At 43.4% G+C, this 57,671-nt stretch carries 53 protein-coding genes and 1 pseudogene (1 of these 54 cut by a window edge); 5 read left to right on the top strand and 49 right to left on the bottom strand.

Features of this window, described 5'->3' with window-relative positions; all coding sequences use genetic code 11:
- Positions 1-1,323 carry the 5' portion of a DUF3369 domain-containing protein gene (locus tag BM607_RS12960; RefSeq protein ID WP_071939646.1) on the bottom strand. 219 nt of this gene lie to the left of the window's left edge, so the window shows 1,323 of its 1,542 coding nt (coding positions 1-1,323); its start codon is at positions 1,321-1,323; its stop codon lies beyond the left edge, outside the window.
- Positions 1,324-1,582: 259 nt separating this feature from the next.
- On the opposite strand from BM607_RS12960, the gene BM607_RS12955 reads away from it, so the two are divergent.
- Both BM607_RS12955 and BM607_RS12950 read left to right on the top strand, forming a co-directional pair.
- Positions 1,583-2,032, top strand: coding sequence for a copper resistance protein NlpE (locus tag BM607_RS12955; protein WP_071939647.1), 450 nt, complete (start codon positions 1,583-1,585; stop codon positions 2,030-2,032).
- A 164-nt stretch (positions 2,033-2,196) separates the two neighbouring features.
- Entirely contained in the window at positions 2,197-2,904 is a 708-nt protein-coding gene (locus BM607_RS12950; protein ID WP_071939648.1) for a HutD family protein, read from the top strand.
- A gap of 569 nt (positions 2,905-3,473) precedes the next feature.
- Here BM607_RS12950 and glmM read toward each other — a convergent pair.
- The 19 genes and pseudogenes from glmM to rfaH form a co-directional block, all read right to left on the bottom strand.
- Positions 3,474-4,826 (bottom strand): phosphoglucosamine mutase, encoded by a 1,353-nt coding sequence (gene glmM / locus BM607_RS12945; protein ID WP_071939649.1) that lies wholly within the window; start codon positions 4,824-4,826, stop codon positions 3,474-3,476.
- A gap of 86 nt (positions 4,827-4,912) precedes the next feature.
- Positions 4,913-6,079, bottom strand: a complete 1,167-nt coding sequence (locus BM607_RS12940; RefSeq protein ID WP_071939650.1) for a nucleotide sugar dehydrogenase — start codon at positions 6,077-6,079, stop codon at positions 4,913-4,915.
- A gap of 225 nt (positions 6,080-6,304) precedes the next feature.
- Complete coding sequence (locus BM607_RS12935; RefSeq protein ID WP_071939651.1) at positions 6,305-7,312, bottom strand: NAD-dependent epimerase; 1,008 nt, start codon at positions 7,310-7,312, stop codon at positions 6,305-6,307.
- A 1-nt stretch (position 7,313) separates the two neighbouring features.
- Positions 7,314-8,435 carry a glycosyltransferase family 4 protein gene (locus BM607_RS12930; RefSeq protein WP_071939652.1) on the bottom strand — a complete coding sequence of 374 codons (1,122 nt, stop codon included), beginning with the start codon at positions 8,433-8,435 and terminating at the stop codon, positions 7,314-7,316.
- Positions 8,436-8,475: 40 nt separating this feature from the next.
- Positions 8,476-9,564 (bottom strand): glycosyltransferase, encoded by a 1,089-nt coding sequence (locus tag BM607_RS12925; protein ID WP_071939653.1) that lies wholly within the window; start codon positions 9,562-9,564, stop codon positions 8,476-8,478.
- On the bottom strand, positions 9,561-10,748 hold the full coding sequence (locus BM607_RS12920) for a hypothetical protein (protein WP_071939654.1): 1,188 nt from the start codon (positions 10,746-10,748) through the stop codon (positions 9,561-9,563). The genes BM607_RS12925 and BM607_RS12920 overlap by 4 nt, the downstream gene beginning before the upstream one ends.
- Positions 10,749-11,726, bottom strand: a complete 978-nt coding sequence (locus BM607_RS12915; protein ID WP_071939655.1) for a glycosyltransferase family A protein — start codon at positions 11,724-11,726, stop codon at positions 10,749-10,751.
- Between the two features lie 7 nt (positions 11,727-11,733).
- Positions 11,734-12,207, bottom strand: coding sequence for a DapH/DapD/GlmU-related protein (locus BM607_RS12910; RefSeq protein WP_249269588.1), 474 nt, complete (start codon positions 12,205-12,207; stop codon positions 11,734-11,736).
- Between the two features lie 86 nt (positions 12,208-12,293).
- Positions 12,294-13,544, bottom strand: coding sequence for an O-antigen translocase (locus BM607_RS12905; protein WP_071939656.1), 1,251 nt, complete (start codon positions 13,542-13,544; stop codon positions 12,294-12,296).
- Entirely contained in the window at positions 13,541-14,644 is a 1,104-nt protein-coding gene (locus tag BM607_RS12900) for a DegT/DnrJ/EryC1/StrS family aminotransferase (RefSeq protein WP_071939657.1), read from the bottom strand. Before BM607_RS12900 ends, BM607_RS12905 begins: the two co-directional genes overlap by 4 nt.
- Before the next feature lies 1 nt (position 14,645).
- On the bottom strand, positions 14,646-15,107 hold the full coding sequence (locus BM607_RS12895) for an acyltransferase (protein ID WP_071939658.1): 462 nt from the start codon (positions 15,105-15,107) through the stop codon (positions 14,646-14,648).
- The gene (locus BM607_RS12890) at positions 15,085-15,507 is read right to left on the bottom strand and encodes an FdtA/QdtA family cupin domain-containing protein (RefSeq protein ID WP_071939659.1); all 423 of its coding nucleotides are present in this window, start codon (positions 15,505-15,507) and stop codon (positions 15,085-15,087) included. Before BM607_RS12890 ends, BM607_RS12895 begins: the two co-directional genes overlap by 23 nt.
- Before the next feature lie 11 nt (positions 15,508-15,518).
- Complete coding sequence (gene rfbA / locus BM607_RS12885; RefSeq protein ID WP_071939660.1) at positions 15,519-16,385, bottom strand: glucose-1-phosphate thymidylyltransferase RfbA; 867 nt, start codon at positions 16,383-16,385, stop codon at positions 15,519-15,521.
- 73 nt (positions 16,386-16,458) lie between these two features.
- Entirely contained in the window at positions 16,459-17,538 is a 1,080-nt protein-coding gene (rfbB, locus tag BM607_RS12880) for a dTDP-glucose 4,6-dehydratase (RefSeq protein WP_071939661.1), read from the bottom strand.
- Positions 17,539-17,575: 37 nt separating this feature from the next.
- On the bottom strand, positions 17,576-18,565 hold the full coding sequence (locus tag BM607_RS12875; protein ID WP_170927468.1) for an exopolysaccharide biosynthesis polyprenyl glycosylphosphotransferase: 990 nt from the start codon (positions 18,563-18,565) through the stop codon (positions 17,576-17,578).
- Positions 18,566-18,637: 72 nt separating this feature from the next.
- Positions 18,638-19,609, bottom strand: a complete 972-nt coding sequence (locus BM607_RS12870) for a Wzz/FepE/Etk N-terminal domain-containing protein (protein WP_071939663.1) — start codon at positions 19,607-19,609, stop codon at positions 18,638-18,640.
- Between the two features lie 148 nt (positions 19,610-19,757).
- Positions 19,758-20,191, bottom strand: a pseudogene (locus BM607_RS12865) (four helix bundle protein).
- A 143-nt stretch (positions 20,192-20,334) separates the two neighbouring features.
- Positions 20,335-22,821 carry an SLBB domain-containing protein gene (locus tag BM607_RS12860; protein WP_071939664.1) on the bottom strand — a complete coding sequence of 829 codons (2,487 nt, stop codon included), beginning with the start codon at positions 22,819-22,821 and terminating at the stop codon, positions 20,335-20,337.
- A 994-nt stretch (positions 22,822-23,815) separates the two neighbouring features.
- Positions 23,816-24,322: a transcription/translation regulatory transformer protein RfaH gene (gene rfaH / locus BM607_RS12855; RefSeq protein WP_006085591.1), complete on the bottom strand. Its 507-nt coding sequence runs from the start codon at positions 24,320-24,322 to the stop codon at positions 23,816-23,818.
- A gap of 475 nt (positions 24,323-24,797) precedes the next feature.
- Between rfaH and BM607_RS12850 the strand changes: the two genes are divergently transcribed.
- A complete protein-coding gene (locus tag BM607_RS12850) occupies positions 24,798-26,303 on the top strand; it encodes a peptide MFS transporter (protein ID WP_071939665.1) in 1,506 nt (501 codons plus the stop codon).
- Positions 26,304-26,412: 109 nt separating this feature from the next.
- Here the strand turns inward: BM607_RS12850 and BM607_RS12845 are convergent, their stop codons facing one another.
- Entirely contained in the window at positions 26,413-27,516 is a 1,104-nt protein-coding gene (locus BM607_RS12845) for a response regulator (protein ID WP_012089690.1), read from the bottom strand.
- Positions 27,517-27,637: 121 nt separating this feature from the next.
- Entirely contained in the window at positions 27,638-28,423 is a 786-nt protein-coding gene (locus BM607_RS12840; RefSeq protein ID WP_071939666.1) for a VacJ family lipoprotein, read from the bottom strand.
- Positions 28,424-28,642: 219 nt separating this feature from the next.
- Here BM607_RS12840 and BM607_RS12835 point away from each other — a divergent pair, with 219 nt between their 5' ends.
- Both BM607_RS12835 and BM607_RS12830 read left to right on the top strand, forming a co-directional pair.
- Positions 28,643-30,889, top strand: coding sequence for a flagellar hook-length control protein FliK (locus BM607_RS12835; protein WP_087486525.1), 2,247 nt, complete (start codon positions 28,643-28,645; stop codon positions 30,887-30,889).
- A 57-nt stretch (positions 30,890-30,946) separates the two neighbouring features.
- Positions 30,947-31,255: an EscU/YscU/HrcU family type III secretion system export apparatus switch protein gene (locus BM607_RS12830; RefSeq protein WP_006082378.1), complete on the top strand. Its 309-nt coding sequence runs from the start codon at positions 30,947-30,949 to the stop codon at positions 31,253-31,255.
- 68 nt (positions 31,256-31,323) lie between these two features.
- Here the strand turns inward: BM607_RS12830 and BM607_RS12825 are convergent, their stop codons facing one another.
- The 27 genes from BM607_RS12825 to fliF all read right to left on the bottom strand — a co-directional run.
- Positions 31,324-31,722, bottom strand: coding sequence for a DUF2802 domain-containing protein (locus tag BM607_RS12825; RefSeq protein WP_006082379.1), 399 nt, complete (start codon positions 31,720-31,722; stop codon positions 31,324-31,326).
- Between the two features lie 229 nt (positions 31,723-31,951).
- Positions 31,952-32,446 (bottom strand): chemotaxis protein CheW, encoded by a 495-nt coding sequence (locus BM607_RS12820; protein ID WP_006082380.1) that lies wholly within the window; start codon positions 32,444-32,446, stop codon positions 31,952-31,954.
- A gap of 7 nt (positions 32,447-32,453) precedes the next feature.
- Entirely contained in the window at positions 32,454-33,464 is a 1,011-nt protein-coding gene (locus tag BM607_RS12815) for a chemotaxis protein CheW (protein WP_071939668.1), read from the bottom strand.
- Positions 33,448-34,239: a ParA family protein gene (locus BM607_RS12810; RefSeq protein WP_006082382.1), complete on the bottom strand. Its 792-nt coding sequence runs from the start codon at positions 34,237-34,239 to the stop codon at positions 33,448-33,450. Before BM607_RS12810 ends, BM607_RS12815 begins: the two co-directional genes overlap by 17 nt.
- 68 nt (positions 34,240-34,307) lie before the next feature.
- On the bottom strand, positions 34,308-34,829 hold the full coding sequence (locus BM607_RS12805; RefSeq protein ID WP_071939715.1) for a membrane anchored protein in chemotaxis locus: 522 nt from the start codon (positions 34,827-34,829) through the stop codon (positions 34,308-34,310).
- A 13-nt stretch (positions 34,830-34,842) separates the two neighbouring features.
- On the bottom strand, positions 34,843-35,970 hold the full coding sequence (locus tag BM607_RS12800) for a chemotaxis response regulator protein-glutamate methylesterase (protein WP_006085600.1): 1,128 nt from the start codon (positions 35,968-35,970) through the stop codon (positions 34,843-34,845).
- Positions 35,971-35,990: 20 nt separating this feature from the next.
- The gene (locus tag BM607_RS12795) at positions 35,991-38,234 is read right to left on the bottom strand and encodes a chemotaxis protein CheA (RefSeq protein WP_071939669.1); all 2,244 of its coding nucleotides are present in this window, start codon (positions 38,232-38,234) and stop codon (positions 35,991-35,993) included.
- Between the two features lie 15 nt (positions 38,235-38,249).
- Entirely contained in the window at positions 38,250-38,987 is a 738-nt protein-coding gene (locus BM607_RS12790; RefSeq protein ID WP_071939670.1) for a protein phosphatase CheZ, read from the bottom strand.
- Between the two features lie 13 nt (positions 38,988-39,000).
- The gene (gene cheY, locus BM607_RS12785) at positions 39,001-39,384 is read right to left on the bottom strand and encodes a chemotaxis response regulator CheY (RefSeq protein ID WP_007649667.1); all 384 of its coding nucleotides are present in this window, start codon (positions 39,382-39,384) and stop codon (positions 39,001-39,003) included.
- 47 nt (positions 39,385-39,431) lie between these two features.
- The gene (locus BM607_RS12780; RefSeq protein ID WP_071939671.1) at positions 39,432-40,145 is read right to left on the bottom strand and encodes an RNA polymerase sigma factor FliA; all 714 of its coding nucleotides are present in this window, start codon (positions 40,143-40,145) and stop codon (positions 39,432-39,434) included.
- Positions 40,138-41,019 carry a MinD/ParA family protein gene (locus BM607_RS12775; protein ID WP_006082389.1) on the bottom strand — a complete coding sequence of 294 codons (882 nt, stop codon included), beginning with the start codon at positions 41,017-41,019 and terminating at the stop codon, positions 40,138-40,140. Before BM607_RS12775 ends, BM607_RS12780 begins: the two co-directional genes overlap by 8 nt.
- Before the next feature lie 4 nt (positions 41,020-41,023).
- On the bottom strand, positions 41,024-42,406 hold the full coding sequence (gene flhF, locus BM607_RS12770; protein WP_006085604.1) for a flagellar biosynthesis protein FlhF: 1,383 nt from the start codon (positions 42,404-42,406) through the stop codon (positions 41,024-41,026).
- A gap of 11 nt (positions 42,407-42,417) precedes the next feature.
- Positions 42,418-44,517, bottom strand: a complete 2,100-nt coding sequence (gene flhA, locus BM607_RS12765; RefSeq protein WP_071939672.1) for a flagellar biosynthesis protein FlhA — start codon at positions 44,515-44,517, stop codon at positions 42,418-42,420.
- A 183-nt stretch (positions 44,518-44,700) separates the two neighbouring features.
- Complete coding sequence (flhB, locus tag BM607_RS12760) at positions 44,701-45,831, bottom strand: flagellar biosynthesis protein FlhB (protein ID WP_071939673.1); 1,131 nt, start codon at positions 45,829-45,831, stop codon at positions 44,701-44,703.
- Between the two features lie 18 nt (positions 45,832-45,849).
- Positions 45,850-46,647, bottom strand: a complete 798-nt coding sequence (fliR, locus tag BM607_RS12755) for a flagellar biosynthetic protein FliR (protein WP_071939674.1) — start codon at positions 46,645-46,647, stop codon at positions 45,850-45,852.
- Between the two features lie 4 nt (positions 46,648-46,651).
- A complete protein-coding gene (gene fliQ, locus BM607_RS12750; protein ID WP_012587225.1) occupies positions 46,652-46,921 on the bottom strand; it encodes a flagellar biosynthesis protein FliQ in 270 nt (89 codons plus the stop codon).
- 18 nt (positions 46,922-46,939) lie between these two features.
- Positions 46,940-47,686 carry a flagellar type III secretion system pore protein FliP gene (gene fliP, locus BM607_RS12745; protein WP_006085608.1) on the bottom strand — a complete coding sequence of 249 codons (747 nt, stop codon included), beginning with the start codon at positions 47,684-47,686 and terminating at the stop codon, positions 46,940-46,942.
- Positions 47,683-48,111, bottom strand: a complete 429-nt coding sequence (fliO, locus tag BM607_RS12740) for a flagellar biosynthetic protein FliO (protein ID WP_071939675.1) — start codon at positions 48,109-48,111, stop codon at positions 47,683-47,685. Before fliO ends, fliP begins: the two co-directional genes overlap by 4 nt.
- A 29-nt stretch (positions 48,112-48,140) precedes the next feature.
- Entirely contained in the window at positions 48,141-48,521 is a 381-nt protein-coding gene (gene fliN / locus BM607_RS12735) for a flagellar motor switch protein FliN (protein WP_006082397.1), read from the bottom strand.
- 11 nt (positions 48,522-48,532) lie between these two features.
- On the bottom strand, positions 48,533-49,561 hold the full coding sequence (fliM, locus tag BM607_RS12730) for a flagellar motor switch protein FliM (protein ID WP_071939677.1): 1,029 nt from the start codon (positions 49,559-49,561) through the stop codon (positions 48,533-48,535).
- Positions 49,562-49,600: 39 nt separating this feature from the next.
- Positions 49,601-50,128: a flagellar basal body-associated protein FliL gene (gene fliL, locus BM607_RS12725; protein ID WP_071939678.1), complete on the bottom strand. Its 528-nt coding sequence runs from the start codon at positions 50,126-50,128 to the stop codon at positions 49,601-49,603.
- Positions 50,129-50,216: 88 nt separating this feature from the next.
- A complete protein-coding gene (locus BM607_RS12720; RefSeq protein ID WP_071939679.1) occupies positions 50,217-52,457 on the bottom strand; it encodes a flagellar hook-length control protein FliK in 2,241 nt (746 codons plus the stop codon).
- Between the two features lie 258 nt (positions 52,458-52,715).
- The gene (gene fliJ / locus BM607_RS12715) at positions 52,716-53,162 is read right to left on the bottom strand and encodes a flagellar export protein FliJ (protein ID WP_006082402.1); all 447 of its coding nucleotides are present in this window, start codon (positions 53,160-53,162) and stop codon (positions 52,716-52,718) included.
- A gap of 29 nt (positions 53,163-53,191) precedes the next feature.
- Complete coding sequence (gene fliI / locus BM607_RS12710) at positions 53,192-54,529, bottom strand: flagellar protein export ATPase FliI (RefSeq protein ID WP_006082403.1); 1,338 nt, start codon at positions 54,527-54,529, stop codon at positions 53,192-53,194.
- The gene (fliH, locus tag BM607_RS12705) at positions 54,498-55,514 is read right to left on the bottom strand and encodes a flagellar assembly protein FliH (protein WP_071939716.1); all 1,017 of its coding nucleotides are present in this window, start codon (positions 55,512-55,514) and stop codon (positions 54,498-54,500) included. Before fliH ends, fliI begins: the two co-directional genes overlap by 32 nt.
- On the bottom strand, positions 55,501-56,553 hold the full coding sequence (gene fliG, locus BM607_RS12700) for a flagellar motor switch protein FliG (RefSeq protein ID WP_071939680.1): 1,053 nt from the start codon (positions 56,551-56,553) through the stop codon (positions 55,501-55,503). Before fliG ends, fliH begins: the two co-directional genes overlap by 14 nt.
- On the bottom strand, positions 56,546-57,671 hold a 1,126-nt coding region (gene fliF / locus BM607_RS12695; RefSeq protein ID WP_249269587.1), incomplete at its 5' end, for a flagellar basal-body MS-ring/collar protein FliF. The genes fliG and fliF, both read right to left, overlap by 8 nt.

Genomic DNA, 57,671 nt, shown 5'->3' with positions numbered 1-57,671 from the left:
TTCCTTAGCAATTCCACGGGGATACCCTTGCCCATCCCAACGCTCATGGTGGGTATAAGCAATTCGGGCACCCATTTTGGCAATAATACGATTTGAGCCGGCGAGCAAGTTATAGCCTTTCTCCGCATGGGTTTGCATGATCGCCCATTCCTCGGCATCAAGCTTGCCCGGCTTATGTAAGATACTCTCAGGGATACCTATTTTACCCACATCGTGCAGCGGCGCAGCGTAACGAATCGTTTCGATAAAGTCCGCGTTCATGCCGATGGCAATTGCGAGCATTTCAGTCATGCGCGCAACCCGACGTACATGGGCTCCCGTCTCTTTACTGCGCTGCTCAATGGCATCGCCTATGATTAAAATCAGCTCCCTTTGCGTCTGCTGCACATTTTCACGGCCCGACAAATTCTCAAAGGTTAAGCTCACATTCGCCGCAAATAGTTCAAGAATACTGACTTGAAAATCCGTTAACTTAGTATTGTGCTGCAAATATAGAATACTGGTGACATGGCCACTTAGCTCATAAAACCCAACGTAAATATTGTCACGAACGAGCGAGGTTTTTAGCGCGATAGCCTCGATAATATACTCACGTACATCCCCAGGTAGCGCCTCAACACTGCCACCTTCGCAGTAACTGATCATCTCACCCGTGGCGGCCAGTAGATTCATTTGGGTATCGAGGTAAAGGTCTTGATGATAGCTTGTGAGATAAAGGGCTGAGCTTTCAAGATTGAGTAACTGTAAAGTCTGTTCAAGCACCGCACTGCCAAAATTATGTAATGTATGACTTTTAAGTACCGAGGTGGAGGCAGCAATGACTTTCTCCATCCCCTTCTGGCTTTGCTCGATGATTTTAATATCGCGATAGGAACGCAGTGAAGTGTAGACACAAGACTTAAGCCGAGCCGCGGTAAGCTCTGTCTTGGCCTTGTAATCATTGATATCAAAGTCCCGAATAACTTGATCTTCAGGCGCCTGTCCCGGCTGGCCTGTGCGTAAAATGATGCGGGTGCTGTGATTATTTAATTCAGTACGGATTTTTTGAACTAGCTCTAACCCAGCATGGTCGGTTTCCATGACCACATCAATAAAGGCCAATGCAATATCCGTTTCGGTTTGAAGTAATGCTAAACCTTCGGCGGCGCTGTAACAGGAATAGAACTGTAATACCCGATTATCTAAAGTCAGATTTTTTAGAGCAAATCGAGTCACCTCATGGATCCCAGGCTCATCATCAATAATGGCAACTTTCCAAATGCCTTGTTTAGGCTTATGGGATTTATCCTCGATAACATCAGCACTTTTCTTAAATAACGCCACAGAACCACCGTCTACGATGAATAGTTAAGTTTCAGTATAGATTCAATCTCGAAAGTGACTAGTTTTAAAGGATAAATTATCATCTTATTGGTTACAGACTTTAGGCTAATAACTAACACTCACGCCACTTAGAACAAACACAATTACAACTTAAGCCATTGTTATAAAATAGAAATAGCCAAAGTTAGGCTAAGCCAGCCTTGGCGGGTATGATGAATGCACTTAACCCGTAACACCCCGAAATTCTATTGGAGCCACTATGAACAAATCACTATGTTGTATCGCACTTCTGGCCTTATTTACCACGGCTTGCTCTGAAGCCCCAAAAGAAGAAACCGCAGTCGATACAGCCCAAGTTCAAACAGACGCCGCTAAAACCGTCCCTGTCGGCGATACCAGCCAAAATTCACTCGATTGGGCAGGCAGCTATGAAGGTGTGTTGCCATGCGCCAGTTGCGAAGGTATTCAAACCCTGATCACATTACAATCTGATAATAGCTTTGTTCAAGAAACGGTTTATTTAGGCAAAGATGAGAAGATTTTAAAACTGATGGGCAAAGCAGCGTGGGATGAGAAAGGCCAAAAAATCACCTTGGAAGATGGTACACAATATCTGGTCGGTGAAAATCAGCTGATCATGTTAGATACTCAAGGCCAAAGAATTACTGGCGATCTGGCTGCTAATTATGTGTTGAAAAAGAAACAATAGCAGAGTGTTTTTTGAAGAGAGGATCATAGCTATTCGATTGTAAAATCGTGCAGTAACCCTCTAAAGATCAAATCTACTCTGCTCAATCACGGAACGAATAGAAGGCTCAAGGATGAGCAAGCGAATAGTTACTGAATCACAGGGTAAAATACAGAGACAAAGGAATGACTTTAAATAAACAAGCACAATTGATCCGCTATCAAGATTGCCCATCTACGCCATGGAAAAATGGCGGTGGGAGCACAAAACAGCTACTTATTTCCCCCATCAATGCCGAACTTACTGAATTCGATTATCGGATCAGCATAGCAAGCATTAGCAGTAACGGACCCTTTTCAATATTTAATGGCATAGACAGACAACTGGTCATCCTAGAAGGCGATGGTGTTGAACTCAGCATCGATAGCCATGAAGGGGAAAAACAGATAAATAACCTTGGGGGCGAAGAAAGAATACTGGGAGACACAGATACAACTGAGTATAAACAACTCACGGCTATAGACAGTGCATTCTGCTTTGCAGGTGAAACCTCAATAACAAGCCAACTATTGGGTAGTGATGTTATTGATTTCAATGTGATGACTAAACGAGGCGTATTTAAAGCACATACTCAAAGGCTTAACTTTGATAGCATATTTATAGAAGAACATGCTGCTATCCCAAACAACAATAAAAAAGAGCACCACAAGACTGAAGCTGACACAACTATCATCCAACTACTCTGCTGCTTAGATAGAATGACATGGGAGCACAATGGCAAGTTCATCAAGATCATGCCATACGACATGCTTATCATTAAACCAGGCGAAGATATAAAGTTTGCAACGACAACGCCAAGTCGATTACTTAGCGTCACCATTACGGCCTGTTAACCATCAAGCAAATAAGTGGGCACTAACTTCCTCTAGTAAAGCACAAGTTCAGTGTTCGACCTCAAGATTACTCTGCTCATTAGTGTCTCCAATATTATAAATCCCGCCCACTTAGCCTTTAATTAAAAAGTAAAACGAACATAATCAGAATTACATCCGTGCACTGGCTAATCATTGCTATCCAGAGGTAAGTAATTCCCAGAAAATGCGTTAAGCACCATTGAGAGGATCAGTTTTTCATAGTTATAAATAGCTTGGCAAGTTAGTCATCACTATCAGCAAGATTGTTGTAATAAAACCTAAATAAATTTATCCGTATATTAAAAGCACATGTAGCCCAAAGCTAAACTGATAAACTGATAAACTGATAAACTGATAAACTGATAAACTGATAAACTGATAAACTGATAAACTGATAAACCAGCGTCACATGTAATGAGTGTTCGGCTAATCTGTAAGCAAAGAGCAGAAAAAAAAAGCCAGAAAGCATACAACTTTCTGGCTTAGTAATTCAGCATATCAATACCTGAATGAACACGTATAACCGTTAGCTTTAATAGCCATAAGGCTTATGCCGCTCTTACTGCCTCTGCGATAAACTCGGCTTGAGTCTGCGTCATTATAGTATCAGTAGATTCGACCATTACCCGAATAAGCGGCTCTGTACCCGATTTACGCAATAGCACTCGCCCTTGGTCGCCTAAGATCCCTTCAGCTTTAATCACTGCTTGCTGAACGCTACTTTTCGCTAAAATGCTATCAGCATCAGCCGTGGCTAAACGCACATTAATTAACACTTGAGGGAGTTTAGTCATGCCAGCTTTAATCTCAGACAAACTCTTCTGGGACTCTAATACAGCCTTAAGTACCTGTAAGGATGCAACTATGCCATCACCCGTTGAAGCATGCTGCAAGCTCAATATATGTCCTGAACCCTCACCACCCAATTGCCAGCCAGTCGCTTTAAGCTGTTCAACCACATAACGGTCGCCTACTTTAGCGCGAACAAAAGGGATATCCATCTGCTTAAGCGCAAGCTCTAAGCCAAGATTTGACATTAAGGTACCAACCACGCCACCCGTCATTTCACCTTTGCTGTGGGCTGCCTGGGCAAGAATAAATAAAATCTCATCACCATCAACTACATGGCCATTGTGATCGACAAACATGACACGGTCTGCATCACCATCAAGCGCAATACCTAAATCAGCTTCATGCACCATAACCGCAGTTTGCAAACTATCTAAATGCGTCGCCCCACAGTGATCATTAATATTCACACCATTAGGTTTGTCATTGATGCTAATCACTTCAGCACCGAGTTCACGGTAAACATTGGGGGCGATATGATATGCGGCGCCATGGGCGCTATCGACCACAATCTTGAATCCCGTTAAAGACAAATGATTTGGGAATGTGCCTTTACAGAACTCAATATAACGACCAGCAGCATCATCAATACGGCGCACTTTACCCAGCTTTTCAGAGGCAACACACTGCATAGCATTCTGGTTAAGCGCCTTTTCTAACAAGGCTTCGATTTCAAGTTCTTGGGCATCATTTAACTTAGTGCCGGAATTAGAAAAGAACTTAATGCCATTATCATAAAATGGATTGTGCGATGCGCTGATCACTACCCCTGCGTCAGCACGGAATGTAGAGGCTAAATAAGCCACCGCGGGTGTAGGCATAGGGCCAATCAGCGCAACATTCACGCCCGCAGCAGAAAAACCTGCTTCCATTGCCGACTCAAGCATATAACCACTGCTACGGGTATCTTTACCAATCAGCACTTCCTTCGTTCCGCTAGACGCCAGCACAGTACCCGCAGCCCAACCTAACTTCATCGCGAAATCCGGGGTAATAGGGAAAGTACCAACTTTGCCACGCACACCGTCTGTACCAAAATACTTCCTAGACATGAAAAATCCTTAAAACAGCTATAAACGAAAAAAGCCGAATACAATTTCGGCTTTTTCAATTGTCCTATGCAATTAGATATCAAAAATCAATCACTACCAAACAGATCGCGGGTATAGACCTTATCTGCAACATCTGTTAGTTCCGTTGCCATCCGGTTAGAGACAATTACATCAGCTACACCTTTAAAAGCGGTTAAATCAGTAACTACGCGGGAATGGAAGAACTCTTTCTCTTTAAGTACTGGCTCATACACTATGACCTCTACACCTTTAGCCTTGAGGCGTTTCATAATCCCTTGAATACTTGAGGCTCTAAAATTATCCGAACCTGACTTCATGATCAGTCGATAAATGCCCACCACCCTAGGATTACGGCTTAAAATAGAGTCAGCGATAAAGTCTTTACGGGTGGTATTAGATTCCACAATCGCACTAATAATGCTATTGGGCACATCAGCATAGTTAGCGCGAAGTTGCTTGGTATCTTTAGGTAAGCAATAACCACCATAACCAAAAGAAGGATTATTGTAATGATCACCAATTCGCGGATCTAAACACACACCTTCAATAATCTGCCGAGAATCTAGCCCATGAGTTTCAGCATAAGTATCAAGTTCGTTAAAATAAGCAACGCGCATAGCAAGATAAGTGTTAGAAAATAATTTAACTGCTTCAGCTTCAGTGCTATCCGTAAATAATACTTGAATATCTTTTTTAATGGCGCCTTGCACTAATAAATCAGCAAACACTTTAGCGCGCTCACTACGCTCACCCACAATAATCCGCGATGGATGCAAGTTATCATAAAGCGCTTTACCCTCACGCAAAAACTCTGGCGAAAAGAGAATATTATCGCAATGATATTTTTGCTTAACCTTGGCAGTAAAGCCCACTGGCACGGTGGATTTGATCACCATCACCGCATTAGGGTTGATGCCAATAACATCTTGAATAACCGACTCAACAGAGGAAGTATTAAAATAATTAGTTTTTGGATCATAATCAGTAGGTGTAGCAATAATCACAAAATCAGCATCCTGATAAGCTAACTGTTTGTCCAAAGTAGCGGTTAAATTTAGCTCACGATGAGTTAAAAACTCTTCAATTTCATTATCTACTATTGGAGACCGTTTGTTATTAATGGACTCCACTTTTCCAGCAATCACATCAACAGCAATAACTTGATGGTGCTGAGCTAATAAAACTGCATTAGAAAGGCCTACATAGCCAGTACCAGCAATAGCGATTTTCATTATTTATATCCTAATCCACACGAGCTATTTTAAACTGCTCACGAAAAATACTACTCAAAATTCCATCATTTCCTAGAGCACAATCATTCCCTAAAATACTGTCATTCCCGCGTAGGCGGGAATCCATTTCGGTACTCGTCAAATTAGCTATTTTACGTGGTACGTAAAGTATGACATAAAATTGGCCTTACTTTTTAAATTATTAAAATAGAATATTTAACTAACTTAAATCTTGTAATAACTGCGATACCATGCAACAAACTCAGCAACGCCTTCTTTTACCCCAACTTTAGGTTGATATCCTGTCGCAGCAAATAAATCTTGGGTATCAGCATAAGTTTGATACACATCACCCAGTTGCATCTCACGAAAATGCTTTTTCGCTTCAATACCTAATTCATCTTCAATGGCTTTAACAAAGTCCATTAAATTAATTGGCGAACCATGTCCGATGTTATACACAGCATAAGGTGCTGAGCTAGTTGCTGGTGTACCTGTTTCTACAGTCCAAGCATCATTTCGTGTAGGAATAACATCCGCAATACGAACCACCCCTTCGACAATATCGTCAACATGAGTAAAATCACGCCACATATCACCATTGTTATTAATATCAATGGTTTCACCTTCAAGTATCTTTTTAGTGAAAATAAATGGCGCCATATCGGGGCGGCCCCAACTACCATATACAGTAAAAAAACGCAGGCCGGTGGTTGGCATATAGTAAAGGTGCGAATAGCTATGTGCCATCAACTCATTGGCTTTTTTGGTCGCAGCATAAAGTGATACAGGATGGTCAACTGTGTCACTGGTAGCAAATGGCGTTTTACTATTCAAACCATAGACAGAACTAGAAGATGCGTAGATTAAATGTTTGACTTTGGTCTGACGACATCCCTCAAGAATATTTAGATGTCCTACTAAATTAGAATCTGCATAAGCGTGAGGGTTTTCAATTGAATAACGTACGCCAGCTTGGGCGCCTAAGTGAATCACCCGATCGAACTGCTCCGCTTTAAATAATTCAGTAATGGCATCGCGATCGGACAAATCGAGTTGTTTAAAGCTAAATAGCTTTTGAGCGGCCAATTGGGCGAGGCGCGCGTGTTTAAGGCTTACATCATAATAGTCATTAAGGTTATCAAGACCGACTACTTGGTGGCCTTGGTTACATAAACGTTTAGCAACGGCGCTGCCAATAAAACCGGCAGCGCCGGTGACCAAATACTTCATATTACTGCTCCGATAAGGCTTGCTGATATTGCTGTAACACCAAAATTTCGCTGAAGTTGTTGACCATATAATCGCGGCTGGCCAATCCCATGGAATTGCGTTGTTCAATGCTTAACTCAACCATACTCTTCATTGCGATAAACAGTGCATGGCTGTCGCGCGGTGCAATTAAATAGCCGTTTTGACCATGAATCACAGTTTCGCGGCAACCCACCGAATCAGTGGTGATTAAAGGCAAACCGCAGCTACCGGCCTCTAATAATGAGCGCGGCACGCCTTCGCGATAATAGCTTGGCAAAACAAAAAAATCGGCATTATGCAGGACTGATACCACGTTATCAGTGGTACCTAAATACTTAATAGTGCCATTTTGGCAAGCTTCGTCAAGTTCGGCTTTAGGCAATTCGGCCGCAGTGCCACTATATTTGCCAAGCACTTGAAAGGTACAGTGCGGATAAATGGTTTTTAATTGACTAGCTGCGCTAATGTATTCACGAATGCCCTTTTCGAGCAGCAAGCGAGCGGAGAATAAAAACACAAATTGGGTTGAGTCCGCGCTACTGTGATCCACTAACTTGTCAACTTTGCAAGTGAAGCGCTTGATGTTAACTCCAGAGCCCGGTAAAACACTGTGAGTTGATTTTTTAAGCAAACCATTTTCCACAAATAATATTTGATCATCTCTGTTTTGAAAAAACACATGTTTACTATGGCGCAAACCAACGCGATAAAGCAGTTGCATTAGGCTTTGAATCAGACCTGGTGCTGAAAAAGTGCGGCCAAGACCAGCAATATTGTTAATGACTTTACATCCAAGAAGACCTGCAATAAAACCACCATAGATATTCGGTTTGGCAGTAAAACCTAAATAGTAATCAGGTTTGATTTTTTTAAGCAGTTTACTATAGGTCAACAGAGTAGCGATATCACGCAATGGCGCAACGGAGCTAGGAGCCATATTGATATCATGCACTACAAAGCCTAATTGCCGCAGTTTTTCGCTATATTGATCTTTAGGGGCGATGATTTCTACCTGATGGCTTTTAGCTAAAAAACGAACTAACTCGAGGCGGAAATTAAATATACTCCAACTAGTGTTAGAGGAAATAACAATTGTTTTCAAAGTAAACTCTTAAAATCTGACGTTATAAATATTGTACATGTTACGCATTATATAATTGCAGCCATTTGTCAGTGACCGCCTCTAATGAATACTTCTGTACAACCCGTTCTCGTGCTAATTGACCTTGTATTTTTGCAGTCTCAGGGGATACCGTAAGACCTTGTACCAAACCTCTCGACAGAGCGGTACTATCTTTAATCGGTACCAAGATACCGCAATCACCCAGTACCTCCTTTACACCACCACAATCAGTAGCCACCACAACCCGCTCGCAGGCCATGGCCTCAGCAACCACTAAACCGAAACCTTCCCAAGCAGATGACAACACAAACAGGTCCGCGGCGCTCATCCACTCATTGACATTGCGTTGCAGCCCTAAAAAATGTACCCGTTCAGTTAAGCCTAATTGCGCGACTAGTGTTAAAATGATGGTTTGTGCTTCACCTGTGCCAATGATCGCCAATTTCGTGTGGCTTAACTCACTGGGCAGTCGGCTAAAAGCGGTTAATAAGTTGGGATAGTCCTTGGCCTCTGTAAAGCGCCCAACCGCTAAGATGAGAGGGGTGTTATCAGCCAGTTGTAATTGCGCCCGCAAGAAAGTACGGCTGGCTGAATTAAAGGTAAAACGCACGATATCAATGCCGTTGTGCATTGCAATAATACGACTCGCAGGCGCGGCGCCACGCTTTACCGAAATATTCACAGCCTCAAGGCTAACGTTAGTACTGAGATCACACAATGTATCGGTTATGCGGTACGCCAGCATGCGGCCACGGCTACCCTCGTTAGAACTGTGAGCAGTACAAATTAGTTTTGGTATATTGGTGCTTAAACGCAGCAAGCGGGCAAAAAGGTTGGCATGCACCATATGACTGTGCACCACTTCGGGTTTAAATTGGTTAATTAACCGCCGAGCCTGCCAATAGGCTTTAATAAATCCCATGGGAGTTTTGGCCATATAGAGTTCGGCAACCTCAATATTGGCTGATTGCGGGCTATTAACCGCCTCGCCAGTCATGGATATTAATAATACCTGATGGCCTTTATCGGCAAATTGATCGGCCAAGTCACACACTTGCCTCTCCGCCCCGCCCATACCAAGGCCCGTTATGATAAGGGTGATGTTCAAATACAACTCCTACCTGCTGCTTGTACTATACCAGCGTTACATTTCTTATTAATTCTCTCGTGGTAAAACCAAAAGGCCAATAAAGTCAACATAGGCACACTAGCTGGATTATTTAAAATAAAGGCACCTTTGTAATGCAAGGCAAAAGCTAAAGGCAGGATAAACAATGTAAAAAATACGCTTTTTGATTTAAATGCAAACAAACAAGCATAAGCAATCACAGCTATCACAAAAGGTAAGCCACCGAAAAACAGATTACGCATATAACCTGCATCGGTGTGCATATAATAGCCCTCTCCGTCCACATAGCGGCCATCGCCCCACAGCCAAGTACTGTCATGCGCTGGCATAAAATACATTTTATCTAACTCATCAGTAGAGGATGTACGCGACAATGCTACTGAATCACCATCAAAGGAGATAAATTCAAACATCCAACCAGCATAAACAGACAAAGCATCAACCGACAAAATAATGGCTACCAATCCTGCAACTAGCAAAACCCCAAGCCCACTGTATTTCACGCTTTGCGACATAATATAGACAAATGAAATGGCGACACCAACAAAAGCTGTGCGGCCCGCAAGTACACCTGCGACTAAAATCACCATAAACTTAATAGCAAAATTAACTGACAAACCATCTTTAACTAACTTATGTGCACATAACAAAATGATAACAGCATAAGCCGATGCCATGCCAAAATAACCAGAGCCAGCTAAAAATGCATTGCGATAAGGAATAAACCCTTGCTCTGCCACGCCAGATTTGAAAAAATATACCCATTCTAAGATTGCCGGAATGGAACCCGCAATAAGGCAAATAACACCATTTATAAAGAAAATATTTATTAGTTTATCGTTTATGCGCTCACAACCAAAGGCAAGCAGATAAAATGTAGTAGCCGAAAAAATGACCAAGGATTTAGAAATGGATAATAAATAATTCAATTCACCACTAAATGAAATCCTAAACAATGCAAAACATATAATGACAAAATAAAAAACAAAGAATGGCGCTGTAAAGTATTTAACTTGAGCCTCTATGTTTAATTTACCATTACCAATAAACAATACAGATAAAGATATCAAAAGTGAAAATGGGGCACTACCAATAAACTTCACTGAAGGAATAGCCAAGTCAAAAACCAATAAAAACAGGCTTAGATAGGAAAGCGTTCTCATTTAACTCTTCCGCTTTAACTTAGATAGCTGAAATTTAACAAATCCAGGTCTAATTGAAAATGCAATCAAAAGTAAAAATTTTGAAACACAATTAACTCTGTTATTAAAAGCCCTGGAAATTAATAGTGCAAAATTAGCCCACAACCTCTTTCTAATCACTAGTAAAAAACCGCCATCATTTAATGATGGGATTATTATCTCCTCATCAATGTTAATAATTTCTTTTATAAATCGTTCATTAATCAAGGTTGTTTTACTTCTACTTACGCTGTCACCAATCCTATACCTAACAGTGACTGAGTTCATAAAAAATAATTTATTTTTATTAGATGTATATTTAAACCAAAGAGGGTGGTCTTCTATCATTGAAAACCTTTCATCTGCAAAACCTATAGCGGCTAATTTAATCCTATTTATGAATGCGGAAGGCGCTCCTGATATACCTTGCCGCTGCAGATAGCGAAATTGCTCAATCGCTGATAATTGAAATATTTTCTGGTCATCCAATGTAGGCAGAATTGATAAGTCTTGTTTAATACCAAATTCAGATACCTTGAACGATTGCATTTTTGAAAACAACACTGCAATATCGTCATTTTTGCACTCTGTAATATATTCAATATTATCAGCGATACAACTTGGCAATAAAATATCATCGCCTGCAATAGTCTTAATCCACTCAGAAGTAGCGGCTTTCCATGCAACGTTACAGTTTTTTGAAATTCCACCATTTATTTTATTGGCATAAAACTTCACACAATGAAATTTGGTTTGGTGCTGTACCAGCCAATCATTAATAACCCGTACAGTATTATCTTTTGAACCATCGTCAGAAATGATCAGTTCGATATTCGCTGGCCCATAGTTTTGGTTAACGATGCTATCGAGAGTTTCCAGCACTGTAGCAGAGGAGTGATAGGTAATAACTGCTACCGTGACGATTTGTTTATTATTTTTTTTGACCGTATTAGTGTTCATTTACATCTCATTTCAAATCAAAAAAAGCCAAGCCCTGCACAGCTTTCACAATCACATTCGCGGGGACATCTTGCGAAATAATGCTACCGGCACCAATAACGCTGTTATCACCAATGCTTACACCTTGCAAAATGATCACGTTAGCGCCGATAAAAACATTACAGCCAATGTTGACGGGTTTACAGTTGTAATCGCTGCTTAGGCGCTTCGCTGGATGCAGTGAGTGAAAATTACTATCAAAGCAGATAAAATTGGGCCCAATTAAAGTATCATCACCTATTGTAATGCTTGTTCTATCCGCGATAATGTTAGCATTATTATTAATAAAAACACGTTCGCCTATATTAATTTTAGCCGTTGAATGTCTTGCTTCAAGATAAAACTCCCCATGATAGAGATTAGGCGATGGATAACAACCTAATACACAACCATTATTTAAAAGGAATCTACCTTTCCCTTGAATATTTAATGATTGAACCACCCTCACTTTACCAGTACAAACAACACTAGGCAACAGACCGATTTTATACGAAAAATTAAAAAAAAGATTCCGTAGTTTAATGGTGATTATTGGGCGAATTTTTTTACATTTACGTAGATAGTTATAAAACATAATGAGTAATTGACCAAATAAGCAATAGTTGCGCCTTTTAACCCCATATTAGCAACAAATAAATAGGTTAAGGCGACAAATGAGAACGAGAATACTATTTCAGTGCCCATAAACCATTTAGTAGCACCACGAGATAACATAGGATAAGCGTATAACCAGCTAGCGATTTTAATCACATCTCCGGTTAATTGAATACCAAATAATTCACGAGCACTACGAAATTCTTCTGTAAACAGCAGTGATATAGCAACATCCCGCAATAAATATACGCCAAGAGCCATAACAGAGACTATCGGGATAATCACCCGCGCGGTTTTATGAATTTCACTAAGAATCGCATCAATACCGGTTAATGATGCCAAGCGCGGCAGATAATAGGTGCCAAGCGCTATGGTAATCACTCCTAAATAAACTTCAGAGATTTTATATACCGCTTGCCATTGGCCGGTAGCATCCCAGCCAACTTGGTCAATTAAAATATTGCGCACCAAGATTAACGATACAGGCACAGTCAAGGCGCTGGTGATCGCCATCAACATATAACCGCCAATTTGTTTGCGCGCTTTAGGCTCCACAGCGCCCCACCAATAGCGCAGTTTAAACCAAGGCTGGCGCAGGTTGGCAATTAACATCACCACACCGATCAAGGCCGCTTGTACTGCTGCGGCTAATAGTGCGCCCTCAATATTGTGCAGAACAATCATCGCCAGCATTACGCCGCCAGAAATTAGCGCCGAGACCATGCCAAGGCCAACATAACGGCGATATAATTGTTGGCCGTTGATCACCGAATTACACAAGGTGCCAATCGCTGCAAAGGGCAGCACGCACACGGTAGCCATCACCACCCAAGCTAAGTTCGCATCTTTAAATAAGCTACTGGCAATCGGCTTGGCTAATAATACCCCAACAGGAATAGCAATAGCCGAGATGATCAGCATCCATTGCGTAGCTGCGCGCCACCAAGGTGCGCAAGCCTCAAACCCTTGTTCTCTATTTTCTGCTGTATAACGCACCACACCGCTTCCAGCTGGCGCATTAATGATGCCGTTTAAACTGCCCACCAAGCTTTGAACTTGTCCAAGCATCGCCAAACCAGTTGGACCAGTATAAATAGCCACCACTTTTGCAATCACAAACCCCATCGCCATTTTTAACAAGGTTAGTAGCCCTGTCATCGCGGTGACTTTGAGTAAACGCTTCATCCAGCAAACTCATTCATCGCCGCAATAACTTTAGCTATATTTTCATCGTTCATGGTTGGATCGAGCGGGATAGAGAGCACTTGCTGATGGATTAACTCAGTCAGTGGCAACTGTATATCGGCATAATGACTATAAGCCTGCTGCTTATGAGGGGGAATAGGGTAATGAATCAGCGTTTGGATACCATTTTTAGCTAAATGTGCTTGTAGTGCTTCACGTTGCTCACAGCGCACAACAAATAAGTGCCATACGTGTACGAGTTCATTATCCACTTGCGGTAGTGTAATAAGCGAGTTGCTGATATTAGCGCGGTAAGTTTGAGCAATCAGCTGTCGGCGAGCGGTTTCAGCTTCTAAATAGCATAACTTAACGCGGAGCATGGCGGCTTGTATTTCATCTAAACGGCTATTAACACCTTTATAGTTATTTTCATATTTTTTATGCGAACCATAGTTCCGTAAGGCTTTAAGAGTTTGAGCTAATTCATCATCATTCGTAGTAATTGCACCAGCATCGCCAAGAGCACCAAGGTTTTTTCCCGGATAAAAACTAAAACCGGCCGCATCACCCCAGTTCCCGGCACGTTTACCGTTAATTTCAGCACCGTGTGATTGGGCGCAATCTTCCAGTACTAATAAGTCAAACTCTTCTGCAAGCGTCATAATTTCAGGCATAGGTGAAATTTGGCCATATAAATGCACAGGTAATATGGCTTTTGTTTTAGATGTAATCGCTGCTCTCACAGTAGAAAAGTCTAAATTAAACGTGGCTGGATTAGGTTCAACCAATACAGGAACTAGATCATTCTCAGTAATAGCGAGTACAGATGCGATATAAGTATTGGCTTGAACGATGACTTCATCACCAGCTTTGAGTTTACCTAATTCTTTCCAAGCACGTAAAGTGAGAATTAATGCATCTAAACCATTGGCAACACCTATTGCATGTTTAGTACTGCAATAAGCTGCAAATTCGGCTTCAAATTGGGTGAGCTCGTTGCCCATGATATACCAGCCGGAGTCAATCACTCGCGCACAGGCATCTTTTAGTTCTTGCTGATATTGATTGTTAATAGCTTTTAAATCGAGGAAGTTAATCATGTTACTGCTCTATATATTTAATGATTCTGGCTGGGTTACCCACAACTACAGCGTATGCTGGCACATCTTTAGTCACCACAGAACCCGCACCCACCATTGCATGCTTGCCAATCGTTATGCCGGGTAACAAGGTCGCATTAGCCCCAATAGAGGCATGGTCCTCGATGGTTATTCTAGAGAATGTATCAGGGTAAACTTTAGAACGAGGCATTTTATCATTGGTAAAGGTCGCACAAGGACCTATAAAAACATTATTACCAATGTTTGTGCCATCCCAAATATATACGCCAGATTTAACGGTTACGTTATCTCCCAGCACCACATCATTTTCAATCAGAGTATGGGCACAAATATTACAATCGCGACCGATTGTGGCCTCTTTAAGCACAATGGCGAACTGCCATACGCGAGTACCTTCGCCTATTTTCCTGCTCTGTACATCACTTAGCGGATGAATAAACATGAGTATTTACCGCCTCAATAAATGTTGAATATTCGCGAATATAATCTGACTCATCATAAACCTGGTCTGCTAGTACCATTAATATGCAACCCTCGGAAAAGTCATACATTTCGTGCCATTGCATAGAATCGATTAGTAACCCTTTATCAGGGCTGGCTAAGGTTACTTCTTGCTTGTTCTTACCATCATCCATAATAAAGCGACAGGATCCCTTAAGACAAATAGCTACTTGCTTAAGTGTTTTGTGTGCATGAAAACCTCGAGCAATGCCTTGTACTGTCCCATAGATATAATAAACACGTTTTATTTCAAACGGAATATTGTGGTTGCCTTCTAATACCACCAAAGCTCCGCGATCATCACCTAGCACAGGGAAATCAAATAGATTAATCAAACTCATTTTTATCTCAATTATTTATTCAATAAATCAGACAAGTATTGTCCATAACTATTCTTGGCCATCTGATTAGCTGCTGAGATTATCTGCTCATCAGTCAGCCATTTATTACGCCATGCTATTTCTTCTAGACAGGCTATTTTATAACCTTGACGTTTTTCAATTGTTTCAACAAATGAAGCGGCTTCTAATAAACTTTCATAAGTACCTGTGTCCAACCAAGCAAAACCACGACCCAGCAGCTCAACATTTAATTCGCCTAATTCAAGATAGGCTTGATTAATACTGGTGATTTCTAACTCACCTCGTGCTGATGGTTTAACATTTTTTGCAATATCAACGACACGATTGTCGTAGAAATATAAACCAGTGACTGCGAAGTTCGATCTAGGTTTAGGAGGCTTTTCTTCAATGCTTATTGCTTTTTGACTATGGTCGAACTCCACTACACCAAAACGTTCAGGATCTTTGACCTGATAACCAAATACTGATGCGCCTGTTGGCCTTGCGGCAGCATTTTTAAGTATTGGTGAAAAACCTTGGCCCCAAAAGATATTATCCCCAAGCGCTAAGCACACATGATCTTTGCCGATAAACTCTTCACCAATAATAAAAGCTTGCGCTAGGCCATCAGGGGTTGCTTGAACTGCATACTGCAAATTTATACCAAACTCACTACCGTCACCAAGAAGACGTTGAAAAGAAGATTGCTCCTCTGGCGTAGTAATAATCAAAATATCACGGATACCAGCCAGCATAAGCACTGAAATAGGATAGTAAATCATTGGCTTATCATAGACAGGCAATAATTGTTTTGATACGCCTTTAGTAATAGGATAAAGCCGTGTGCCAGAACCTCCAGCGAGAATAATTCCTTTCATAGTAAAATCAGTTCCTAGATAAATAGAGCCTAAGTTTAAATAAAACTAGGACGATAAAAAGTATTAAAAGAGATTAAACACCTAAACGCTCGCGTTGATAAGTGCCATCTTGAACATGTTGGCACCACTCTTGATTCGCTAAATACCATTCAATGGTTTTACGAAGGCCTGTTTCGAAGGTTTCTTGTGGTTGCCAGTTAAGCTCATTACTCATTTTTGTTGCATCTATGGCATAGCGTCGGTCATGACCAGGTCTATCTGTGACATAGATAATTTGCTCGGCATAAGGCGTAGCTTTTGGCACCAATGAATCTAATATACTACAAATGGTTTTCACCACATCTATGTTCTGCTTTTCATTATGGCCACCAATATTGTAAGTTTCGCCAACTTTGCCCTCTGTAACCACTTTATATAGCGCGCGAGCATGATCTTCAACATATAACCAATCACGAATTTGGTCGCCTTTACCGTAAATTGGTAAAGGCTTACCTTCGAGTGCATTGAGAATTACCAGCGGAATTAATTTTTCTGGAAAATGATAAGGCCCATAGTTATTTGAGCAGTTGGTCACAATCGTCGGTAACCCATAGGTACGCAACCATGCGCGTACTAGATGGTCGCTTGAAGCTTTAGAGGCAGAATATGGGCTACTAGGTGCATAAGGCGTAGTTTCAGCAAATAAAGGTAGCTCTTGATTTACTGCTTGTCCTTCTTGCTCATCCGGATGAGGTAAATCGCCATACACTTCGTCAGTTGAAATATGATGAAAACGAAATGCTGACTTACGCTTAGCATCGAGTTGGGCCCAATAGTGGCGCGCAGCTTCTAATAAAGTGTAGGTTCCAACAATATTGGTCTGAATAAAATCTGAAGGGCCAGTAATTGAGCGGTCAACATGAGACTCTGCAGCTAGATGCATAACAGCATCTGGCTGATACAGTACAAAAATACTATCAAGTTCAGCTCTGTCACAAATATCAACTTGCTCAAACGCGTATCTTTGATTTTTGTCAAAATTTAAAAGTGACTCAAGATTGCCTGCATATGTAAGTTTATCTACGTTAATCACATAATCTTGGGTGTTGCCAATAATATGGCGAACTACTGCAGAACCAATAAAACCTGCACCACCAGTAACTAAAATCTTCATTAAATTTGACCTACATAATTATAAATAAGAGCTAAAACTATCTACCCATACCGAATAACACAACTTTCACCGTTTTTAGTAAAATTCTAAAATCTAAAAGTGAGCTATGGTGCTTAATATAATAAATATCATATTTATGTTTCCAAACTGCATCTTCAACTGATGCTCCATAAGGATAACTAACTTGTGCTAACCCTGTCACACCAGGCTTAACCGCATGTCGAAAACGATAATAGGGAATTTCTTTTTCCAGCTCGGCTATAAAGACTTCGCGCTCAGGCCTTGGGCCAACTATTGACATTTCGCCCTTAAGAATATTGATAATTTGCGGTAACTCATCGATTCGAGTCTTACGGATAAAGTTACCCACTTTAGTTACACGGGCATCATTCTGACTTGCCCATTGCGCACCTGATTTTTCAGCATCGTTACGCATGGAACGAAATTTAATCACTTCAAACTCATCATTATACTGTCCAGTACGCCGTTGCTTATAAAACACAGGCCCTGGACTTTCTAATTTAATTGCTAAGGCAGTTATCAAGCCAATAGGTACAGCGATAGAGCAGAGTAAAAACGCTGCAAATAAGTCTATTATACGTTTTGCTAATTGAGTACGTTTAGTCGATAGAATAGAAAAAGCTTTTTGGTGCAAAAAATAACCACTATGGAGTAAACGCACTTCGGTGTAACCCAGTCTTTCGTCTAAATAACTGACCAGAGGTTCAACCCAAGCGCCAAGCTCAGTTGCTTTAACTAAAAATTGTCTTTGCTCTTTTGTTAAACGCGCACTTTCAAAGTGGCAAATTACTTTGCAACTTAGATCTGTAATGCTGTAGTCATTAACGACCATATCAAATGAATAGTCATCAATAATTTCACCGATTTCTAATTCCCTATCTTTAGGGCAATAGACATAAATAACTTCCTGAGTGAGTACCTGTCGTTTTGACTTAAAACGTTTAATTACTGTTTTAATTGGTTGAAACTCTTCAGTATCTACCGTTTCATTTACACGTATATTCATACAATAAACCAAATTGTTAATAGGTTCTGGTACTAGTAGGCTTAAAGCCATTCTAATACACGCAATTGAATCCTAATCTTCTTTTCTTATAAAATGCCTTACCAATACAAACATCACACCTAACATCCCCCCCAAAATTGTGCCTAGTACACATATTAACGCGCGTTTAGGCTTATCCTTTTCTTCGGGTGCAAATGCTGGATCTATGGTTTTAAATACATATTCATCGCGTACTTCGGCAAACATTATAGTTTTGGCTTGCTCTTCGACTAGCTTATAAAGAATTGTCTTAATATCGGCAACATTGGTTAAGGCGATTTGTTTATTTAAAAACTCACTGCTGCGATTAGCTTCAGCTACATCGCGCTCTTTCATCACTTTATTAATATCTTCAATTAACCAAGTGACCCATTGCTCGGCAACCGTTGGGGATAAATGCTCTACGGATAGTGTCACCATTCCTGTTTCTTTATCCGTACTTGCTGAAAAGATTTTGCTAAATTCTTTGTAGGCTTCTTGCATTGAGGGTTCTGACTTTAAAGGCGCCTCAACTTCACGCACCCAAGTGTTTGTGGCTTTAATATAATCGTCTTCGTCATAAATTATTTTATCTTGATCTCTATCCCACTTTTTGGAGGCCATTAGGTCGGCGAGAATATTATGCTTTTGAATAAAATCACTGGTAAATTGACGGGATTTTAATACTTCAATAGCAAGTTGGGTTTTATCCGTCCCCCCTTTACCGCCTAAATTCACTCCAGCAAGACTGGCTAAACCACCAAATTGAGAGGCTAACGCACTCAAACCTCCCCCTTGCTCTTCAGCAGCAGGTGCCAGTAATGCCTCAGACTTATAGATATTAGGTTGCATTATCGCAAACACCACAGAACCAATAGCGAATACTGCTGTAATGGCAATGATCAACCATTTGCCTTGCCAGATGACGGCAAAAAGTTCTCGTAGATCGATTTCATCATCTTGCACTTGAGGAAACCTTGCGTCGGATTGGTATGTATTTGGATTTTGAGTAATTTGTGTGTTCATTGGCTCTTCAAATTCTAGATTCTAGTACGCTGCGCGGCTAGAGCGCTGCGCTTCTATAAAAGCAAAAGCTAAAAGCAGAGCGGGCTTCGCCCTTCTAGATTCTAGAGCCACATAGTGGCGTTCTAGCCGCTGCAGAGCCGCATTCTTCTTAGCTTTTACTCTTACTTTGCTTTTGTTTGATAATTGCACCTAAGATTTTGGCTAATTCTTTTGCCTCTTGGACCATAAGTAACGCGGGTTCCCTTGCCAAATATCCAACTTCAATACCTATATAGAGTTGAGTGACTAACTCACCTAGAGAGCCTTTGGCATAGTACAAAAAGCGAATTTGATCTTTTAGTGTTTCACGCTCTTTACCTTATTCGGTACATCCATGTACCTCACCTCTTCGAGGTCGACGCTAAAGTCACATCGTTCAAAAGTTGCTCCTGCACTTTTGTCAGCAATATTTGAAGGGACAGATAACCCTGAACGAGTTATTTGATCTTTAAAACCCCAATTACTTACTGATTCTGTCACTTGATATATTTGACAAGATAATCGCGAAGCGCGTTTCCAAACATCCAATTGTTCGAATCGCATATGGGCTCCTTTCAGTCGCGATAGTCTAGAAAAATCAGAGCGTCGCCTCGCTCCTTCTAGATTCTAGAGCTTGCGAGCGTCATAGCAGCAGCGTTTTGTGCAGCGTCCTAGACGTTGCGAAGCAACACCCTTGCATCTTCGTTTTACAGCCCTGAGATTACCGATACAGCAATTGCAGTATTATAAATAATGCCGGTTATCTGTGACCATAAGGTTAGGTTATCTTTATATTCAGTATCTAGTGGTACAACTATGGTATCGCCTGGTTCCATGGCACTACCGCCATTAAACCAAAAAGATGATTCAGGCATTTGGACTGAGCCATCAGCTTTCAGTACATAAGAGCGTGATTCATCGGCACGTTTACGCGCTCCGCCAGATAAAGCCAGATATTGATCGAAAGTCATACCTTGCTTGTATCTGTGTGTACTTGGGTGTTGCACTTGGCCCATGACTGAAATCGTTTGATTGGTCGGTGGAATGTACAAGGCATCGGCATCCTCAAGCATAAGGTTTGCGCTATCAATACCTAATTCAATGGCATTAATATCAACAACTAATCGGCCGACAGTTTTAACATTTTCAAGCTGATTTAACATCAGCTGCGCATCGTTATAGCCAATAGTTGGGGTATCTTTGGTCAACGCTTTCGCGGCAATCTCTCGGCGTAATTCATCAGCGAGTTTTGATAACTCAAGTTGCTCTTTATCTTTTACTGATTTACGTAAAAATACCGCACTGCGAGGAGCGGCATCACTCGTTAAGCCGCCTGCACGAGCAAGAACATCCTTTAAGCTTTCACCGCGTTGAATGCTATAGGTACCGGGGAACTTGACTTCCCCTTTAATGGTTACCCAACGAGTATCTTGCCAATCTGGAAGGGTGCGAACAGTTAGAATGTCGCGGCTTTGTAGCTTAATATTTGCAGATGGATCATTTTGCATTACGCGGTCTAAGCTTAGCTGCACATGCTCAACTGACACCCCATTTTGCTCAGAAACATTTTGACGAGTTAATTCTGCCGCAAGTGTATAAGCACCTTCCTCTAATCCACCCGCCGCGATTAGTAACTCTTTAACATCAGCATTGATGGTAATTGGGTATTGCCCAGGAAAACGCACGTTACCATTAATGTTAACTAACTTAGCAGCATCACCAAAACGACTTTGCTCTCTCAGCTTCTGAATTATTGGTTTTAGTAACGCTTCGCGGTCTGCATAATCAAACACAATAATTGAATCACGCGGATTTAATTGAGGATTGTAGTGTGATTTAGGCTCACCTATTGCTCGTCCGAGGGCAATACGCTCAACTTGGATATCGCCACGCTGATTTATCTCACGTACTAGTAAGGCATAATCCAAATCAGCTGAAATGGTGAGGTCACCCCAAATTGAAGGGAGTAAATCCGCAACTGTCAAACCTTTCGTCCATTGATACTTACCAGGTCGAACGACAGCACCTGCGACAGTAATCGCATTATCGATACGACTTGAGGCTGATCTTACATTTAAAAGGTCACCATTTTTAACTAAGGTGTTTAAACCAACATTTTCTGTTAAATCTACACTGATTACCGTTTTAACTGATTCGTTACTATAACGTTCTACTGTGCTGGCTTTAGGATAAGCGCCAGGGTTTAGACCACTCGCCATGCGAATAACATCGGCCATTGTTTCATTATTTTTGAGTTCATAAATAGCAGGACGACGTACTTCACCCATCACACTCACAGAACCACCTGAAGATGGAATGAACACGACATCACCCGATTGTAAACGAATATCCCCAGAGGCATCGCCACGCAGTAGTAAGTCATATAAGTCTAAACGACCTACCGTTTTACCTGCGCGCTTGATTTGAATGTCACGTAGACTACCGATTTGGTTGACTCCACCAGAGATAAATAAGGCCTGGGTGATTGTCGACAAACTTGAAACAGTGTAAGAACCGGGTTGGAAGGCATCACCAGCAACAAAAATGCGTATTGAGCGTAATTCGCCCATAGTGATACTTGATTCTATACCTATCATGCTTTGGCTAATTTTTTGCTGTAATAATTCACGCACTTCAGCAAAACTCAACCCTACAAGGGATATTGGTCCTAAATTAGGGAACTGAATGGCACCATCACGTCCCACTGTTAATATGTACTGATTGTTTTCTTTACCAAACAACTGAACATTTAAACTATCACCTGGACCAATCATGTACTCAGCAGGTACGGGCACATCACTTACAGGTGCGAAAGTACTCGGCGAGCCAGCAAACAGATCATACCCAAAACGCTTTAGTTGATTTTCTTTTTTATCTTCAATTGCCTCAACCGTAGATTCTGACTTAGTCGCTTGATTTAACTGGTCGCTTTCCGATTGATCAACCACATTATTTTTCGCCGCGCGTGGTGTAACTACAGTAGGATTTTCAACAACTGTCGCTGTAGCACCGGCCCCAGTTATCATTGAAGGGTCAACACCATATTGGCGTGCTAATCTTTCTTGTTCAGACTTAGGTAATGCTTTGAACTGCTCGATCATCTGCGGAGATGGCGTAATGGCATTAGCCTGCGCGCCCATCAAAATCGCGGCACTTATGCCTAGTATGATGAATTTTTTGACTTGTCGTAGCACCAGATATCTCCGTTTATAAAAATTGGGGCAAAACTTATTTTTTAGAATTCAGATGTAGCACAATTTGTTCTACGTTTGAGCAGTAAACAGCTTGATGTCTTTACATAACCAGAAATACATAATGCCTTTCAGGCACGCTACCGTACCACGTGGCGGCCATAGGCCTTCGGCGTCCGCTTAACGAATGAAACTATTCATTCGATAAATATATCCCTATATAACTGCCAGTTCGGTATCCATACCTCTCGTTCGAGAGCTCAACCTTCGGTTTCTCACCTTTCAGGCACGCTACCGATCCGCGTGGCGGCCATAGGCCTTCGGCGTCAGCTTAACGAATGAAACTATTCATTCGATAAATATATCCCTATATAACTGCCAGTTCGGTATCCGTACCTCTCGTTCGAGAGCTCAACCTTCGGTTTCTCACCTTTCAGACACGCTACCGCCCATAGATTGCGGCTTCTATATTGCCCTTCGCGATGCGAAAATTCATATTTTTCAAGCAATAAAGCTATAGCATTCTTTACTGTAAAGAATGGTAAGGCTCTAATCCTTTAGTATTCCTAGCGAGTAACGTCATCAAACTTTTGAGAAAACACGCCGAGCAATTTCTACTTTGGGTAAGCAAAAACAAAATAGCTTAACTAGACTAATTATCTTATTCGCCTCAATACCCACTTTAAACACTAAGCTAGCCTCCACTGTGGGCTAGCCAGCTAATTAAAACATTATCACAACATTGAGTTTTACAAGTTTACTGTAAACTTTCAGTTTTAGCTGGTTAATTAACAAACAAAAACAAGCTGCTTGTTCAAATTTCAAACATCAGTTTGCAACCAAACAAGACAACAACTTCAACTTCAAAATAAACCATTGATTTATAATGCCTTAAATGACCTACATAAATTGCAGGCAAAAAACATGAACCGTAAAAATAGCTAATATCCTACAAACACATCATCGTAATTCTTACAATGTCGCTTGCATCACTTACTTAACCGCAAACTCTTTCAACGCTTTGCTCTGGCACTGTAACTGTCTTTATTTGTCCCATAATGTTGAATAGAACATGACAACGCTTATTGGGGCATTTTTCTTGAAAAATACCTTCTAGATCAACAAATGGCCCATCTGTAAAACGAATTTTTTCCCCAGTTTTTAGCTCTAATGCTTCGGCTAATACCGTTTGGGAAGGCGTTAATTCTTTCATGCGAATGGCATGGATAATTCTGTCGTCAATGGGCGTCATTTTTTCTTGACAATTAACGATTCGATTCACACCACGAGTAGAGTGGACCTGCCTAACACTTGTTTGGCTTGGGTCGAAATTGATGAATAAATAATTAGGGAATAAAGGTACACGACAGACCTGTTTCCGTCCGCGTTGAGATTTCTCTTCAGAGACCATAGGTAGATACGTCTCTAAATTTTGAAGTGCTAAGTTCTGTTGCGCTCTCGCTTCACTACGAGGCTTACAATACAAAAGGTACCATGCCTTCATACGCTAATCTCACTACCCTATTTTAAGTGACGTCCATTCACGGGCGGCAATCATAGCAAAGATGCCTAAGTCGATGGAAGTAGTTTTTCGCCTATTCCAGCCTCTCGCTCGGTATGCAGACGATGTACGTCTACATTAGCGAATTAACATCTAAAATCACGGCAACACTATATTGCTGATAATGTCACCACTTAGCTTACCAAAATTGACTTTGGTTGCTTTTAAGGGGTATATAAGGTGGGATTTTAGCGAAAATACTCATTTTACAGCTAAATACATTACTTTAATTATAAGAACGTAACAATAACCCATACGTAACTAGCGGTTATTCAACAATTAATGAATGCATTTGTGTTAATTGATTGCTGATTAAACCTGCAGGCGATATTGGGACGAGCAACAACCATTTTTCTGTGGCGACATCATCCTGTTTCAGGGGCCCACAGGCAATCACGAGCTTAAGGTGGAAGACTTCATGAGCGTAGCAAAACCACAAGGAACGATGCTTGGGCATCCTAAGGGATTGTTCCTGCTGTTTACAACAGAACTTTGGGAACGTTTTAGTTATTATGCAATGCGCGCCATTTTGGTACTTTATCTAGTCGATAAAGTGCAGAGTGATGGCGGGCATGGTCTAGGTTGGACTCAAGCAGAAGCATTATCGCTTTATGGTACCTTCACAGGGTTAGTCTACTTAACGCCACTTATCGGCGGCTGGTTAGCCGATAACGTACTGGGTCAACGTAAAGCCATTTATTTTGGTGGCGCTTTAATGGCTGCGGGTCAATTCTTACTTGCCGCGCCGCACAGTTGGATCCCAGGTTTAGAAACAACTGTGTTCTATATTGGTCTGGGTACTCTCATTCTGGGTAATGGTTTATTCAAGCCAAACATCTCCACTATGGTGGGTGATCTTTACGAAGAAGGCGATCACCGTCGTGATGGCGCATTTACCATTTTCTACATGGGCATCAACTTAGGTGCTGCCCTGTCAGGCTTTATTGTTGCCTGGGCTTATACTAGCTTCGGACACGCTACTATTGTTGATGGACAAGAAGTGTTTGTTAACAATTGGCAAGCAGGTTTCTTCTGTGCTGGTGTTGGTATGATTTTCTCTTTAATCATCCAATTTTTATTCGCGCAGAAGTATTTAGGCGATATCGGCAGAGTGCCCGCCGCTAAGCTTGAAAAGCAAAAAGCGGAAGAGAAAGGCGAAGTACGTAAAGAACCTCTGACCAAAGTTGAACGTGACCGTATCAAAGTCATCATGGTAATGGGTTTGTTCACAATTATCTTCTGGGCTGGTTTCGAACAAGCTGGCGGTTTAATGAACTTGTTCACTAACGAGTTCACCGATCGCATGGTCGGTAGCTTTGAAGTCCCAACGACTTGGTTCCAATCATTAAACGCTATCTTTATCGTATTATTTGCACCTGTGATTGCTTCTATCTGGATCCGCTTAGGTAAGAATGAACCTAACTCTCCAGTGAAATTTGCACTTGGTCTGTTCTTACTCGCGATCGGTTTCCTATTCATGATAGGTGCTGTAATGCAGATGGGTGGCGATGCATCGGTTAAATCGAGCATGTGGTGGTTAGTGGGCGCTTATTTCTTCCACACTATGGGTGAACTTTGCTTGTCACCTATCGGTTTATCTATGGTGACTAAGTTAGCACCTCTGCGCATTGCTTCTTTGATGATGGGCGCTTGGTTCCTATTCGTCGCTGCCGCCAACAAGATTGGCGGTGTGGTTGGCTCATTCATCGGCCATGGCGGTGAAAAGGAAGAGCAACTGGCGAATGCAATGGCGATCTTCTCTGGCATTGCCATTACAGCGGCACTTTCAGGCATTATTCTGTATTTTATGGCTGATAAATTAGTGGACTGGATGCATGGCGCTGAAAGCAAGCACCAGACTGAAGCAGAAGTATTAGAAAGTGAAATTGCTGTAACTGCAGAACATGAAGCAATAAAACGCTAATTAGCTATTCGACTGTAAAAACAAAAACGCCTTACTAGCAATAGTAAGGCGTTTTTCGTTGTGTCGTGTTTGAATTGAATACTAACTTCATAATAACATTAGCGACGAACTAAAGACTCAACTGTAGGAAACCACCTTCGGGCATTGCGGCATCGTAAACCAATCCCTTAAACTTATTCTCAAGCAAAGCTTGTTTATGTTCCGGCTCACTGGTCGCAATACATAACTGCTCTTGCGGTAAAAGACTGCGGAACTGAATACTCGGCTTACCCCAATCTAATACACCCAGCTGAAGGCTCTCTGAGAGTGCTAGCGGGCTTAATCCCTCGTCATTACGCAAATAGCAACGCAGCCCCTTCCCAGCCTGCGCGATAGCAGCACGGTACTTTGTCAGCTCAATAGAGACATAAATCATATCCGCTTTGATATCGAGACCCGACTTGACTAAACGTTCATTCAAGTAGCTCATCATATTGAACGGTTCAATGATGCTTTGACTCTGGCCATTTCGAAAATCTTTAAGTTTCTGATTAACAAAACTTCTCAGCAGAACGCAAGCAAAAGCAGCTCGATTATCTTCGGGATATAAATGCGCCATATACATGATCAAGTGATCAGTGCCGACCATAGTTGAATCAATAAAGTAACTGCTAATGTCACTATTTTTATACAGACTGTAGTCAACCTTCGCCGCCGGATAGCTTATGTTTGAAGCGGGGAACAATTGTTGCTGCACTTGCTTTGCCGCAGCAACACTCTGCTCGAGCAAGGCGAGATTATCGCTTAACTCTTGATGGGATAGGGCTTCAAAATCGGCAGCTTGGGTATCATCAATGTAGGAACTATGGAGGCTTTGTTTAATGGCTTGTTCAATGATGAATAAATCGGATACTGGTTTAACGAGATAATCACTGGCGCCAATGCGTAATGCCTCAACAACGTCAGCCATGACATTATTACCTGAGATCACAACAGAAGGGACAAGCGGCGCTAACCTTGTCATTTCCTTAAGCATGTCGAGCCCGCCAAGCTTAGGCATGCTTAAGTCTGCAAGAACAACATCAAAGTGCTGCGATTTAAAAAGTGATAATCCTTCTTCACCGTCACAGGCTTGCGTGACTTGTGCGCCTCTAGTATCAAGAAAGCTTGCGACAATCTGCCGAAACACCGGATCATCTTCAACTAAAAGAACCGCAACACCATTTAACGCCATAAAAGTTCCCGAATAGAGTTCATCGCTTAACCATTACTCAAGTGAACATGCCGATAACGTTTTTCGATAAGGCTAACACTTGAATACTAACGACAAATGCTGTCAAGTACGGCCTAGAGGGTTACTCAAGCTCCTGCATATACTGATCGAGTAACTCATCATCATCTTGTTTTTGAGGAACATTACCATCATAGACTTTATAGTCCATGTGTTGTAAATACGCATCTTTGACAAAGGCATAAGGATCGAGTGCATTATCAACGAGTCGTTCTTGATCGATCGCAGACGCTCTGGAATGAAGATTTTTAAGTCCCCATTTAACAATGGTTTGCCACATTGTTAACTCAGACAAGGGAAAGTATAGACCATCAACCCAATCAGACGCGAGTTCTCGCACGACGTAAGGCCCCGCAAACGGCGCCATGAAGTAAGGTCCGTTAGGCACGCCATAATAACCAAGCACTTCGTTAAACTCATCTTGCTTACGGCTCATACCCATCATATCTGCGACGTCAATGACACCTAATAAACCGACTGTAGAGTTGATGGTAAAACGTCCACCGGCATTCGCCGCCCAGCCCCACTTTCCTTGCAGCACGTTGTTTACCAAGCTGCTAGGTTCTTCTAAATTCTGTACAAAATTATTGACGCCTGTTTTAGCTGGCATTGGAATATAATCGTTATAACCATGGGCAACAGGACGATATAAATATCTATCTAAAAAGAGATAGTTAAAATCCCACATTGCACGGTTAAACCCTTCGAACGGGTCGCGGGGATCATCATAGCTGATTTGTACCTTAGCAGGTGCTTCCTGCTGAATGGTATCTGATACGGGCACTTCAGCCGCTTGCACTTTAGGCAACAGCATTAACCCCAAAGATAATCCCATCCATTTCAACTTCATATCGCTCTCTTAATATAAATGTACAGCTTAGGCATCAAGTTTTCGCTAAAGTGACGATACAAAAATGACGATATAAAGATAATTCGTCTTAGTGGCATACTATCCAGTATGACAGTTCCGTTGTCACAAGGCGCATAAGCATACTTGGCAAAAAAAATTGGTCAATTGTTAATTTTACTAAACGAATGTATCGCCAGATAAACTATATAAGGTCACTAAATGGAGTCGATTCCACTTGTTAGCAGTCAAAACCCGCAGTTACACACTGCGACAGCCCAAGCTGATGCTCTCAGTGCTACTCCGCGTGCTATTCCTGCTCAGGTGCAAACCTCCCCTGAGGGAGATAGTATTATTCTAAACGGTACAGAATATAATTTAAAGCTTGTTAACGCTCAGCAGCGGCAAATATTATTGACGGCTAATACTTTTCTAGTCACGCCCAATACGCAAAACACTCCACCGACAGCTGCAGCGACTCAAGATACCACCAGCCAACTGCTTGCCTTAGCCACGCCTATTGCTCTGAAAGTCCCTGAAGCTGTTATCAATTTGGCGCAACAAAATGGCATATCTCAGGCACAGCTTTCAGCTCTTGCGGCTCGAACTCAAGGCTATCCGTTACCGAACGTCACCATTATTAACAAAGAGTTTCATTTTGCTAATGGCACAGTTGTAGCACAAGATCCTGGACCTCAGCTGAATCAAGGAGAATTCTTAGCAAAAATAGCCTTTCAGCAAGGGCGGCCTATTTTATTACTCACCCCAATACAGAGCAAACTCGAAATCGTTATTGGGGCGCCAGTAAATGAAACTCAGGTTCCCACAAATAAATCGTCTTCTGACATTGTGATCGCCAAAGTTGAGCCGGTTCAGATCATCGCTTCCTTTTTAAAAAAACTTGAAACTATCGTTTCTTTACCTGAGCCAACAAAACAAACTGCCACGACAAAGGTAGATACACCGGCAACTATGCTTAGCGGTAGCACAACTCAACCAGAAAAGTTAAATACGAGTACAGAAGGCGTCAAAAACAAAATAGCAAACGATGCTGGCATACCGCTTTCAAATACCAATAAAGGGCCTGTCACGAACCTTAACAGCTCATCGCGCTCATCAAATCCGCTAAATTCACAGACGCAGGCAACGCAGGCAACGCAGGCAACGCAGGCAACGCAGGCAACGCAGGCAACGCAGGCAACGCAGGCAACTAAAACAAATGATGCTATACCTGTCAAAGTAACAATGCCAACTATGTTGAGTGCTCGCGGCTCAAATCAGTCACTCGCTACGCCAGCTGTTCTGATTAATTCAACACAATCACAAATAAATCAACCTAGCTCTTCCACCGCGACCATCGAGCAAACAACAAGGAACTCATCCCCATTGGGATTTAGCCTTGCAACGGCATCGTTAAATGTCCCGTCTCAAGACCCTAAAGTTAATAATGTGTTGGTAATGCAAAACCCCAAGAGTTTGGCTCCAACACCTCCGCTTACCAATGTAGCCACTAATATTGGTGCTCAAAATGAAGAAGCTGCGGAGGAAATTGCTGCGGTGAGTCCAAAAAATATTTTAGGGCTCAATACGCAAAAAAATGAACGGCATGGGAATGATACCAAAACTGACAGCACTATGAAGGTTGCTGATGTTTTGCAAAAAGCATTCAATAAAGCGGGAGCACTTCCTGTTGAACTATCTCGTTCTAATAACAGCTCAAATTTAGCCTCAGAGTTGTTAAAGCACTTACCGCATATAGGATTACCACCACTGAGCCAGCTAAATGATTTAGATGAGCTTAAAGCCAATATTCTCGGACTAGCAAGTCTTAACCTTGCCGCACCTCAGTCAAATCAAGCCTCAATGTTTATGAATGCGAGTGCGATTACCTCATTATTTCAACTGCTACTAGGCTTTAAAGCTAATAATAGTTCGAATTCAATGAGTAAGAAGCTCGCAGATTATCTTGATCAACTGCAAGCCAAAGTTGGCTTTTCCACTAAACAACTTGGCCAACTGAGCAAAGCCGGCAGCCTTGATAGCATGGGACAACTAGCCTCTAACTTGCATTTATACCAACAGGCAAGCAATGAGAGCGCGGGCAATTTAGTGTGGTTCTTTGCCCTGCCCTATGGCATTAACCAACGTCATGAGCAACTGGAAGGGAAATTTGAGCAAGAAGCGGATCCTGATGATCCAGAGAAAAAAGCCGGATGGCGTTTACAGCTCAAATTTAATCTAGCACAAGGTCCGCTACTGATTGCAGCGCAACAGCACAATCAACAATTGGATATCCAGTTTAAAGGCAATAGCCAAATGCTACTTAATAAGGTCAATAACTTTTTAACGCCCTTAAGCCAAAAACTGTCACAGCTAGGGTTTACGCCTGGTGAGCTCTCAACGCAAATAGCGCAAGTGCCAGCAACCTTATTACCAGGAGATCATTTCCTCGTAAAGACAAAAGCTTAGCTAGAAAAAACACCTAAGCGGACATTGAATCCATCATCTAATTTTAGGAAGAACCAAATGAGCGAAGAGAGTGAACCGAAACAAGCTGTCGCGCTGAGCTACGATGGCCGTAACGCGCCTAAAATTGTGGCGACTGGTGAAGGGCTTATCGCAGAAGAGATTATTGCGCTAGCCAAAGCTAACGGCGTGTATATCCATCAAGATCCCCATCTAAGCCATTTTCTACAGTTGTTAGAGTTAGGAGAGGAAATTCCTAAGGAGCTTTATCTGCTAATTGCCGAACTGATCGCATTTGTGTATATGCTCGACGGTAAGTTTCCCGAGCAATGGAATAATATGCATCAAAAAATTGTTGAGAAGGCATAAAATAAAAAGCTAATTTTGGCAAATTAGCTTTGAGAGTTAAACAAAGTATCACTATCAATTCTATGCGATCATTTGCGATGAAGTCGGATCAATAGCTCAGCTTCCGCTTTGGGTAGTTCGCATTCTTTAATCAACTCATCCACACCAGCGCCAAGCGCGACCATTTTCATGGCTCGAGTATAAAGTTTTGCCTGTGGATCCTGCTGAGTCGTCTCTTCTATCCGTTCCGACTGCTGAAGTAGGCGTTTTTCTAACTCAATCACACGCCGACCGACTCCGATAGTGCCACTGCGCAACTCTTGTAACTCACGCTTAAATGACTCTCGCTGACGATCACCTTCTTTGACTAAAACGGTTAACGCTTCGACCTTGCTTCTTAGTTTGCTCAATTGTTTTTGTAAAAAGAGTACTAATCCTAAGCATGCGATGACATAGACTAACGCTGCGATCAAAAATTCATCGCCCATTAAAAATCCTTATACTCATTCATAGCCATAAATTAGCAGGCATTCCAACTGAGTTATCTATTCCAAAGTGCTGTACTTAAATGACTCAATATAATTAGCCATTGTTCAAGCTGTGATAAAAATACTTTGTCTATCCATAAATCGTAAAGACTTAGAATCATCGATTTATTCGCAAATACACAAAATAGCTGAATGAATTAATATCATTCAGCCTTATCTCGCTAATCGATTAAATCTGAGTCAATTCGGCCCATTCTTCATCGGATAATAACTTGTCAAGATCGACTAAGATAAGTAATTCATTGTCGCGATTACTCACACCTTGAATGAACTTAGCACTCTCTTCCGTTCCGACATTTGGTGCATTGTCGATTTCTGAGCGGCGTAAATAAACCACTTCGGCAACACTATCCACTAAGATGCCTATGACTTGCTTTTCAGCTTCGATGATAACGATTCGAGTTGAGTCATCAACTTCGGCAGACTGCAATCCAAAACGTGAGCGGGTATCAATAACTGTGACAACGTTACCACGTAAGTTAATGATACCTAATACGTAATAAGGCGCACCGGGCACGGGAGCGATTTCAGTGTAACGCAATACTTCCTGCACTTGCATTACATTGATACCGTAAGTTTCATGGTCTAACTTAAAGGTAACCCATTGTAATACTGCATCATCTTTACTTGCAGCAACTGCTGCTACATTTCTTGTATCTTTCATGTTTACCTCAACCAATTGAGTCCTGACAACCTAAACCCGCATTTAGCATTTCAACTAAGGCTTGTACGTGCAAAATGCCACACATCTGCTCTTTCACTACACCCGCTAACCAAGGGCGCTTACCTGCTTGACTACGCCAGTTGACTTGCGATTTATTAATTTTTACCGCATTGACTAAGGACTCACAAGTTAATCCCCAGTTACTGCCTTCTAATAATACAAGATATTGATAATTTACCGATTGCGCCAGTTTATCTGAGTATTTTTCTGGCATAACCCACGCACAAGTGTCAACAATGTTCAATTGCTCCTCCCTATGCGTCTGTACACCGAGAAACCATGCGGGTCGGCCAAAGATGTGGTTTATCCGCTCAATTTTAACTATTCCGCCTAAACTGACCAAAGGCACCGCCAATGTCAGGCCTGCTACTTTAAAGAATAGTACCTGAAACTCATCATCGAGCACTTCTTGCAAATCTTTTGTCACGCTAGGAGGCGTAATGCCGACTTGTGTTTCGGGCACAACCACTGGCTCAACGACTTTTTCAGCAATTATTTCATCAACAACCGCTTCATCAATAACAGGCTTGGCTTGCGGTACTTCCACCACTACGGGTTGGACATCAACTGCAGGCGTAACTTCAACAAAAGGTGGCGTCGGTGCTAATGTTTGAGTCTTAAGTACAGGCGCCAACAATTTTTCTAGCGCTTGCTTGTTCACTTGAGAAGCAATCTTACTCACTGGAGCAACAAACTCATGTTGTCTTGGCGTTGCTTTTGGCTGCAACTGTACCGCCGGCGTTATCGTCCTATCTAGAGCTTGTAATGCAGTCGTACGACCATTTTCAGCCAAGATTGCGGCATCAAGTAATGCTGCCTCCGTTTGATTAACGGCAACATTTTGATTTGAGTCTGCTGTTACAATGCTTTGAGAGGAAACAACCTGACTTGGAGTGTCATCTTCCTGCAGCAATAATGCGAAAAAATCAAAAACAGTTTCATCAACCGATTTTGACATGGCCAAACTCCCCAACTAATAAGAAATCTAATAATCTTTCATAGGCTTTCACGCCACGACAACCACTCGCATAATGCGATGCTGGTAAATGTGCCAAACTGGCATCTCTAAACTTAGTGTCGACAGGAATAACGTCCTTCCACAGGGTCTCACTGTATTCTGCGCCAAGCACTTGCAAAGCGGCGGGTGATGCCTTGGTACGTTTATCGTACATAGTGGGCACGACGGTGTAGCTGTAACGCGTCTTCTTCGAGCGCCCCATCAACTCCATCGTTTTAATCATCCGCTCTAGCCCTTTAATGGCAAGAAACTCAGTCTGCACGGGAATAATAATATGCTGACTTGCCGCAAGGGCATTTACCATTAAAACGCCAAGTACAGGGGGGCAATCAACGATAGCCACATCATAATCATCAGCAACTAGCGCTAATAAATTACGCAGTACTAATCCCATCCCCTCTTGATGACCTAAGGCTCTGTCCAACGTTGCAAGTGCCATAGTGGCAGGCAATAAATCGAGACCATCGACTAAGGTTGGAACTACATGGGATAAAACGAGTTCTTTGGAAAGGCTTTTATGGGCCAGAAACACATCAAATAAAGAGCCTGGAACCTCTTCAGAATCAATGCCTAGGTAATAACCTAACGAAGCGTGTGGATCGGTGTCTATCATAAGCACACGCTTGCCGCGCTTAGCCAATGTTCCCGCTAAACTCGCTACCGTTGTGGTTTTACCTACGCCACCTTTTTGATTCGCTATGGTCCAAACTTTCAAGAAGTGACCCCCATATAAATTGATTAAATGCTAATGAATGAGAATATTGAGCACACACATTCCAAAAGTTACTGCTCTTTTCTCGTCGTTACTCGAATACCACCATTCGGTAAACTAATCACTTTAACACCATCGGCATTTTCAGAAATCACTACAGGTAGCATCTGTGCTTTATTCGGTCCAATTGGCGAAGTAGCAGCTTTAACTTCTGCTTCTGGCGTCTGCAGCAGTGTCGGTACTAAAGGTTGCTGATTAGCGTTATCCTTCGCCGTATCCATCGCTGCACTTTGCTTACCCAGCAAAGGCGGAATGCCAATCTGCGTAGGTTCAGGACCTATAGCAACAGCCTTTTGCTCACCAGGAGCTGCCAATTGCAGCATAGCTTTAGTCTGATCAGGATGAGACGCTAACCAGGTTGCAATAGCTTCAGCTTGTTCATCAGGGACCATTAACAGCACCTGAGTCGATTCCAAACGTTTTATATCTTCACGCAACAAACTATTTTTGTGCCGATAATCGAGACTCAAGGCGCCAAGACACAAAATGGCAATAGCCATCAGCAAAATGATGAGCACACTATTCGTGCTCATCGGATTTTGACTCTTAGACACGAACAGACTCTTTTAAAATGCATTCAGCCATGTTGTCTAAGGCAATCGACTGAGTTGCAATACCCGCGCTGGCAACAGCCTGTGGCATACCATAAACCACACAACTGGCTTCATCCTGTGCCCAAATGGTCGCACCGACCGCTTTCAACATGCGGGCACCTTCTCTGCCATCCGCGCCCATACCGGTTAACACAACGGCAAGCACGTCACCGCTAAAGGCTTTAGAGGCTGAAGCAAAGGTGATATCAACACAAGGCTTGTAGTTCATGTCCGCACTGCCAGCGATGACTTTTAATCGACCACTACCTCCAGTACGTTCAACCATCATTTGCATACCGCCAGGCGCTAAATACGCACAACCCGGTTTAAGAAGATCGCCATTAGCGGCCTCTTTTACTTCAATCTTACATAAGCCATTCAAACGACTTGCAAATGCTGGCGTAAAAGCTGCGGGCATATGCTGAATTAATAAAATCGGATGCGGATAGTTTGCCGGGAATTGGGTAAGAATTTTTTGCAAGGCAACTGGACCACCAGTAGATGTGCCGATCAGCAGTATTTTATACTGCTTACCACTTGCACGAATCGACGCTGCTGTTGAGGTCCTCACAGGAGCAGTGGCTGGAGTATGCGACGCTATACTCGTTGTCCCTAAAACGCTACTGGTTGGGCGCACGCTAGGTGTTGAAGCGACGACAGGACGTGCAATTGGACGAAACATTCTGCGGCGTCCCAATGCCTTAACTCTCTGCTGCAACAATAAAATAGCATCATCTTTATTGGTAGCAATGTCTTCAAAACGTTTAGGTAGAAAATCTAACGCACCAGCATCTAAAGCGTCTAACGTTGCTTTAGCGCCATCATGGGTTAAAGAAGAAAACATCAAGATCGGAGTCGGACATTTAGCCATGATTTCACGGACGGCAGTAATACCATCCATCACGGGCATCTCAATATCCATAGTGATAACTTGAGGATTAAGCTCAGCAGCCATCTTCACCGCTTCGGCCCCATTTGAGGCCGTCGCGATAACTTCCAGTTCAGGATCTTGATTGACTATTTCACTAACACGTCGTCTGAAAAAACTTGAGTCATCAACGACTAATACTTTAATGGCCATTCCATTCCTTAGCTTGGAAACTAATTCTTACTTTTCGCATAATGCTTTAACAATCCAGGGACATCTAAGATCAGTGCGATACCACCATCCGATGTAATCGTCGCGCCAGCCATCCCAGGAGTGCCATGTAACATAGCGCCAAGGGGTTTAATCACCACCTCTTCTTGGCCTATTAGGGCATCGACCACAAAACCAATTTGCATCATACCTAATTGTACAATCACCACATGACCATGCTTTTTATCGCCATGTTTAAAGGTGGTTTTGTTTCTATGTAGCCAGTGCTCCAAATAGAACAAAGGCACAGCCTTGTTACGCACTATGACGGTGAGTTGTCCGTCGACGATATTGGTCTTAGTGAGATCGAGATGGAATATCTCGTTCACGCTAGACAGAGGTAATGCAAACACTTGTTTAGCGACATCAACCATTAAGGTTGGCATGATCGCCAGCGTTAACGGTACTTTAATCTCAAGTATCGTGCCCTTACCTTTCATAGAATCAATATGCACTGTGCCGTTAAGCTGAGTGATACGGGTTTTTACCACGTCCATCCCAACGCCACGACCAGAAATATCTGAAATCTCGACCTTAGTTGAAAAACCGGGCGCAAAAATCAAATTATACGCTTCGCTGTCAGTCATCCGCGAAGCTGAATCTTCATCGAGTACACCACGCGTTATCGCAATTTTTTTCAGTTTCTCAGGGTCCATACCTGCGCCATCGTCTTCGATTTTCAGCAGTATATGGTCACCTTCCTGACTTGCAGATAAGGTAATCGTACCCGTTCTCGGCTTGCCGTTGGCTTCACGCTCATTTGGCATTTCAATACCGTGATCCACAGAGTTACGCACTAAGTGGACGAGTGGATCGGCAAGCGCTTCAACTAAGTTTTTATCTAGATCGGTTTCTTCACCGACCATGATCAAATCAATTTCTTTATTGAGTGTACGCGCAAGATCACGTACTACTCGAGGGAAACGACCAAACACTTTCTTGATCGGTTGCATACGGGTTTTCATCACCGCGCCTTGCAAATCGGCTGTCACGAGATCTAAGTTCGCAAGGGCCTTAGACATTTCCTCATCATCACGACTGATGCCTAAGCTCACTAATCGATTTCGCACTAACACTAACTCGCCCACCATATTCATGATTTGGTCGAGTCGTGCAGTATCAACACGGACTGTCGTTTCACCTTGAGGCACATTTGCTGAACTTGCTTTAGCTGGCGCTTTCTCTACAACAGCTATGTCCACTTTCGGTTTTGCGGCAACAACGGGAGCTGGAGCAGGCGCAGCGGCTTTTACTGGTGTGGGAGTCGCAGCGGCTTTAGGTGCAACAGTCGAAGCAGGCGTTACTGGTGCAGTAGGCGCTTTTACTTCTGCTTTTGCAGGGGCCGCACCTTTACCATGGAGTTCATCGAGTAATCTTTCAAACTCGTCATCGGTAATTTCATCGGCATCCACTATCGGTTGAGGCGTGGGAGCCGAAGCGACCTTTGGTTTAGCCGGCACTTCTGCCTCAGCTTTAAACTTGCCTGAACCATGTAGTTCATCAAGCAATGCCTCAAACTCATCATCAGTGATGTCATCACCCGATGCTGTAGACGCTTTAACTGGCGCAGCTGGCTTAGCGACCACAGGTTCAGACGCCACAGCGGTAGCAGCCGCAGGGCCTTTTCCTGAGCCATGAAGCGCATCTAACAAAGCTTCAAATTCAGCATCGTTGATATCATCAATACTTGAAGATGAGCTATTACTTATCTCTGCGGGAATGTCTTGTGGGACGGGAGTTTCAACAATGGCTTCAACGACAGGCTCTGGTTCGACAACTTCTACCACCTCTGCAGACGCAACTTCAGATGGCAATGGCGCACCTGAACTCAGCATTTTAAGTCTAGACAACAGGCCTGACTCAGCAGGATCTTGTTGTTCGCCCTGCTGCGTTTGAGCAAACATGGTATTAATAGCATCAACAGCCTGCAAAATAATATCCATCAGCTCTGCGTTTACGCTGCGTTTGCCTGTGCGCAATAGATCGAAGGTATTCTCAGCCTCATGACACACATCGACCATGGGAGTTAAGCTAAGAAAGCCTGCGCCACCTTTAACGGTATGGAACCCTCGGAAAATGGCGTTTAGCAAGTTTGTGTCATCAGGATTATTTTCAAGCGCAACGAGTTGCTCTTGCAGAAGCTCTAAAATTTCACCGGCTTCGATTAAAAAATCCTGGAGTATCTCTTCATCTACATCAAAGGCCATCAAATTGACTCCCAGTTAGAAACCCAGACTCGATAGAAGATCATCCACTTCGTCTTGACCCGTTACTACATCTTGACGAAGCTCGGCATTCATTATCGGCCCTTCCGCTTCAATATTATTTTTCTGAGCAATCTGACTTTCAATCATAGGCTGCTCACCAAATACCGTCAGCATAGAAACCAGATTACTTTCAACTTCCATTACCAGATCAATAACACGGCGTATCATTTGCCCTGTTAAGTCTTGAAAATCTTGCGCCATCAATATTTGATTCAGCAATTCACGTAATCGAATCGAGTCGTCTGAACTACGGGACATAAGATCTTGGACATCGTGACAAAGAACCTTAAATTCACTTAAGACTATCTCGCGTCGCATTAATTTGTCCCAAGATGGCATGACTTTTTGAATATTAACCGTTACGGCATTGGCCAAAGGTAAACATTCTTCAACCGCATCCATGGTTTTATTTGCCGCTTGTTCAGTCATGTCAATAACGTAATTTAAACGTTGCTTGGCATCGGGAATTTCTGTATTGGCTAATTCAGAAAGACGATTATCAACTTGAAAATCCATCAGCGCACTATGAAGTTGCCGAGTTAATTTCCCTACCTCTTCGAATAATTCGCGTTGCAGTGGAGCTGCAAGCTCCCGAAATAAATCATCTGCCTGACTTTGCTCACCTGCACTTAATAATTCAACAAAGTGCTGAGCTTGCTCGAGCGTGATGAGCCCTGATGTTTGTGACTTCATAGCTCATCCTTGCTCAAGCGAGTCGTTCGAATATTTTATCTAACTTCTCTTTCAGCGTTGCTGCGGTAAAAGGCTTAACCACATATCCATTCACTCCCGCTTGAGCGGCAGCAATAATCTGTTCACGTTTTGCTTCAGCAGTTACCATTAATACGGGTAAATGCTTTAGCGAATCATCTGCGCGAATTGCTTTTAACAGATCGATCCCTTGCATGCCGGGCATATTCCAATCTGTAACAACAAAATCAAAATCCCCCTTTTGCAACATCGGCAGGGCTGTTGAGCCATCGTCTGCTTCTTGGGTATTGTTAAACCCCAAGTCTCGCAACAAGTTCTTGATGATACGCCTCATTGTCGAAAAATCGTCAACAATGAGAATCTTCATATTCTTGTCCAAGGTTTCCTCCGGTGAGCTGACATTCTGTGCTCGATTAATAATTATACTTATGTCCAATGCTTGAGTTTAGCTTTCAATCGCAACATTGCCTGACTTAATATCTGGCTAACCCGCGATTCACTGACTTCAAGAATGGCGCCAATCTCTTTTAAATTCAATGCTTCATCGTAGTACAGGGATAACACTAATGCATCTCTTTCAGGCAATAATTTAATTGCCTCAACCAGAGCAGAATGAAATTGGTTCTCAGCTAATGCTTCAAATGAATCATCATCGGACCGATCACTCACTGTAAGTATATCCTGAGATACGCCTAAGTCTTCTATCCCTATGATTTTTCCGACAGAAACATCGTTAAGAATATGATGGTACTCATCGAGCGTCATATCAAGTTTTTCTGCAATTTCTGTGTCGCGTGCATCACGACCCAGTGCTTGCTCTAACTCATCTATAGCGTGTGCAACCTTGCGGTTGTTACGATGAACGGAACGAGGGACCCAATCGCCGCGGCGAATTTCATCTAACATGGCCCCACGTATGCGTATGCCGGCGAAGGTTTCAAATTTCGCACCCTTGCCACCATCAAACTTGGATGATGCTTCTAATAACCCCATCATCCCAGCTTGGAGTAAATCATCTAACTGCACGGAGGCAGGTAGTCTGGCGAGTAAATGATGCGCAATTCTTTTAACCAACGGAGCATACTGTTCAACGATCGACGATTTATTGTCAAAACAAGTATACGCAGCGGCTTTATTCACTCGTTTTTTCCTCTTGAAAATCTGGTCGTTGTACTAAACGCTCAACGAAAAACTCCAAATGCCCACCAGGTTGCTGCGGTACAGGCCAGCTTAGAATTTTATTTGCCAACCCTTGATACGCAATCGCTGCTGGTGATTTAGGATAAGCTTCAACCACCAATTTTTGTTTACGAACTGATTTACGTAAGTTTTCGTCAAATGGGATTGTTGCAACCAATTCAAGGGCGACATCCAAAAATCTGTCGGTCACTTTACTGAGTTTAGCAAATAATTCCATACCTTCGCGTAAACTACGCACCATATTGGCAACTATTTTAAAACGGAACACGCCATGCTCACGGCTGAGGATTTTTATCAGGGCATAGGCATCGGTAATTGATGTGGGTTCATCACAAACAACGACCAGCACATCCTGCGATGCACGTGAGAAACTGAGCACCATATCTGAAATCCCAGCAGCAGTATCTACGACTAGAATATCAAACTGAGTCCGCATCTCACTAAATGCGCGAATTAACCCTGCATGTTGCGCTGGGCTTAATTCCACCATCCCTTGTGTTCCTGAAGTGGCTGGCACTATGCCAATCCCTTTAGGGCCACGAACGATAATATCGTCAAGCTCTGCATCACCAGAGAGAACATGGGAGAGGTTACGCTCGGCACGAATACCCAGCATGACATCGACGTTTGCTAAGCCAAGGTCAGCATCAAGTACCAAGACACGCTTGCCTTTTTCGGCTAATGCCACAGCAGTATTAATGGAGACGCTGGTTTTACCAACGCCACCTTTACCACCTGTGACCGCGATTACTTTCACTTTTTCGTTATAGGGTTGATTCATCATACGTAAACCACTTGCTTGATCCAGGGTCATAAATCTACTCAAATGCACAGGCCATATTATCTGACCACGCTGTGTCTTGTAATGATTGTTGTTCTGTACTATCTAACGCTGCGAGTGCCTGCTGGGCTAAATCTAAGGTATCCGCAACTTTCATATCTTCAGGAACTCTTTGTCCATCAGTAACATAACTTAATGGTAATCCGTTTTGGATCAACACACTTAATGCCCCTGCTAACGACACAGATTCATCGAGTTTTGTGAGAACGACACCAGATAGGGGAATGCGTTTAAAATGATTGACTGCATCTTGCAGCACACGGCGCTGTCCTGTCGCAGACAGTACCAGATAACTGCGGATAGGTATCCTGCTATTTGCAGTTAAATTATCAAGTTGCTGGTAAAGACGCATATCTCGTTGTCCCATGCCAGCCGTATCTATCAATACTAGCTTGCGATTCCTAAACTGATAGAGAATTTGCTCTAATTCATTCAGATCATGAGCTTGCTTTACTGGGCAGCCCATTATTTTGCCATAAGTTGCTAATTGCTCATAGGCTCCGATACGATAATGATCTGTCGTTATCAAAGCCACATGCTCAGCACCATGATGGGCAGCAAAACGGGCAGCAAGTTTCGCTAATGACGTGGTTTTACCCACACCGGTTGGACCCACTAATGCAACCACTCCGCCCTGTTTAACAATATCATCACCTTGATTATCAAGCATGTTAGCGAGACTTTGAGGTAAAGCTCGAACTAATTCTGCAGGCGTATAGTGTTGGCTCAGCGCCGCTAATTTGTTCGCAACCGCAGGGGAGAATTCAGCCTCAAGTAACTTGGCCTCGAGCATAGCACCGACGGGGTCGATGCGTTTTTTATGTTCTGTCATCAAAGAGGACACTTGGTGTGTCAATAAATTACGCAATGAGGCTAACTCATCACGCATTGCCTCAATATCTGCGCTTTGTTTCTGTGATGTCTGTGGCTTCTTATCAAACGTAGCAGGCGCTTCGCGACGCTCCACTTTTGCCGCAACCGGAGCTTGTAACCCCTTTGCCCATGCGGGTAACGCTGCATCAACTTGCTGATGCGACATCTGTTGATTCAAACGGCTTTGCTGCTTCTCTAACAAGGCTTGTAATGAGTCAGCAGGTGCCGCAGGCTTTGCACGGGTTTCTACTCGTACTGGCTGTTTAGCACCCAAGGACACAAGGTCGTCACTCACGTCCATAAAGGTTGGCGCTGGCGCAGTAGCTGCGGTTTTCGCTTTAGGTTCGTCATAGTCAACGGCGGCGACAATTTCGATGCCCCCATTCACTTTCTTATTTGACATAATGACGGCATCTGAGCCGAGTGTTTCTTTCACTTGGGCCAGTGCGGCGCGCATGTCTTTGGCAAAAAATCGTTTAATCTTCACTTATGCGTCCTCTACTGGCCGACTGCAGATACAATACGTATTTGCTTCTCATCAGGTATTTCTTGATATGAAATGACTCTGAGATTAGGAATAGTATGTTTAACAAAGCGTGACAGCGTCGCGCGTAACATACCTGACGTCAACAATATGGCGGGTTGTCCGACCATTTCTTGCTTCTGAGCCGCATCAGCAAGGGACTGCTGCATGCGTTCTGCAAGACCGGGTTCAATGTTAGGACCATCACCACCGGTTGCTTGCATTGACTGATGCAACATCTGTTCCAACTCTGGCGCCAAAGTTATGACAGGGATTTCTAGCTCTGGGCCTGAAATTTCCTGAACGATCATACGTTTCAACGCGATACGCACTGCAGCGGTCAAGACTTCAGTGTCATTACTCTTAGTGCCGTATTCTAACAAAGTTTGCACTATAGTACGCAAGTCTCTGACTGAAACCCCTTCATTTAATAGGTTCTGCATCACTTTTACGACATGTCCTAACGGCATGACATCAGGAATAAAGCCATCCACCAGCTTAGGCGAGTGTTTCGCAAGCATATCCATCAGTTGTTGCACTTCTTCGTATCCTAACAACTTAGCAGCATTATTGGTCAGCAATTGACTAATATGGGTTGCCACAACCGTAGCTGCATCAACAACGGTATACCCTAATGTTTGTGCATGCTCACGTAATTCAGGGGCAATCCATACCGCTTCCAGACCGAAAGCCGGATCGCGCGTTTCAATACCGTCAAGCTTGCCATAGACTTGGCCGGGATTAATCGCCAATTCACAATCGTGACGTATATCCGCCTCACCAACGACTACGCCCATTAATGAAATACGATAAGCATTAGGCGATAAATCTAGATTGTCACGAATATGCACCGCAGGTACTAAGAAGCCCAACTCTTGCGATAACTTCTTACGGACTCCTTTGATACGGCTTAATAACTCGCCACCTTGGCCCTTATCGACCAGTGGGATCAAGCGATATCCAACCTCAAGCCCAATAGTATCAACATGATGTACATCATCCCAACCCAGTTCTTTAGGCTCTTTATCTTGTCTCTCAATCGGGCCAGATTTGACTTGTTCTAGGGCTTTAATGCGTTTTGATTCATTACGCTTATAGACAAAATAGGCAGCACCCGCAGTAATAAAGGCGAAGCTTAAGAACGCCATATGTGGCATGCCAGGAACAATACCCATGACAAATAACACTCCGGCGGCGATACCCAATGATTTATGACTGTCAAACATCTGACTCATCATCATTTGGCCCATATCGCCCGATTCATTTTGACGGGTTACCATCAAGGCAGCAGCGATTGACAGTAATAAGCCTGGGATCTGCGCCACCAGACCATCACCAATAGTCAGCAAGGTATAAATTTCAACCGCTTCAGAGAAACTTAAGCCATGCTGAACAATACCTATGATGAAACCACCTAAGATGTTGATCACTAAAATCATGATACCCGCAACGGCATCACCTTTTACGAATTTTGAAGCACCATCCATCGCGCCATAAAAATCAGCTTCACGGGTCACTTCGGCGCGACGTATTCTTGCTTGGTCTTGGTTTAAGGTTCCAGCATTTAAATCGGCATCAATTGCCATTTGCTTACCTGGCATAGCGTCCAAGGTAAAGCGGGCGCTCACTTCTGCGATACGACCAGCACCTTTAGTCACCACCGCAAAGTTGATAATAATCAAAATGATAAAAACAACTAAACCAACGGCATAGTTACCGCCAATCACCACAGAACCGAAGGCTTCAATCACCTTACCTGCCGCATCACCACCATTATGGCCTTCGAGTAATACCACACGAGTTGAAGCGACGTTGAGTGCAAGTCGTAGTAATGTCGCCACCAGCAATACAGTTGGAAAAGCGGCGAAATCTAATGGTCTATCAGTATAAATAGCGACTAACAATACGATGAGCGCTAAGGCAATGTTGAATGAGAAAAGTATGTCTAATAGAAATGGAGGGATAGGTAAAACAATCATGGCCAATGCAGCAAGCACAACCATAGGCGTACCAATGCCTTTGAATGAGCTCAGCCGCAGTTGTTTTACTTGACCAAGAGTCGCTTTAACATCCATTCGCTATAACCTAAATTTTGACGTGTAATAAGCGAAAAGCAAAAAACGCGCCAACAAAATAAATCAGACTAATTAAGAAAAATTATATCAGTGACTTATTGATATAAAGAAGAAATAACAGTGGAATATCCATACAAAGTGACATTATCTGACTTTCGCTCACGAGTGTCAGATGCTGCTAACTTAATATTTTAACTCATCAGGGATGGGCTGATTAAGCGGGACAGGAATAGGTTTACGACCACGTCCTTTCTGATATTGACGCAACTGGAAAACATAGGCCAATATCTGTGCTACGGCAGTAAACAATCCTTCGGGGATTTGTTGATCTAACTTAGTCGTATGGTATATCGCCCTCGCAAGCGGTGGTGCTGAGACAATGGCAATATTGTGGTCGCGGGCAATCTCACGAATTTTAAATGCGACGTCATCAACGCCTTTAGCAATGACAAAGGGAGCGGCGGAGCGCTGAACATCGTATTTAATCGCTACTGCAAAATGCTCAGGGTTGACAACGATGACATCGGCATTGGGTACTTCAGCCATCATTCGGCGCTGCGCCAACTCATGCTGCATCTGTCGTACCCGCGATTTCACTTCAGGTTTCCCTTCAGTGTCCTTATATTCATCTTTTACTTCTTGTTTGGTCATCTTAAGTTGCTTGTTATGATTCCAAATTTGAAACGGCACATCGATGACGACAATCAATAAAATAGAGGAGCATAACAGGATAAACATCCACACAAGTAAATCTAATGCGTGGTAAACATTGCCAGGAAGATGGTCGCTAGACAGCAACATAATATCGTTGAAGTAATAACTGAGTAATGAGTATGCTGAAAATGCCACCACAGAAAACTTGGCAATACCCTTCGTCAGCTCGACTAACGCCTGCACACCGAACATACGTTTCAGACCTGCTGCAGGACTCATTTTACTGGCCTTAGGCATCATAGCTTGGGTCGAGAAATTCATTCCGCCAAGGGAAACATTACCAATAAAAGAAACCACCACAATCAATAACATCATTTTTGCCATGGGCCAGGCGATTTCGCTCGCAACAACGCCCCATACATTAAACATTTCTTCGGTATCAAAAATTTGTGCCCTGTCCATGGTAAAAACAGTCTCAAACACCCGAGTTAAACTCGTGGCCAGACTCGGACCTAGCATATAAAAACCACATGCCGCCGAAATTAATACCGCTGCTGTACCGAGTTCTTTCGAACGCGCAATTTGCCCTTTTTCCCGCGCCTGTTGGAGGCGCCTGCCTGTGGGTTCCTCACTACGTTCACCGCTTGATTCTTCAGCCATGGGCGGCTCCTAATGCCGTCATATCAAGCCATCTGCGTTACATTGAAGCGCTAACATATCGCAAAGCAGCACTTGAGCCGCGGCCCACACTTCATCAAAATGCTCCATGACTGGTGTTAAGGTTAACCAAAGAATAAACAGCCCCCCAATCATAGTGATCGGAAAACCGATAGAGAAAATGTTTAACTGCGGCGCGGCGCGGGTCATCACCCCGAAGGACAAATTGACTAACAACAAGGCGATAATCGCGGATATCGACATAGTTAATGCTGCACCAAACATATACGAGCCCCAATCTGCTAAAGCACGGTAGCTAGTGAGTGTTAATCCTTGATTAGAAATGGGTAGGGTCTCAAAGCTCGCCACCAACATACGGATCATCAACAGATGGCCATCTACGGCTAAGAAGATCAATGTCGCCAATAATAGAAAAAAGTTACCAATAACCGGAGTTTGCTGACCTGAACCTGGATCCACCATAGAGGCAAAACCGAGGCTGGTTTGCATACCAATAATCTGCCCAGTTAATACAAAAACTTGCATCACCATTTGAGTCACAAACCCCATGGCAACACCAATAATAATTTGCTGCGCGGTGATAAATACTGCGCTGAGTGAAAATAAATCGGCATTTTGAACGGGAGGAAGAACTGGTGCTATCGCAAAGGTAATCGCCATAGCCAATAATAAACGTACGCGGCTTGGGGTAGTTGCCGCCCCAAATACCACCATAACCATTAACATACTCGCGACCCGAAACAGCGGCCACATATAAGCGACAATGGTCTGCATTAAAGTATCGAGCAGCAGCTCCATTGGGTTAGCCTATAACTTGCGGAATGCGATTAACCATCTCGATAAAAAAGTCCATCAGGGTTTCTACTAACCAATGTCCCATGAACATCAAACCGAAAAGTGTCACTAATAATCGCGGAAGAAAGCTTAAGGTCTGCTCGTTAATCGAAGTCGCGGCTTGAAACACGGCGACAATCAAACCAATACCCAGCCCAGGTAATACAATGGCAGACACCATCATGACAATAACAGCGAGAGCTTCACGAAAAATATCAATTAGCGCCTCTGGACTCATGTGCGTACTCTCCCTTGGCTACCCGAAACTATTCGCTAATGTCCCTAGGACCAAGCTCCAACCATCGACGAGCACAAACAGCATGATCTTAAATGGAAGCGACACTATCATAGGGGATAACATCATCATACCCATGGCCATTAAGATACTGGCCACCACAAGATCTAACACTAAAAATGGCACGAACAACATAAAGCCAATTTGAAAAGCAGTTTTCAACTCGCTGGTAATAAAGGCGGGGATCAACACACTCATCGGGGCTTCTTCGGGCGACTTAATGTTCTTATAGCCTGAAATTTCGATAAAAGTTTTTAAGTCTGTGGTCCTGACTTGCCCTAACATAAAACCTTTGAGTGGCTCTTTGCCTTTTTCAAACGCTTGCTGCAAGGTTAACTGCTCTTCTATGTAAGGCTTAACCCCTTCGTCATAAATCCGGTCAAACACCGGCGCCATAATAAAGAAGGTCATGAATAAACTCATACCAATTAAGACTTGATTAGACGGCGTCTGTTGTAACCCAATGGCTTGACGTAATATTGACAGGACTATGATAATACGCGTGAAAGAGGTCAACATAATGAGCATCGCAGGTAAAAAACTCAGCGATGTCATCAACAGTAAAATCTGCATTGTGACCGAGTATTCTGTGGAACCATCAGGTCCTGTTGTTACAGTAACCGCAGGCAAAACACCATCGGCAGCCCATGCCGACGGCATACATAACAGAATAACTAAGCCAACTAACGCGAGCATACGTGTTGTCATTGTTTTAATTTCGCCTGACGTAGCCGACTCGCAAAGGAATCAGACTCTATATGGATAGGTTCAGCTAACTTATCAATCAAACTCACCTGCTGCGAGCTAACTCCAAGTAAATATTGCTGTTCCCCCACCTGTACCAAGACTAAACGCTCTTTTTGACCGAGGGAAGTCACGGCTATCGTTTTTAGAACACCGTTGGTAGTGGGTACTAAATTGAACCGTCTCAGTAGATAAGCTAACGCAAAAATTAAGAGTAAAACCAGAATTAAGCCACCTAACATACTCGCTAGGGTTGCGACTTGAGAAGGTTCAGCCATTTTTGCGGCCGAAGATGTCACAGCTGTTACGCCTTGAGCACTATCGCCGACAAGACTCTCAGTTTTTGCTTGGGATACTGCAGCTAAACTGAGTATTACCGATATGGTCATTCTGGTTCCAACTTCCGTTGATGAGACAATTATTTAAGCTTCTTAATTCGCTCGGTTTGACTGATCACATCGGTTAAACGAATACCGAATTTATCGTTTACTACCACAACCTCACCATGTGCAATCAGCGTACCGTTAACCATCACATCTAAGGGCTCACCCGCAACTCTGTCTAGCTCAACCACAGAACCTTGGTTTAACTGCAACAGGTTACGAATACTAATGTAGCTACGGCCCACTTCCATAGAGATAGTGACGGGGATATCTAAAATAGTATCTAATTTTGCCGCTTCTGCCTTAGTGATAGGTCTTGAATCATCAACTAATTCATCGAGTTCAATCGCGTTAGCTTCTTCTAAGGCTTGTTCTGCCATTGCTGCAGCCCAATCATCCGTATCGTCTGTGCTCATCTTACTTCACCTTATAATTCTGATATATCGCGAGATTTACCCTTGCGCGTCACTAATTGTAGCTCGGATTTAACCGTCTCTGGCCGAGGGATCTTTTCATGTATTTTAAGCGCTAGGTTATCTCTAGAACGGCCCATTTTACAACGATATGTCGGTAAATCCTCGATTTTCATCATAATATATTCCGGCAGCTCAATTGGAATAATATCGCCCGCTTTAAAATTCATCACATCTTTGAGCGTTAATTCATGTTCCACAATGTTGGCATCGAACCCGACCTTCACATCCATGATTTCATCATGCAATGCCTGCGACCAACGCATGTCAGTATCTTGCTTGTCACTTTGAACACCAGCATCAAGCAACTCGCGAATAGGCTCAATCATGGAATAAGGCATAGTGATATGGAAATCACCGCCACCGCCATCGACTTCAATATGGAATGAGTTAATCACGACAACTTCGGTAGGGCTGACAATGTTGGCCATGGCCGGATTGACTTCTGAGTCCAAATAATCGAACTCCACATCCATTACAGGTGCCCAAGCATCTTTATAATCTTCAAAAATTATTTTGAGCAACAGTTGTACAATACGTCTTTCTGTTGGCGTAAATTCACGCCCTTCAATCTTGGCATGGAAACGCCCATCACCACCAAAGAAGTTATCCACTAGGATGAACACCAATCGAGCTTCCATGGTGATCAATGCAGTGCCCTTGAGCGGACTAAAACGCACCATATTCAAGCTAGTAGGAACGAATAGCGTATGTACATACTCACCAAACTTGAGCATCTGTACACCGTTAATCGACACTTCGGCAGCGCGGCGCATCATATTGAACATGCTGATACGCAAATGGCGTGCAAAACGCTCATTCACGATTTCCAACGTCGGCATACGCCCACGAACTATTCGATCTTGGGAAGAGAAGTCGTAAGAGCGAGCATCTTCTCCGGCAGAGTCAATTTCATCATCATCGACGTCATCAACCCCGTGCAGTAGCGCATCAATTTCGTCTTGGCTTAATAAATCACTCACTATATTGCCTTCGCCTCTTTTGGTGCTGAAATTAAAGGGTTATTGCATCACAAAACCAGTAAACAGCACTTTCTCGACAACTTTACGGCCAGTAACCGACTGCAAAGTATTTTGCACACTCAAGAGTGCTAACTGACGTAACTCATCTTTCCCCGCCTGCGTACTGAGTTTTTGTACATCAGCGCCGCTAAAGGTCGTTAACAGCGCATCCTCAATCAGGGGGATGTGTTTTTGTGTCAGCACATCATCGTCTGTACCACGCACCATAAGTTGTACTTTGATCTCAACTAAACGCGCTCTGTCAGGCCCAGGTAAGTTGAATAAGAAAGGGCGTGGCATAGGCACATATGAAGCTGTAGTGAGCGCACCACTTTCAGTAGGTGTTTCTGTTTGGACTGCTCCGTCAGTCGGCGTAGCGGCGTCCTCAGAACTACTACCAAGGAAAAACCACAGTGCGCCAGCAATAAGCAGTGCAACTAACACCCCCACTCCAATAAAAATAAAGAGCTTTTTTTTACTTTTGGGAGCTTCGGTGTTCTCAAGTTCTAACGATTCTTCCTTAGCCATTCACTATTCTCTTTAATTTAAGCAGAAACACTTACGTTTAATTAATATGGAAACGTAACTATGTTAGTCATTGCTATAGGTTACCGACTTAAGCGTAATAATCTATACCTGAATTTACACTAGTGGCTTGATTTAAACCTAAATGTAGCTCTTCTGCCGAGATTTCATCCACATCAGCCCCATTTGAACCGCCACCATCGCCAAAACCACCCTCTCGACGTTCACCTTGGCCACCTTGAGACACATGACTATCAGCCAATTGCATCCCTTGCTCTTGCAGTAACTCGCGCAATCTCGGCATAGCTTGTTCAACCAGATCACGCGTTTGTGTCTGAGTGACATGGAACTGTACTTGGGTTTGATCGCCATGCACTTGGATTTTTACCAGCATATGCCCAAGCTCTGGGGGATCAAGCCTAATCTCAGCATGTTGAATACCTTGACTCACCATAGTGATCAACTGTTGCTTCATTACGGGTGAAAACCGTTGGATCATCTCTTGCATTTGATTCTGTTGTTCGACACCTTTATGTAATGACAGCTGAACTTGCATTGTTTCCTGACGATTAACTTGTAGTGGCGTCGATGCAGTTAAAGAAGCAAATGACTTAATGTCAGTCGTTGATCCCTTGTCTTCATCACCCATAACGAATGGCTTAGCATCTCTTTGAGCATCAAGCGTCACACTGTATTTAGCATCCTTTAGCAAAGTCCCCGCATCCATTGCCGCTTTTGAGATATCAGCATTGACCTCAGTATCACTCACCATGCTGCCCTTAGGATCAACTGCGTTACCTAAGATGTTTTGTGCATCCAGTGTTGTAACTATAGGCTGAACTTCTACTTTACTAACCGCAACATCAACATCAACATTGGAATTTCGACTCACTTGCTGAGGTATTGCAATCTCAGCATTGCGCACTGTTGGTTTATTGCTCTCGGCAGTAACGTCATCCGCATCGTTCTCAGCCAAGTTAGAAGTATCAGCCACCTTGGGACTTGCCAAGTCCAATGTATCCACTCTTTCATCAGCGATTATAGATGTTACAGCCATTTCATTCTTAGTAGTCGATGGCGCTAGCGTTTCTGACTTTAAGGTTTGGCTTGCTGTATTAGGCTTCAACATTGATTCATCTACGTCGTCTGAGGTTGCAAGTGCCTCAGAATTAAGATCCAACCTTGCACCACGCTGTTCAGCGTTTAGACTCGCAACTTGATGCGCATATTTGTCCGTTGAAAATGATTTATCGCCTTTAAGTTCAGTCACATCTGCTTCTTTCAATAACACGCTTTCTAGATTTTTTGATGATGCCTTTTCCGCGGTCTCTGCTGTATCTACAAATTCAGATAAATCCAAATTTTCAGATGTTTTACTGTTCGGCGGAATGACTTGTCCCTTTAAAAATGCAGAATGAGATTCAACGCTTTTATCCGTAGATAACTGTGACTTTAATGCCTCAACTGCCTCATCAAGTAAAACTTTCTTCCCCTGGATTGCTTCAACGGGTAATACGTCTGCTGCTGGTTTGTCGCTTTCTATTGGCAATGTATCTACTGATATTTTAATCGCTAGCACTCTTTCTTTGGGTAATATCTCTGCTGATGTTCCACTGGAGGCTACTAGAGTATTTTTTTGCATTATCTCTACCGATGCTTTGTCAGCAGATACTTTATTAGTGATATCAGTCTCACCAGATGCCTCTGCATTTAGTTGGAGCTGCTCGGTTAACTTTTTGAGTTCTGAGGAAAAGGAAGTATCAGTGTCCAATACCTTTTGGAGACTCAATAGATCGCCGTTTGAGGACTTGCTATTACTTTTCTCAGTTGCCAGGTTAACTTCACTTAACGTTAAAATATCATCCTTACCTTGCGCTGAGCCTGAGATGTCGACTACTGGAAGCTCAGTGTTTATCGCTTTCATTGAAGCTTGTACACCCGACAGCTCAACGGTACTGAATGCATCACTTTTCAATAAAGGGTCACCAGACTCATTATTTTCCCCTTGGGAAGAGTCAGACGGCAAACTCTCTCCATCTGATGCCGTTTTCTTCATGTCATTTGCCATGCTGATCTGGGCGAAGATGAGATTTACGTCAGCATCATCCGTTGATATGTCTTTATCATTTACTTTATCAGTAGAGGCGATCTGCACTTTATCGTCAGTATTCGCTGTAGCCTTTTTAGGCGCGGAAATAGAAAATGAGCTAGCGGAGACAGACGCAAGTGTAGATGAAAAGTCTTCATTATTAGACTCTTGGGGAGATGTCTTAGCGGAATTGGCCGCAGAGTTGCCTGTTTTACTCAACAGGATATTGGTCATTTGTTGCATAAGTGCTCCCAAACATCACCCAGCAGAAAAGAAAATGGCTAGGTAGAAACGTCAATTAAACACTGCGGTTGCAGGGTCATGGACTAAATCAAAGCAAATAAGATGCCAAAACTTCAGTTTTTACTGCAGCATATTGAAAAGAATAAAACTCAGGGAAAGAAGTCGAACAAATGTTCTGCACCATAAGCGGCAACAGAAAACTGAACTCATACGAGTTAGTGAATGGCAAAGATACCGATCAATTAACGCACCATTACACTAACGCTGATGACGGCGATAAAACTGCTGAGAAGCAAATTCATCGGTCATTTTCTGCTCTCGTTTTTGTTCAACAACTTGGCGCTTCTTCTCTTTACTCGCTAAGAGTAATTCCACTGCCTTACGTTTTTTCTGTTTTTCCAACCAATGCTGTTGTCGATATTCTTTTTGTTTTTCACCGTCGGCCACAACGCGATTTTGCTGAGTAATAGCATCATCAATCTGACGAATAAAGCGATGAAACTGGTGATAGTGACTGGCACTAATGGCTTGGCCTTGCTGGGATTGCATTTGCTTCATGTATTCTAAGCGATAGTTATTGAGTGCACTGAGTTGATTCAGCCGTTTTTGACACTCTAACTGCGCCGACTTTAACAATAACGCCGCTTGTTCTTCGGCATCATTGGCGAGCTTTAACACTAACAACAAGGGATCGGCGTTAGCCATACTAGACCTCGATTAATTCGATGACGCCATTATTTGCACTGTGCGGCAAGTTGCCCGAGCATGACTTGGCTATCGGTAAAACTGAATGCATCACGCATGGTTTGGCGTAAAAAAGCATTCATCGCCGGCTGTAATCGTATCGCGTTATCGATTCGAGGATCGCTGCCTTGGGCATAAGCGCCAATGGAAATCAAATCACGATTTTGCTGATACAAGGAATAGGTTTGTTTCACGCGGCGCATCGCTTCCAAGTGTTCATTGGAGATCACCATAGGTGCTACCCGGCTAATAGAAGCTTCAATATCAATCGCAGGATAGTGCCCAGAGTCCGCAAGCGAACGTGACAAGACTATGTGACCATCAAGAATCGCCCGCGATGCATCGGCAATGGGATCCTGTTGATCGTCCCCTTCCGTCAACACTGTATAAAATGCCGTAATTGAACCTTGACCTGGGCCACCGTTGCCGGCGCGCTCAACTAAACGCGGCAGCTTGGCAAACACTGAAGGCGGATAGCCTTTGGTGGCAGGCGGCTCACCCACAGCCAAAGCAATTTCCCGCTGCGCTTGGGCATAACGCGTCAAACTATCCATTAATAACAAGACGTTATAGCCCAAATCGCGAAAGTATTCGGCAATACGAGTCGAGGTTTCACAGGCGCGAAGGCGCATCAGCGGCGAGGTATCTGCAGGCGCGGCAACAACAACAGAACGCGCTCGACCTTTATCCCCAAGAATCTCTTCAATAAACTCTTTGACTTCACGGCCACGCTCGCCCACCAGCCCAACCACAATAATGTCGGCAGTGGTACCGCGGGTCATCATGCCTAAGAGCACACTCTTACCCACACCAGAACCAGCAAACAAGCCCATACGTTGGCCTTTACCCACAGTCAGCATGGCATTAATGGCGCGCACGCCAACGTCCAGCGGCTCGGTAATAGCACGGCGGGATAAGGGATTAATGGCAGCGCTATGTCTTGGCGCTTGTTGATCTGTCTGCAACGCACCTAAACCATCTAAAGGCACGCCGTTACCATCGAGCACGCGTCCTAACAGGGACAAGCCGACATTAAGTCCAGTTTGTTCCCCTAAAGGCACCACTCGGGCACCGGGTAATACCCCACGTAATTCTTCGATAGGCATTAAATAAAGGAGTTCACCATCAAAGCCGACGACTTCGGCAATTAACTCGCCCGCCATGGTTTCGATGGAACATAAGCTGCCCACAGGCGCGCGGCAACCGCTCGCCTCTAAGGTTAAGCCAACAACACGAACCAGCTGACCACTGGCCACAGCACGAAATGGCGGCACTTTATCCTGATGATGATTCAGCCTATTCAGCAGTTGGTGTTGGCGATTTTGCATCTGTTCCGGCATCCGATTGGGTATCTAAGTGCTCACCTGTGTTTGAGGCAGATTGCATGTCCTCAGTGTCTTGGTTAACCGTATCGACAGCTTGGTCATCCGCCGTTTGATCATCAAGCTCAGACTCAAGCGCCACAGCCACTTGTTTGGCAGTATCTTCAGCTTCAATCGTCTCTTGCAGTTGATGCTGTTTATCACTCAAATGCGTATGTTGATTTCGTAATGACTCAAACACAGTATCGATACGCGATGAAAGTGTTAAATCCACTAAAGAGCGATGACTGCTCAGAATACAATCGCCTGCACTTAACGTCGGATCGACTTCAAGCTCCCATTTACTGCGGGTCAGTTGGGCGGTGGAATAAAGTTGTTCGACAAGGATCACATCGTCAGGATGCAGCCGAATAGTCACCGCTTGCTCTTTAATCGGTAACGACTCTATGCCTAAGCGTAATGCCGAAAGCACTTGTTCTGGATGAGTTTTTAATTCGTGACCTATGACTGATTTAGCTAATGTCATACTCAAGTTCAGTAGGGAGAGCTCAATATCACCATCGAGTAATTGCAATGGCTTTTCAAATTGAGTTAATAAGGCTTCAAACCGCGAAAGTAAAACTTTGGCTTGAGCTAAACCGGTTTCTAATCCTTGCTCATGCCCTTGGGCGAGCCCTTCAGTATGGCCTTGCTCTAAGCCTTCTAAGCGACCTTTTTCTAGCCCTTGCTCGTAACCTTGTTGTTTACCTTCGGCAAACCCTTCTTCTTCAGCTTGGGCGCGAATGTCTTCAATCTCGGCCATCGTCGGCGGAGAAACACTCTCAACTGTCGTCGGCTTTGCGGCTTGATGATTCGAATGGCCGAACAAATTCGAGATAGAATCGTCATCGGCTTCAGTCACATCTGGCAGTGCCCAGTGACTAAACTCAATATCTCCGTCGCTCAAGACCTTATTTGACGGTTTATTGTCACTCGGATTAGAGGAACTCATCGCCACCACCGCCGCCTAACATGATTTCGCCACTGTCGCTTAAGCGACGGGCAATAGACAGGATTTCTTTTTGGGCGACTTCCACTTCACTGATACGGATTGGGCCCATTGCCTCAAGATCGTCACGCAGCAATTCTGCGGCACGTTTTGACATGTTACCCAAGATTTTTTCTTTCAGCTGATCATCTGTGCCTTTAAGCGCCTTCATCAGTACATCTTGCTGTACTTCACGCAACAAGGCTTGAATACCACGGTCATCAACATCGATTAAGTTTTCAAATACGAACATCAAGTCTTGGATTTGCTGCGCCATTTCTTCGTCAGACTCGCGCATGGTTTCCATCAACTGACTTTCGATACCCGTATCTAAATAGTTCATGATGTTGGCAGCCGCTTTTAGGCCACCCATTTTCGCGGCCTGTGCGCCACCTTGACCGGCAAACTGTTTCTCCATGATGTCGTTCAGCTCTTGCAGTGCAGCGGGCTGAACTTCTTCAAGATTCGCAATCCGCATCATCAAGTCTAAGCGAGTATTTTCAGGGAATTGACCAAAAATTTCCGCCGCCTGATCGGGTTCTAAATAGGACAACACGATCGTTTGGATCTGAGGATGTTCGTTTTGAATAATGGTCGCTACTTGGCGTGCATCCATCCATTTCAACGAATCCAAACCTTTAGCACCGCTGCCCATGATAATCTGTTCAATCAGATTACCCGCTTTATCTTCACCCAGCGCGGCGGTTAAGGCTTTACGAACGAACTCTTCGCTGTTGAAACCAATAGAAGAATACTTTTGAATGTCATCGAGAAACAGCTTATGTACCCCGATGACTTTTTCTTGACCAAACTCATCCATTGCCGCCATCGCCATACCCACTTTTTGCACTTGCTTCGGCTCTAAGTGTTTTAAAATGGATGCTGCATCAGCCTCACTCAAACTGAGGAGTAAGATCGCGGTCTTTTCGACACCGCTAATATCCTTAATGTTAAAGGCAGGTGGGGCCGCTGCAGCCACTTCTTTCGTTTTATTCTCAGCCATTGTCTTGTAACCAGTTTTTCACGACTTGAGTAGAGAGCTCAGGCTCATTCGCCACGAGCGCACGGATAGCTTTAATCATATCATCATCTTTGTGCAAATTAGGGATATGAATTGAACCATCATCGGCATAACTGTATTCTGCCTCTTGGGTATTGAGCATCCCTAGGGTATCTGCCGCGTACTGGTCCTCAATTTCGGCCAGTTCGTTACCTAATCTGCCATCCTCAGGCATATTCACACTGTCAGGATAGATTAAGCGTTTCAGCATAGGTCGTACCACAGCTAAAATCAGCACCAGAATCACTAGCGCGCCAATACCGAGCTTAATTGCGCGCCAGAACCAAGGTTGCTCCCACAGTTCTAGTGCTGGCAAGTCTTCAACCAATTGATCCATAAAGGGGACCGTTACCACTTCTAACACATCACCCCGTTGCGAGCTAAAACCTACCGCACCTTCGAGTAAACGACGGATATTGGTCAGTTCTTGTTCGGTACGGGCAACACGCGCCACTTGACCATTTTCTCCGGCTGCACCGGGTTTAAAGTCCACCGCAACCGACACACTAATGCGGCGAACGGCGCCAACTTGCTGACGGGTATGGCTAATGGTGGTATCTAACTCAAAATTACGGGTCGCCTCACGGTGTGAATTACCCGCAGTGACAGACTCAGTCGCTTTAGTCGCATCTTGCGGAATGTTCGATTCCATTGGCGGTTGATTCGATAGCGCGCCAGGGATCCCACCCGAAGATCCGCCAGTGGTATTATTTTCAACGGTCATTTCGCTGCGTAAAGACGGTAAATCGGGGTTATAACGCTTAGAGGTTTGCTCGACCGCAGTAAAGTCCATGCTGACATCGACTTGAGAGGTGAAATTATCAGGACCTAAGATAGGTACCAAAATCGATTCAATCTTAGTGCGATACTCGGCTTCTTTTTGCTGTACTAATTCAAGCTCGCGACGGGCTGTCGCAGACGCGCCATCTTGGCTGCCTGAGTTTAATAAACGGCCGTTAGAGTCAGTCACAGTCACCCGTGATGGCTCTAAACCTTGCACAGCAGAGGCAACGATATCGACGATAGCGTCGACTTCACCTTGGCCTAAACCGCCACGGCGG

Origin of the sequence: Shewanella sp. SACH, assembly GCF_001887095.2 — a bacterium.
Lineage (GTDB): Bacteria > Pseudomonadota > Gammaproteobacteria > Enterobacterales > Shewanellaceae > Shewanella > Shewanella baltica.
Note: the sequence above shows the minus strand (reverse complement) of the source record. Positions and strands in the feature narration are given on the sequence as shown.

Excerpts from the sequence above, each read along its gene's own strand:
- BM607_RS12870 (WP_071939663.1), bottom strand. The coding sequence starts at position 19,609 with ATGAACACACAAATTACTCAAAATCCAAATACATACCAATCCGACGCA.
- BM607_RS12955 (WP_071939647.1), top strand. The coding sequence starts at position 1,583 with ATGAACAAATCACTATGTTGTATCGCACTTCTGGCCTTATTTACCACG.
- BM607_RS12920 (WP_071939654.1), bottom strand. The coding sequence starts at position 10,748 with ATGAGAACGCTTTCCTATCTAAGCCTGTTTTTATTGGTTTTTGACTTG.
- BM607_RS12825 (WP_006082379.1), bottom strand. The coding sequence starts at position 31,722 with ATGGGCGATGAATTTTTGATCGCAGCGTTAGTCTATGTCATCGCATGC.
- rfaH (WP_006085591.1), bottom strand. The coding sequence starts at position 24,322 with ATGAAGGCATGGTACCTTTTGTATTGTAAGCCTCGTAGTGAAGCGAGA.
- fliG (WP_071939680.1), bottom strand. The coding sequence starts at position 56,553 with ATGGCTGAGAATAAAACGAAAGAAGTGGCTGCAGCGGCCCCACCTGCC.
- BM607_RS12850 (WP_071939665.1), top strand. The coding sequence starts at position 24,798 with ATGAGCGTAGCAAAACCACAAGGAACGATGCTTGGGCATCCTAAGGGA.
- flhB (WP_071939673.1), bottom strand. The coding sequence starts at position 45,831 with ATGGCTGAAGAATCAAGCGGTGAACGTAGTGAGGAACCCACAGGCAGG.
- fliR (WP_071939674.1), bottom strand. The coding sequence starts at position 46,647 with ATGGAGCTGCTGCTCGATACTTTAATGCAGACCATTGTCGCTTATATG.
- glmM (WP_071939649.1), bottom strand. The coding sequence starts at position 4,826 with ATGTCTAGGAAGTATTTTGGTACAGACGGTGTGCGTGGCAAAGTTGGT.
- BM607_RS12805 (WP_071939715.1), bottom strand. The coding sequence starts at position 34,829 with ATGAGCACGAATAGTGTGCTCATCATTTTGCTGATGGCTATTGCCATT.
- BM607_RS12795 (WP_071939669.1), bottom strand. The coding sequence starts at position 38,234 with ATGGCCTTTGATGTAGATGAAGAGATACTCCAGGATTTTTTAATCGAA.
- BM607_RS12895 (WP_071939658.1), bottom strand. The coding sequence starts at position 15,107 with ATGTTTATTCATCCGCTAAGTGATGTACAGAGCAGGAAAATAGGCGAA.
- BM607_RS12835 (WP_087486525.1), top strand. The coding sequence starts at position 28,643 with ATGGAGTCGATTCCACTTGTTAGCAGTCAAAACCCGCAGTTACACACT.
- BM607_RS12845 (WP_012089690.1), bottom strand. The coding sequence starts at position 27,516 with ATGGCGTTAAATGGTGTTGCGGTTCTTTTAGTTGAAGATGATCCGGTG.
- BM607_RS12790 (WP_071939670.1), bottom strand. The coding sequence starts at position 38,987 with ATGAAGTCACAAACATCAGGGCTCATCACGCTCGAGCAAGCTCAGCAC.
- BM607_RS12720 (WP_071939679.1), bottom strand. The coding sequence starts at position 52,457 with ATGCAACAAATGACCAATATCCTGTTGAGTAAAACAGGCAACTCTGCG.
- fliP (WP_006085608.1), bottom strand. The coding sequence starts at position 47,686 with ATGACAACACGTATGCTCGCGTTAGTTGGCTTAGTTATTCTGTTATGT.
- fliL (WP_071939678.1), bottom strand. The coding sequence starts at position 50,128 with ATGGCTAAGGAAGAATCGTTAGAACTTGAGAACACCGAAGCTCCCAAA.
- BM607_RS12830 (WP_006082378.1), top strand. The coding sequence starts at position 30,947 with ATGAGCGAAGAGAGTGAACCGAAACAAGCTGTCGCGCTGAGCTACGAT.
- fliO (WP_071939675.1), bottom strand. The coding sequence starts at position 48,111 with ATGACCATATCGGTAATACTCAGTTTAGCTGCAGTATCCCAAGCAAAA.
- BM607_RS12900 (WP_071939657.1), bottom strand. The coding sequence starts at position 14,644 with ATGATTAACTTCCTCGATTTAAAAGCTATTAACAATCAATATCAGCAA.
- BM607_RS12820 (WP_006082380.1), bottom strand. The coding sequence starts at position 32,446 with ATGAAAGATACAAGAAATGTAGCAGCAGTTGCTGCAAGTAAAGATGAT.
- BM607_RS12905 (WP_071939656.1), bottom strand. The coding sequence starts at position 13,544 with ATGAAGCGTTTACTCAAAGTCACCGCGATGACAGGGCTACTAACCTTG.
- BM607_RS12890 (WP_071939659.1), bottom strand. The coding sequence starts at position 15,507 with ATGAGTTTGATTAATCTATTTGATTTCCCTGTGCTAGGTGATGATCGC.
- rfbB (WP_071939661.1), bottom strand. The coding sequence starts at position 17,538 with ATGAAGATTTTAGTTACTGGTGGTGCAGGTTTTATTGGTTCTGCAGTA.
- BM607_RS12935 (WP_071939651.1), bottom strand. The coding sequence starts at position 7,312 with ATGAAGTATTTGGTCACCGGCGCTGCCGGTTTTATTGGCAGCGCCGTT.
- fliJ (WP_006082402.1), bottom strand. The coding sequence starts at position 53,162 with ATGGCTAACGCCGATCCCTTGTTGTTAGTGTTAAAGCTCGCCAATGAT.
- BM607_RS12940 (WP_071939650.1), bottom strand. The coding sequence starts at position 6,079 with ATGAAAATCGCTATTGCTGGTACTGGCTATGTAGGCCTTTCTAATGCA.
- BM607_RS12915 (WP_071939655.1), bottom strand. The coding sequence starts at position 11,726 with ATGAACACTAATACGGTCAAAAAAAATAATAAACAAATCGTCACGGTA.
- fliQ (WP_012587225.1), bottom strand. The coding sequence starts at position 46,921 with ATGAGTCCAGAGGCGCTAATTGATATTTTTCGTGAAGCTCTCGCTGTT.
- BM607_RS12875 (WP_170927468.1), bottom strand. The coding sequence starts at position 18,565 with ATGAATATACGTGTAAATGAAACGGTAGATACTGAAGAGTTTCAACCA.
- fliI (WP_006082403.1), bottom strand. The coding sequence starts at position 54,529 with ATGCAAAATCGCCAACACCAACTGCTGAATAGGCTGAATCATCATCAG.
- fliH (WP_071939716.1), bottom strand. The coding sequence starts at position 55,514 with ATGAGTTCCTCTAATCCGAGTGACAATAAACCGTCAAATAAGGTCTTG.
- BM607_RS12815 (WP_071939668.1), bottom strand. The coding sequence starts at position 33,464 with ATGTCAAAATCGGTTGATGAAACTGTTTTTGATTTTTTCGCATTATTG.
- BM607_RS12950 (WP_071939648.1), top strand. The coding sequence starts at position 2,197 with ATGACTTTAAATAAACAAGCACAATTGATCCGCTATCAAGATTGCCCA.
- flhA (WP_071939672.1), bottom strand. The coding sequence starts at position 44,517 with ATGGATGTTAAAGCGACTCTTGGTCAAGTAAAACAACTGCGGCTGAGC.
- fliN (WP_006082397.1), bottom strand. The coding sequence starts at position 48,521 with ATGAGCACAGACGATACGGATGATTGGGCTGCAGCAATGGCAGAACAA.
- BM607_RS12800 (WP_006085600.1), bottom strand. The coding sequence starts at position 35,970 with ATGGCCATTAAAGTATTAGTCGTTGATGACTCAAGTTTTTTCAGACGA.
- BM607_RS12840 (WP_071939666.1), bottom strand. The coding sequence starts at position 28,423 with ATGAAGTTGAAATGGATGGGATTATCTTTGGGGTTAATGCTGTTGCCT.
- BM607_RS12775 (WP_006082389.1), bottom strand. The coding sequence starts at position 41,019 with ATGACCCTGGATCAAGCAAGTGGTTTACGTATGATGAATCAACCCTAT.
- rfbA (WP_071939660.1), bottom strand. The coding sequence starts at position 16,385 with ATGAAAGGAATTATTCTCGCTGGAGGTTCTGGCACACGGCTTTATCCT.